Here is a 57671-nt window from a genome sequence, read left to right on the forward strand (position 1 = left end):
CGACGGCATGCAGCCGGGGTTCGCGCGGCGGGCACTCTCGCGCGCAGCGCCATCCTGTCCGGGTGGCGTCGACGCCGGCGCTGCGGTCGCCGACATGCCTGAGCACGATCCGACGCTCGAGGCGTCACTGATCGATGCCCTGACGGCGTGTGACTGCAGCCAGATCGATCTGGACGCCTTCGCCGGGCTGGTCCTCGGCGCGATCGGCTACCGCAACCCGTACGGCTACGTCAGGCTGGCGACCACCCCGAAGGCGACGTACCGGATCAAGGTGTCGTCGACAGGCACGATGGTCGACCTCGCCGCTGCGTGGCCTGCCGACGCCGGCGCCGAGGCCGTCTGGGTCGACTTTGAGTAGGCACCGGAGTCCGGGTCGCCGCCGACCGGATCACCTCGGCCTGGCGATGCTCGACGAGATGTCGCGCGTTGACGGCGCCTCGGCCGTGACGAGCAGCCCGAGCGCGCGCCCGCGCAGCGCGAGACCGGGCACGAGTTCTTCTTCCAGCAGACCGCCGCCCGCTTTGCCGACCTCCGGGTGGTGATGCGCATCATTCCCCGCAACCCTGGCGTGCAGGACGTTGGCGTCGTGGTCGTGCGCGACGAGGCCGGCAACGTGTTCTCGTCGGACACGTCGGGGGCGGTTCCACAGGATCGGACCTGGCTCGCTCGGCGAGCCGGCCACACGCAGGCCTCATCGGCCGGGCAGCAGGAAGGCGCCATCGCGCTCGTGAACGACCTGCTCACGACCGTCGTCCCGACGGACGTCAAACGCTTGACGACGGATCAGTCCTGATGCGCGCGCTCCTGAATCTGGCCGCGACCGTCGGCGCGCTGAGTATCAGCGCCTGTGGCCGAGATGGCGGCGCGCCGCTGCTCTCGACGGTGTTCGTGCCCTCTGGGAACTTTCGCGCCCAGACGCTGTGTGGCGAGTGGTTCGAGCGGGCGTGCAAGCTCAGCTACGAGCCGCCGATCGGCAAGAGCCGGCACCGCGTGCTCATGTGGCTCGACGCGACCGCGGCGGGCGTGCCCTACCGATCCAACGAGCGGCGCCCGAGTCCAGAAGGCCTCCGCAGCCTCAACCTGACCGAACAATGGGTGGCGACGGAGAACCACCCCGTGCTCATGGGCGGCGCGGGGAGCACCCACTACCGAGATGTCAAGTCGGTCAGCTTCACCGCCCCGTTTCGCTGTGTGCGTTCAGCCTTCCCGAGCACCGATCCAGGCCGCGCGATCGTCGCCGGTGACCAGTCCGACCCATGGTTGCGCGGCGGGCCGGACTGACCGTGCGGCGGTCGTCGGCGTCGATCCATCGCGAGCCTCCCACAATGTGGCCAGGTGGCGGATGCTGGCTGATGCCGCGGGCGCCCGAGCGGGCGCGCTACGGCGGCGGCACGACCAGGCCGTTGCGGACGTAGACCGAGCCCGGCACGGCCTTGGCGATGCTCTTGCCGACCGCGGCGGCGGCGGCGACGTCGCCGAACGACGACATCCGGGCCAGCTCGACGCCGGGCGATCGACACGGTCATCAGCGGGAAGTGCCGCATCACGCCGTAGCGATCCTGGGCCTCGATCGAGCCGCGCCGGCGCTCGGCGCGATCGTAGTACAGCGGGATCAGCCGATCGAACCGCGTCAGGAACTCGTGGCACAGGTGATCGACCCGGGCGCCGTCGACGACCATGACGAAGTCGTCGCCGGCGATGTGGCCGATGAAGTCGCCGGGCCCGCCGTGGACGCGCACGGCCTCGCGGATCAGGTCGCCGGTCTGCCGGATGACCGCGTCGGCGCGCGCGACCCCGAAGTAGTCGTTGAACGCCTTGAAGTTGTCGAGGTCGATGTAGCAGCAGACGCACCCGTGGTCGCCCTGGGCCAGGCGGCGCTCGACCTCCTCGGCGACGGCGTCGCCGCCGGGCAGGAGCGTCGACGGCGACGCGTTGCGCTCGCGGGCCGATCGGGCGAGGGCCTTGCCGACCCGGGCCACCAGCTCGACCGCGTCGAACGGCTTGACCACGTAGTCCTCGGCGCCCGACCGGAACGCCCGGACCTTGTCGGCGGTCTCGCCCTTGGCCGACAGGAAGATGATCGGCGTCAGCGCGGTCACCGGGTCGCCGCGGAGCCGCTCGGCGGTGCGGAAGCCGTCGATGACCGGCATCATCACGTCGAGCAGGATCAGATCGGGCCGGAACCGCCGGGCCTCGACCGGGGCCAGCTCGGCGCTGCCGAGCTCGCGCACGGTGTAGCCGGCCTGGCCGAGGATCTCGTGGCAGATCGCGCGCACCGAGGTGTCGTCGTCGACCACCAGCACCCGCGGCGCCTCCTGGCGCCCGGCGTCGGCCAGGAGCCGCGCGCACACCTCGTGGAAGTTGGCCGGCTGGATCGGCCGCGCGAGGTACTCGTCGGCCCCGGCCCCGAGCAGATCGGCCGCGCCGCCGCCGTCGCCGACCCCGAGCACCGCGGTCCGCCGGGTCTCGGGCGCGTGGCCGAGGATCGCGATCAGCGCGGTGGCGTCGTCGACGGTCGCCGCCACGACCACCAGCGCGATCGGCTCGGCCCGGACGGCGGCCATCGCGGCGTCGGCGTCGGCCGCGACCACGACCTGGTGGCCGGCGGCCATCAGCAGGCCCTTCTGCAGGTAGGCCGAGTGGGGATCGTCGTCGACCACCAGCACGCGCGCGGCGTCGGCGGCGACCGCGCGCGGCGGCGGCTCGAGCGGGGGCAGGGCGTCGAGCGTGGCCGAGCTCGCGGCCGGCAGCGTGAACACGAACTTGGTGCCGGCCGCGCTCGACTCGACCCAGATGCGGCCGCCGTGGGCCTCGATGATCGCCCGCGAGGTGCCGAGCCCGAGGCCGGTGCCGACCACCCGGCGACCGTGCGCGTCGGGCGCGGTGAAGACCCGCTCGCGCTCGGCCTCGGGGATGGGCTCGCCGTCGTTCCAGACCGACACGCCGACCGCGTCGGCGACGGTCGGCGGCCCGAACACCTCGACGTCGATCCGGCCGCCGGGCGCGGCGAACTTGATCGCGTTCGACAGCAGGTTGCCGAGCACCCGGGCCAGCTGCTCGGGATCGCCGAGGATCGTCACCTCGGTCGCGGTCGCGATGATCTCGATGGCCACGCCCCGGGCCAGGGCCCGGTCGACGTAGCGCCCGACCACGTCGCGGGTGAGCCGGCCGATCGCCAGCGGCGCCCGGATCTCGTCGAGCGGGCCGGCGGTGCGCGCGGTGTCGGCGATCTGGTCGATCGCCAGGCTCATCCGGGTCGCGGCCTGCCGGGCCATGTCGACGTAGCGGCGCTGCTTGTCGGTGACCGGATCGGCGTAGCCCGACAGCACGATGTCGAGCGCGCCGGCGATCGCGGTCAGCGGCGTGCGCAGCTCGTGGGTCATGACCCGCACCAGCTCGCCGTGGCGCCGGGCCAGATCGCGGCCGCCGGCGAGATCGCGCAGCACCACGACCGCGCCGACGACCGCGCCGGCGTCGGTCAGCGGCGTGACGACCGAGTGCAGGACCGCGTCGCCGATGCGGACCTCCTCGCGCACCGGCCCGTCGCCGCCGGCGATCAGCTCGAACGGATAGAACCCGAGCCGCACCTCGAGCGCGTGGGTGGTGACGAGCTCGTCGGCCCCCAGCCCCAGGAGCGCGCGCGCGGCCGGGTTGCAGGCGACCTCGCCGGTGTGATGATCCGCCACCATGACCGCGTCGGTCATCGTCGCGAACACCAGCTCGAGCCAGCGACTCTCCATCCCGCGCGAGTGTAGCAGGCGCCGCCCCGGGGCCGGCGGCGCGGGGTCAGGCCCCGGCCCGCCGGAAGGTGGCCTCGAGCCGGGCGTAGGCGCCGCCCTGGGCCACGAGCTCGTCGTGGGTGCCGCGCTCGATCACCCGGCCGCGGTCGAGCACGATGATGTGATCGGCCGAGCGGATCGTCGAGAGCCGGTGGGCGATGACGAGGGTCGTGCGGCCGTGCATGAGCACGCCGACGCCGCGCTCGATCAGGGCCTCGGTCTCGGGGTCGACGTGGGCGGTGGCCTCGTCGAGGATCAGGATCTCGGGGTCGCGCACCAGCGCCCGGGCGAACGCCAGCAGCTGCTTCTCGCCGGCCGAGAACGCGCCGCCGCGCTCGCCGACCGGGGCGTCGAGGCCCTCGGGCCGCCGGGCCAGCACCCGGTCGAGCCCGACCTGGGCCGCGACCTCGGCCAGCTCGGCGTCGGTGACCTCGCGGCCGCTGGCGACCGCGCCCAGCGCCAGGTTCGAGCGCACGGTGCCGGTGAACAGCGCCACGTCCTGGGAGATGACCGTGACCCGCCGGCGCAGCTCGGCCACCGGCAGGGCGCGCACGTCGACGCCGCCGACCGCGATCGCGCCGCCGGTCGGCTCGTACAGCCGGGTCAGGAGCTTGATCAGGGTCGACTTGCCCGAGCCGGTGGCGCCGACGATCGCGACGGTCTGGCCGCGCCCGACCGAGATCGACACGTCGCGCAGGATCGGCTCGGCGCCGTAGCTGAACTCGACGTGGTCGAACGTCACCAGCGGCGCGTCGGCGGCCGGGGTCGAGGCGATCGGGGTGGCCGGGGCCGGGGCGTCGGGCTCGGCGGTGTCGAGCAGCTCGGTGATCCGCTCGATCGACGCCATCGCGCCCTGCATGACCGCGTACTTGGCCGACAGGTCGCGGATCGGGATGAAGAACTTGTTGATGTACTCGAGGAACGCGACCACGAGGCCCAAGGTCACGGCCGTGTCGGCGGCGACGCCGAGATCGCGCACGGCCCACCAGGCCACCAGCGCCACCGCGATGACGCCGATGGCCTCGACCAGCGCGTACATCGCGGCGTCGGCCCGGATCGACACCAGGTAGGCGTCGCGGTGGCCGGCGTTGATGACGTCGTACTCGCGGGCCGCGGCGCCCTCGCGGCGGAAGATCTGCACGACCTTGATGCCGCTCAGGTGCTCCTGCGCGAACGCGTTCATCGCCGCCAGCCGGACCCGGATCTCGCGGAACGAGCGCCGCATGGCCGCGCGCGCGTACTTGACCAGCAGCATCAGCAGCGGCAGCGTCAGGAACGTCAGGAGCGCCAGCTCGACGTCGAGCGTCAGCATGATGATCGCGATCGCGAGCATGCGCACGGCGTCGGTCGCGAGCGTGATCACCCCCGACGCGAACATCTCGTTGACGCTCTCGATGTCGTTGGTCATGCGGGTCAAGAGCCGCCCGACCGGCATGCGATCGAAGAACCCGGCCCGGCGCGACACGACGTGGTCGTAGATCGCCAGCCGCAGGTCGTGCATCGAGCGCTGGCCCAGGAGCTGGATCGCCCACTGCTCGCCGAACGACACCAGCGTCTGGGCCACGACCAGGCTCAGGTAGAGCGCGGCGATCGCGGCCAGGCCCTCGAACTTGCCGACCGCGATGTGCTCGGCGATCGCGACCTTGACCAGGTACGGCTGGGCCAGCTCGAACGCGATCGCGCTGAGCGTGAACGGCAGCCACACCAGCAGCAGGCGCGCGTGCGGCCGGACGAACCGCCACAGCTTGCGCATCAGCTTGACGTCGTAGGCCTTGCCGAGGACCTGCTCCTCGCGCGCGCTCACGCCGCCCCCGGTTCGACCGCGAGCTGGGTCCGGTAGAGCTCGGCGTAGACGCCGCTGGCGGCCAGGAGCTCGGCGTGGGTGCCGACCTCGGCCACCCGGCCGTCGTCGAGCACGACGATCTGGTCGGCGGCCCGCACCGCCGCGACCCGGTGCGAGATCAGGATCGCGGTCCGATCGGCCAGGACCGCGCGCAGGCGCGCCAGGATGACCTTCTCGGTCTCGGCGTCGACCGACGACAGCGAGTCGTCGAGGATCAGCAGCCGGGGATCGGCGGCGATGGCGCGGGCCAGGGCGACCCGCTGGCGCTGGCCGCCCGACAGCGTGATGCCGCGCTCGCCGACCACGGTGGCGTAGCCCTCGGGCATGCCGTCGAGGTCCCGGGCCAGGCCGGCGGTGATCGCGGCCTCGCGCACCCGCGCGGGCACCTCGCCGCCCTCGATCACCGAGGTCGTCGGTCGGCCGGCGCCGACGGTGGCCAGCTCGTCCGCCCGCGCCCGCGCCAGCGTCGAGCCGGCGCCGTACCCGAACGCGATGTTGTCGGCGATCGTGGTCGAGAACAGGAACGCGTCCTGGGGGGCGTAGCCGATCGCCGCGCGCAGCTGCGCGAGCGGGATGGTCGTGACGTCGTGGCCGTCGAGGAGCACCGTCCCCGCCGGCACCTCGAGCAGCCGGCACACCGCCTCGACCAGCGTGCTCTTGCCGCTGCCGGTGCGCCCGACGATGGCCGTGGTGGTGCCGGCCGGGATCACGAACGACACCCGGTCGAGCACGACCCGGTCGCCGCGGGTGACCGTCAGCCCGCGCAGCTCGAGCCCGCCCCGCTTGGCCGCGGGCTCGGTGTCGGCCGCGAGGCCCGGGCCGGTGCCGTCGACGATCGTCGAGCGGGTCGCCATCAGCCCGGCCAGCCGGCTCCACGACGCCTGGCCGCGCTGCAGGAGCGACAGCATCCAGCCCAGCGCCAGGGTCGGCCACACCAGCCGGGCCAGGTACTGGGTCATCTCGACCAGCTCGTCGAGCCCGAGCGCGCCGTCGATGTGGCGGCGGCCGCCGATGTAGAGCACGAGCACCATCGCGACCGAGCCGAGGCCGGCGAAGACCGGGCCCATGCCGCCGCGGATCCGGGTCATGACCATGTTGCGATCGAGCAGCTGGTGCGAGGACGCCGTGAACCGGGCCCGGCGCTCGTGCTCGAGCCCGTAGGTCTTGATCGCGGCGATCGCGGTCAGGTCCTCCTGGATCTCGTTGGACAGCGCGCCGAGCTGGGCCTGGACGCCGATCGAGGCCTTGTAGATGCGCTTGCCGAACAGCCGCCCGGCGACGACGATCATCGGGTAGGGCAGGCACGCGAGCAGGGTCAACGTCGGATCGATCCGGATCATCATCGTCAGCACGGTCGCGAACGCGAACGCGGTGTTGACGATGTTGAGGATGCCGGCGCCCCACATCGCGCGGACGGTCTGGACGTCGTTGGTGAGCCGGGACATCGTGTCGCCGGTCGGGTGCGACGCGTGGTAGAGGCCGTCGAGCCCGAGCAGGTGGTGGAACAGGTCGCCGCGCAGGTCGTACTCGGCGGCGCGGGCGGCGTTGAAGATCCAGACCCGCGACAGGATCCGGGTGATCGCCGTGGCCAGCGCGAACCCGACCATGGCCAGGCACAGCCACGGCACCCGGTGGTGCGGGTCGCCCTCGCCGAGCGCGACCACGACCTTGCCGGTCGTGACCGGGATGCCGAGGAACATGGTGTTGGTGAGCAGCAGCATCACCACCCCGCCCGCGACCGCGCCGCGGTAGCGCACCAGGTAGGACCACGGGCCCGGCGGGGCGGGTGGCGGCTCGGGCGCGGTCACTGCGGAGCCATACCCGACCGCCGCGGCCACGACAAGCCGGTCGGGGGCCGACTCGCCGGCGTTGTCGAGCGCCGGCGCACGAAAAGCGACGGCGGCCATCCGGACCGCGGTCGGCGGCGAGTTGAGCCAGCGCGCGCGTTGTCTGGCCGTCGGTCATGGCGGTAGCATCGGCGACGCGTTCGAGTCGCCGCGCGTGGGCGCGTGGCCAGCCCGTGCGCGCCCCAACGCCATGGCCGACCTCCAGTCCGTCCTCACGCGCCTCGACAGCGATCCCGACGATCCCCACGTGCTCGCGGGGTTGTCGATCGTCACCGCCGCCGCCGCCGCCGGCCTCGACGCCGCCGCGGTGGCCGGGCTGGCCCACACCCGCAAGCGCTTCCGCGATCGCGGCCGGCCCGACGTGGCGCTCCGCCTCGTCGACGCCGAGCTGGGCGGCGTCGCCGACGGCCGGCGCGCGGACCTGCTGATCGCCAAGGCCGAGATCCTCGACGAGGATCTGCTCGACGAGGCCGGCGCGTCGGCCTGCTACCAGGCCGCCCTCGCGGCCCGCCCGGACGACGCGATCGCGGCCGAGGCGCTCGAGTCGCTGCGCCTGGCCCGGGACAACTGGAAGAAGTTCGCCGCCAAGTACATCGACGAGGCCAAGGCCTCGACCGATCGCCAGCTGACGACGGCGCTGTACCTGTCGGCGGCCGAGACCTACGCCCGCTACGCCGTCGACGCGCCCGAGGTCGAGGCGTACCTGCGGCGCTCGCTCGAGGCCGACCCCCGCAACCGCAAGGCCGGGGCCCACCTCGAGCGGCTGCTGGCCCGGGGCGAGCGCTGGGCCGAGCTCGGCGCCGCGCTGGCGGTCCGGGTCGATCACGCCGCCAGCTCTGACGAGCGGGTCGCCGCGCTGCTGGCGCTGGCCGAGGTGACGCGCGGGCCGCTCGATCAGCCCGAGCGCGCGCTCGAGCACTACAAGAAGGTCGTCGCGATCGACGCCGCGCAGCCGACCGCGCTGCGGGTCCTGGGCGACGCGTTCGCCGAGGCCGAGAACTGGCAGTCGCTGGTCATGCTCTACGCCAGCGCGCTCAAGGTCCGCGGCGGCGACGGCGACCTCGGCATGCTGCTGCAGGTCGGGATGATCCTGTGGAAGCGCCTCGGCGATCAGGAGGGCGCCGAGGACTACTTCCGGCGCATCCGCAAGCTCGACGCCGCCCACCCGGTCGCGCTCGACTTCTACCGCACCTATCACGGCGCCCGGGGCGAGGGCGCCAAGCTCGTCGCGATCCTGCGCCAGGCCGAGAAGGCGCTGCCCCCGGTCGGCGCCGACGGCGTCGGCGACGCGCGGGCCCGGGCGCTGGCGGTCGAGATCGCCGAGCTGTCCGAGACCCAGCTCGGCACGCCCGACAAGGCGATCGACGCCTGGAAGCAGCTGCTGCGGGCCGATCCGACCTCGACCGAGGCGCGCGAGGCGCTGCGCCGGCTGTACCGCAAGGCCGAGAAGTGGAACCCGCTGCTCGACCTGATCAAGGACGAGGTCGAGCGGCTGCCCGAGGCCGACGTGCGCGCCAAGGTCGAGCGCCTCTACGAGGTGGTCGCGATCTACGCCGACAAGCTCCGGCTCGATCCGATGGTGCTCAACACCTACAACGCGATCCTCCGGCTCGACCCCGAGGACCCGCGCGCGATCGACGAGCTCGCGGCCAAGTACCGCGCCATGGGCCGCTGGCAGGATCTGATCGGCGTGCTCGGCAAGAAGGCCGAGCTGGCCAGCCTGCCGGTCGACGAGCGCGCGGCGATCCTGCGCGAGACCGCCGACCTGTGGATCGATCGGTTCGGCAACTACGCCCAGGCGATCCGGCCGCTCGAGCGCCTGCTCGAGCTCGACGCCAGCGACGCCGACGCGGTCGCGCGGCTCAAGGACATCTACACGCGCCGCCGGCAGTGGCGCCAGCTGATCACGCTGCTCGGCGTCGAGGCCGAGGTCCTGACCGGCGTCGAGCGCCGGGCCAAGCGCAGCGAGATGGCGCGGCTCGCGGCCGAGCGGGTGGGGGACACCCGGCTCGCGATCGAGATCCACAACCAGGTGCTGACCGAGGCCGGCGTGAGCGCCGGCGGCGCCGGGACCCACGGCGACGGCCTCGACGACACCTACGCGGCGCTGGCCGCGCTGTACGAGCGCGAGAAGCGCTACCCGGCGCTGGCCGAGGTGCTGGGGCGGCTGCGGCTGCGGACCGCGACCCCGACCGAGGCGGTGGCGCTGCTCGAGAAGCAGGGCGCGCTCCTGGCCGATCGCATGAGCGCGCCGGCGCTGGCCGCCGAGGCGTTCGCGGCGATCCTCGCGATCGATCCCACCCACGCCAAGGCGCTGCGGACCCTGCGCGAGCTCTACGCCGCGGCCGGCGACTGGGACGGGCTCGAGCGCCTGTACGGCGGGCTCGGCCAGTGGGACGAGCTGGTCGACGCGCTGATCGGCCTGGGCGATCGCGCCGACGACCGCGACGCCCGCCTGGCGCTGGTGCGGCGCGCGGCCGCGATCGCCACGGCCCGGCAGGAGCCCGAGCGCGCGGCCCGGGTGTGGGAGCGCGTGCTGTCGATCGAGCCGACCGACGCGGTCGCCGCGCGGGCGCTGGTGCCGGCGTACCTGAAGTCCGACAAGCCGGCCAAGCTGTTGCCGGTCTACGAGGTGCTGCTCGCGCACGCGCCCGACCGCGCCGCGCGCCTGGCGCAGATCGTCGAGATCCGCTCGCTGTGCGAGCAGCGGCTGGGCTCGCGGGCGCTGGCGCTGTCGTGGACCGCGCGCGCGTTCGACCTGGCGCCCGAGGACCCCGAGCTCGTCCGCGAGCTGCTGCGCCTGGCGCAGGTGCCCGAGCACTGGCGCGAGGTCGCCGGCGCGCTCGATCGCAAGAGCCACGATCTGGACCTGGCGACCGACGTGCGCCTGCGGCTCCTGCGCACGCTGGCCGAGGTCCACGCCGACCAGCTCGACGACGCCGCCGCCGCGCGCGACGCGCACCAGCACATCCGCGCGCTGGCGCCCGACGACGCCGCCGCCGAGACCGCGATCGAGCGGCTCAGCGAGCAGATGTCCGACTGGCCCGAGCTCCTGGCGTCGTTCCGGCGCCAGGCCGAGCGCGCCCGCGGCGACGATCGCCGACGGCTGCTCGGCCAGATCGCGCAGGTCGAGGAGGAGCGCCTGGCCGACCTCGACGCGGCCGCGCTCACCCACCAGCAGATCCTGCGCGAGGGGCCGGGCGACGTCGCGGCGCTCGCGGCGCTGGCGCGCCTGCACGAGGCCCGCGGCGACTGGGAGGCCCTGGCCGGCGTGCTCGCCGCCCAGATCGACGGCGCCGCCGGCCCGGCCCGGGCGGCCCTGCAGCACCAGCTCGGCACGCTCGTCGACGGCAGCCTCGAGCGCCCCGCGGACGCGCTCGCGCACTATCGCGCGGCGCTGGCCGCGGTCGACGGCGGCGCGCCGCCGGCGAACCTGGTGGCCGCGTGCGTCCGCTACCTGCCGGGCGGCGCCCGCGCCGGATCGATCGACGACGCCCAGCGCCGCGCGCTCGCGGCGGAGCTGCGGCCGCACCTCGTGCGGGCCGGCGAGCCGGCGCCGCTGGTGGCGTGCCTCGAGTGCCTGGCGAGCGATCCGGCGGCGCCCGCCGACGTCGCCCGCGAGCTCGATCGCCAGCTGGTGCCGCTCTACCACGCGCTCGGCGCGCCCGCGCGCGCCTGGGCGCCGGCGGCCCGGGTCGTCGCGAGCGCGCCCGGCGACGTCGAGGCCCGGGCGGCGCTGATCGCCCTGGCCGATCAGCTCGGGCGCCCGCGCGAGCTCGCGACCCACCTCGGCGACGCGCTCGCGGCCCAGCGCCAGGCCGGCGCGCCCGCGGTCGAGCTGTGGATGATGGCGACCGAGCTCGCCCACCGCATCGCCGACGATCCGCAGACCCGCGGCGGCGCCGAGAAGGCGTGGATGACGGTGCTCGAGCTCGAGCCCGACGACGCCGAGGCGTTCGGCGCGCTGGCGGCGCTGTACCGCACCGGTTCGCGCTGGGACGACCTGCGGGCGCTGCTCGAGCGCCGGGTCTCGGTCGCCGCGGATCCCGCGGCCCGGCTGGCCGCGCTGATCGAGCTGACGACGCTCGACGAGGACGTCCTGGGCGACCCCGGTCGCGCGGTCCTCGACCACCGCCGGATCCTCGAGATCGAGGCCGGCCACCTGCCGTCGTACAAGGCGCTCGAGCGGCTCTACGCCGAGGGCGAGAGCTGGGCCGAGCTCGACGGCGTGCTGGCCGCGGAGCTGGCGTGGGCGCCGGCGTCCGAGCACCAGGGCCTGCGCTACCGGCGGGCCGAGCTGCACGCGCGCCACCTCGGCGATCGCGCGGGCGCGATCGATCTGCTCGAGGAGGTGGTCGCGGCCCAGCCCGGGCACGCCGACGGCCGCGAGCTGCTCGAGGAGCAGCTCACCGAGGCGAGCCTGCGCCAGCGCGTGGCGCGCGTGCTCGAGCCGCTGTACCTGCGCGATCAGCTGTGGAAGGACCTGGCCAACGTGCTGCGGATCCAGCGCGAGGGCGCCGCGGGCGCCGACGCCGCGCAGCTGCTCGGGCGGGTCGCGGTCATCGAGGAGCGCGAGCTCGATCTCGGCAAGGCCGCGTTCGACACCTGGACCCAGGCCCTGACCGCCGATCCGTCGGCGCCCGAGGCCCAGGCCGCGATCCTTCGCCTGGCCGCGACCTTCGACCGCTGGCACGACGCCGCCGTCGCGTTCGACGCGGCGGCGACGGCGGCCGGCGGCGATCTCGCGGTGGCGGTGCCGCTGCGGCAGCACGTGGCCGAGATCTGCGATCAGTCGCTCGGCGACAACCCGCGCGCGATCGCCGCGTACCGCGCGCTGATCTCGCTCGACCCGGGCGACCTCGAGCGGCTCGGGCCGGCGCTGACCGCGCTGGCGCGCCTGCACGAGGAGGAGGAGCAGTGGCCCGAGCTGCGCGCCGTGGTCGCGCGTCAGGCCGAGCTGGCCGGGCCGCGCCGGCTCGAGTTCCTGGCCCGGGCGGCCGAGCTCGACGAGCAGCGCCTCGCCGAGCCCGATCGCGCGATCGCGACCTGGCGCGAGGTCCTGCTCGAGGCGCCCGATCACGAGGCGGCGCTGGCCAACCTCGAGCGCCTGTACCAGGCCCGCGACCGCTGGCGCGACTTCGCGGGGCTGGTGCGCCACAAGGTCGAGCGCGCCGACGATCAGGCGACCAAGATCGCCGAGCTCCGCCGCCTGGCCGAGGTCCACGAGGTCATGCTGGCCGAGCCCAGCGAGGCGATCGTCGCGCACCTCGAGGTGCTCGACCACGTCTACGACGACACCGCCGCGCTCGACGAGCTGGCCCGGCTGTACCGCGAGGCCCAGCGCCCGACCGATCAGCTCGACATGCTCGAGCGCCGGCTGATCGTCGCCGACGCCCGCGGCGACGGCGATCGCGTGACCCGCCGGGCCGAGCTGGCGACGCTGCTCGGCACGACCCTGGCCCGGCCCAACTACGCGCTCGATCGCTGGGCCGAGGTCCTGACGATGGAGCCCGAGCACCCGGCCGCGCTGGCCGCGGTCGGGCGCGCGTTCGACGATCCCGATCTCGCGCCGCGCGCGGCCGCGATCCTCGAGCCGCTCTACGAGGCCACCGGCAAGGATCGCGAGCTGACCGCGCTGCTCGCCGCCGCCGCGCGGCGCGAGGTGGTGCCGCGCGAGCGGGCGCGGCTGTGGACCCGGGTCGCGGCGATCCAGGAGCACCGCCTGACCGACCGCGCGGCCGCGTTCGACGCCGCCGTGGCGGCGCTGCGGGCCTCGGTCGCCGAGCCGGAGCTGCCCGAGGCGATCGGCCTGGTCGATCGCCTGGCCGGCGACCTCGAGCGCGAGGGCGACCTGGTCGCGATCTACCGCAGCATCGCCGACGACGTCCTCGACGGCGCCGTCCAGCGGCGGCTGTTCCTCGACATCGCCGATCTGGCCCAGGCCGCCCAGGGCGACCTCGACCTGGCCCGCGCGTACTACCAGCGGGTCCTCGACGCCCAGGCCGACGACGCCCGGGCGCTCGGCGCGCTCGAGCGGATCTACAAGCAGCGCCTGGCCGAGGGCGCGACCGGCGACGCCGCGCCGCTCTACGACATCCTCAGCCGCAAGGCCGACCTCGCGGTCGCCGACGTGGTCGAGCGCACCGCCGCGCTGGCGGAGATGGCGACCCTGGCCGCCGGGCCGCTGGCCCGCCCCGACGACGCGATCGCCGCCTGGGAGCAGGTGCTCGAGGCCCAGCCCCGGCACCCGACCGCGGCGCCCGAGCTCGACCGGATGTACCGCGGCGAGCGCCGCTGGCGCGACCTGGTCGATCTGCACGAGCGCCGGCTCGGCTTCGTCGACACGATCGAGGAGGCCATCACGCTCCGGGTCAAGCTCGGCGCGCTGCACGAGCACGAGCTCGGCGACGTGACCACCGCGATCGAGAGCTACGCCGCGGCGCTCGGCGGCGACCCCGGTCACGCCGGCGCGATCGCCGCGCTCGAGCGGCTGCTCACCAACCCCGAGGGGCGCGCCGACGCCGCCGAGGTGCTCGAGCCGGTCTACATCTCGCGCCACGACTGGACCCGGCTGGCCCGGCTCTACGAGATCCAGCTCGACGGCCAGACCGAGCCCGACGCCCGGGTCGACCTGGTCCGACGGATCGCGCGCCTGTACGAGGAGCAGCTCGAGGATCTCGACGGCGCCGCCCGCTGGTACGCGCGGCTCTTGCAGGAGGATCCGACCGATCCCCACGTCCGCGATCAGCTGCACCGCCTGGCGACCGTCGGCGGCGACTGGGCCGGCCTGGCCGCCACCTACCAGCGCGTGCTCGACGACGACTCCAGCGACGCGCCGCACCTGCGCGAGCTGGCGGTCGCGGCCGCGACCATCTACGATCGGCGCCTCGACGAGGCCGGCCTGGGCGGGGCCGCCTACCGGCGCGCGCTCGCGGCGACGCCGCCCGCGGGCGCTGACGATCGGCTGGCGCTCCTGGCCCGGGTCGAGTCGCTGCTCGGCCGCCACCTGCAGTGGGCGACGTTGGTCGCGATCTACGACGACGTGATCGGCGCGGTCGCCAGCGACGACGCGCTCCGGCGCGATCTGTACGCGCGCAAGGCCGCCGTGGTCGAGGAGCGCCTCGGCGATCCGGCCGCGGCGATCGACGCCTGGCGCGCGGTCATCGAGCTGGCCGACGGCCTGGCGGCGCGGCTCGACTACGCGCGCGCGGCCGACGCGCTCGAGCGCCTGTACCGCGCCGACGCGCGCTGGCACGACCTGGTCGATCTGCTGAGCGACCGGATCGAGCGCGCCTCGAACGAGGGCGACGAGATCGATCGGCGGCTGGCGCTGGCCGAGGTGCTCGAGCTGCACACCGACGATCTCGACGGCGCGCTCGATCAGTACGAGGAGATCCTCACCACCGACACGCCCGATCGGGCGCTGCCGGCGCTCGAGCGGCTGGCCGCGGGCGCGGCCGGGCGCGAGCGCACGCTCGGGCTGATCGAGCCGATCTACCGCCACCGCAACTGGTGGCAGAAGCTGGTGGTCGTCCTCGACGCCAAGCTCGAGTTCGTCAGCGATCCCAGCGATCAGGTCGCGACGCTGATGGAGATCGCGGCGATCCACGAGAGCCGCGGCGGCGATCTCGATCTGGCGCTGGCCGCGCTGGCGCGGGCCTGGCTGATCGAGCCGACCCGCACCGACGTGTTCGATCAGCTGACGACGCTGGGCGCGCGCATGGGCGCGTGGGACGCGCTGTGCCAGACGCTGGCGGCCGGCGCCGCGGCGACGATGGATCCGCCGACGCAGCTGCAGGCGCTGGCGCGCCTGGCCGAGATCCACGAGACCCAGCGCGGCGATCACGGCGCCGCGATCGCCGCGTGGCGGCGGGTGCTCGAGGTCAGCGCCGACGATCCCGACGCGCTGTCGGCGCTCGATCGCCTGCTCGCGGTCGAGGCCCGCGCCGACGAGCTGGTCGTCGTGGTCGCGCGTCGCGCCGAGCTGGCCGACGACGAGGCGGTGCGGCTGGTGCTCTTGCACCGGGTGGCGTCGCTCTACGATCACGTGCTCGAGCGCGCGCCCCAGGCGATCCTCGCCTACCGCGAGGTCCTGGCGGGCGCCCCCGAGGACGTGCCGGCCCTGGCTGCGCTCGAGCGGCTCTACCGCGCCAGCGGCGACGCCCGCGAGCTGGCGGTGGTGCTCGAGCAGCGGCTGGCGCTGACCGACGACGCGGCCGCCGCGCGCCAGCTGCGGCTCGATCTGGCCACGGTCCACGAGCGCGACCTGAGCGACCCGTACCAGGCGATCGCCAACCTCGAGGCCGTGCTCGCGGCCGACGCCGGCGACGCCACCGGGCTGGCCGAGCTCGATCGCCTCTACGGCGCCAACCGCATGTGGCCGGAGCTGCTCGACGTGCTCGATCGGCGCGCGCTCCTGGCGACCGACACCGCGGCCCGGGCCGAGCTGGCCTACCGCGCGGCGCGCCTGGGCGAGACCGAGCTGGGCGAGCCGGAGGTGGCGCTGGGCCGGTACGGCGCGGTGCTGCAGATCCTGCCGACCCACGCCGCCGCCCGGACCGCGCTCGAGGCGCTCCTGGCCAAGGACGACCACGCCGAGGCCGCGGCGGCGCTGCTCGAGCGCCACCTGCGCGCCGTCGGCGACGCCGAGGGTCTGGTGCGCGTGGCCGAGCGGCGGCTCGAGCTGCCGGGCGAGCGCGCGCAGCGGCGCAACCAGTGGGCGGCGCTGGCCGATCTGCACGAGACCCTGCGCAACGATCTGCGCGCGGCCTCGCAGACCTGGGCGCGCGCGCTGGTCGAGGATCCCACCGACGTCGGCCTGCTCGGGCCGCTCGAGCGCCTGGCGCAGGTCCGGGGCGCCTGGGCCGAGCTGGCGGCGCTGCTCGAGGGCCAGCTGGCCGGCACCGCGCTCGACGCGGAGCTCGAGCACGACTACGCGATGCGGCTCGGGCGGATCTACGAGGAGGCGCTGGCCGACCTGGCCCGCGCCGCGACCACCTACCAGCGCGCGGCCGCGACCAACGTCGACGAGCCGCCGGCGCTGGCCGCGCTCGATCGGGTGCTGTGGCGGCTGGGGCGCTGGAGCGAGCTGGCCGAGGTGCTGGCGCGCGAGGCCGAGGTGGCCGAGGGCGACGCCGCCGGCGCCGACCTGCTGTTCCGGCTGGGCGACGTGCGCGAGAGCCAGCTCCAGGACGTCGCCGGCGCGGTCGACGCGTACCGCAGCGTGATCGAGCGCGCGCCCCGGCACGGCGCGGCCCGGGCCTCGCTCGAGCGGTTGCTGGCGTCGGCCGACGATCAGCGCGGCGAGATCATCGACACGCTCGAGCCGCTCTACGAGGGCGAGCGCGACTGGGGCCGGCTGACCGATCTGCTCGCCGCCAAGCTGGCGGTCACGGACGACCACCACGAGCGCGCGGCGATCTACCAGCGCATCGCCGGCCTGGCCGAGACCCGGCTGGGCGACGGCGTGCGCGCGCTCGACGCCGCCGGCGGCTGGCTGGCCGAGGACCCGGCCTCGGCCGAGGCGCTGGCCGAGATCGATCGGCTGGCGGCGCTGCAGGGCCGCTGGGTCGAGGCCGCGGCGCGGGTCGCGGGCGTGGCCGGCACGCTCGACGACGGCGCCGTGCCGCTGTGGATGTACGTCGGCGCGGTCCAGCTCGACCGGGTCGGCGACACCGACGCCGCCCGCGGCTCGTTCGAGCGCGCGCTGGCGCTCGACGACGAGCACGGCCCGGCGCTCGAGGGGCTCGAGCGGATCCACCGCTCGCGCGGCGACACCGCCGGCCTGGCCGAGGTGCTGGCCCGCCGCGCGACGCTCGCGTTCGACCCGCCGGCCAAGCAGGCGCTGTGGACCGAGGTCGCGGGCCTGCGCGAGCGCGCCGGCGACGACGGCGGGGCGATCGCCGCGTGGGAGGCGGTCATCGACGTCGCCGACGACGATCGCGAGCCGCTGGCCCGGCTGGCCGCGATCTACGAGCGCCAGGGCGATCGCCGGGCGCTGGTGACGACGCTCGGCCGGGCCGCGCGGATCGCCGCCGACGCGGTCGAGGAGAAGCGCCTGCGGGTGCGGATCGCCGAGCTCGAGCGCGCGCTCGGCGACCTGGCCGCGGCCGGGGTCGCCTGGCAGGCCGTGCTCGACCTCGATCCCGTCGACGCGGCGGCGCTGACCGCGCTCGAGGAGCTGCACACCGCCGGGCGCGACTGGATCGCCGTCCAGGACGTCCTGACCCGCCGGCTCGAGCTGGCGCGCACCTCGAGCGACAAGATCGCGGTGCTGGCGCGGATGGCGCGGATCGCCGAGCGCGAGCGCGGCGCCCTCGACGACGCGATCGCCCACTGGTACGCGGCGCTCGACGTCGACAACGCGCAGCTGGCCGCGTACGGCGAGCTCGAGCGGCTGCTGGCCAAGGGCGAGCGCTGGCACGATCTGGTCGAGCTGCTCGATCGGCGCGCCGATCTGCACGGCACGCTCGGCGACGCCGCGGCCGAGATCGGGGCGCTGGCCCGGGCCGCCGACATCTGGGAGGGCCCGCTCGACAACCCCGACGCCGGCGCCGAGATCCTCGAGAAGATCCTGCGGCGCGAGCCGACGTCGGTCGCCGCGCTGACCCGCCTCGGGCGCATCTACGAGCGCGCCGCCGACTGGGACAGGTGCGGCGACGTGCTGTCGCGGGCGCTGGCGCTCGGGCCCAAGGGCACCGACGCCGCCGATCTGTTCTTCCGGCTCGGCGAGGTCGCCGACAAGGCCCAGGACGATCGCGCGACCGCGCAGGCCCACTACCGCCAGGCGCTGACCCACGACCCGCGGCACGCGCCGTCGATCGCGGCGCTCGAGCGGCTGGCCCGCGCCGACGGCAACTGGGCGGTCGTGTCCGACATGCTGGCCCGGCAGATCGCGATCGTCGAGGCCGACGGCGGCGACGTCCTGCCGCTGGCGCTCGAGTACGCGGCGGCGGAGCAGAAGCTCGGCACGCCGGCCGCGGCCCTGGCGGTGCTCGAGCGCGCGGCGGCCGCGGCGCCCGGCGACGCGCGGGTGCTGACGCTCCTGGCCGATCTGTACTTCGCGTCAGGCCAGCACGACCAGGCCGCGCCGATCTACGACCGCCTGGCCGACGACGCCAAGGCGGCCCGGCGCATGAAGGACGTCGCCCGGTTCCGCCAGCGCCAGGGCGGGATCCTCGAGGCCCGCGGCGACGTCGCCGGGGCCGTGGCCGCCTACGAGGAGGCGTTCCGGGTCAACCCGACCGACGTGCCGACGATGGCCGGGCTCGGCCGCCTCGCGATGTCCCAGCGCGACTGGGAGAAGGCGCGGCGGGTCTACCGCTCGCTGGTGCTGCAGAACCTCGACGCCGACGCCGGGCTGACCAAGGCCGACGTGTACTACGCGCTCGGCGTGATCCACGACGAGCTGGGCGAGGCGCCCAAGGCCAAGGGCATGTTCCAGCGCGGGCTCGAGGTCGACCCGACCGATCAGCGCCTCAAGGACGCGCTGGCGCGGCACGGCACGTCGTGATCGCCGCGCGCGCCGCCAGCGCGAGCATCTGATCGTCGGCGCCGAGCAGCCCGCGCAGGAGCGCCGGCGCGGCCGGCGGGCACGCGGGGCCCAGCGCGCCCAGCGCCCGGATCGCCGCCGCCGCCAGCTCGGGGAAGGCCTGGTCGCGCGCGGCCGCGAGCAGCTCCGGGCCGGCCTCGGCGGCGCCGCGCTGCCCGAGCGAGGTCGCGGCGCGGATCGCCAGCTGCAGCGCGGTGTCGTCGGAGAACGCCTGGCCGCGCCAGCGGACGAACCGGGCCAGGAGCGCGCCGGTCACGCCGGGCCGCTCGCCGTAGGCCGCGATCGCGCGATCGCGCACCGGCAGCGGCACGTCGCCGTCGTCGATCCACCCGAGGAAGCGCGCGTCGAGCGCCGCGGTCGGGCACTGCGCCAGCGCCGCCACCGCCTCGACCCGCACCGGCACGTGGACGTCGCCGTCGACCGCGGCGATCAGCGCGGCGCTCGGGCCGGGCCGCCCGCAGCGCTGGCCCAGGCCGGCCGCGGCCTGCTGCCGGATCGCCGGCCAGTGGTCGGCGCCGAGGACGTTGATCAAGGCCCGGTCGGCGGCGTCGGCGACGTCGCCGGTGACGCCCGGGGCCGCGATCGGAGCGGGCGCGCCGGCGCCGCCGTTCGCGAGGCCGCGGACCGCCTCGAGGCGGGTGCCCGGATCGGTCGCGTCGGTGAGCTCGGCCAGCACCAGCTGCGCCGCCGGCGCGCGGTTGTTGGCGAGGCCGCGCGCCGCCACCCGCGCCAGGGCGTGCCCGGCGGCCGAGTCGGGCAGGCGCTGCACCGTCGCCGCCAGCGTGCGCACGGCGGCGCCGTCGACGAGGGGCGCCAGGGCCGCCAGCGTCCGGTAGCGGAGCTCGTAGCTGGGCCCCGCGGCGGCCAGCGCGGCGGCCAGCGCGGTCGTCGCTACGGCCCGCGCGTCAGGATCGGCGGTCGCGGCGGCGCTGCCCAGCGCCCGCCAGAGATCGGCCGCCGCCGCCGGCTCGGCGGCGGTCTGAGCCGCCGCCACCAGGGTCGCGACCGGCACCATCGCCAGCGCCCGGGCCAGCTCGGCCCGCACCGCCCGGGGGCCGCGGCCCGCGCGCGCGATCAGGGCCGCGCGATCGGTCGTCGCCAGCGCCGCGATCGCGGCGCGCTGCGCGTCCTCGTCGCCGGCGCCGCCGATCAGCTCGAGCAGCGCGCCCTGGCCCTCGGGGCCCAGCGCCGCCAGGGTCGCCGCCGCGGTGGTCGCGCGCGCGCCCGGCAGATCGCCCGCGGCCAGCGCCGCCGCCAGCGGGCCGATCACCCCCGGGTCGCGGATCTGCGCCAGCGCCGCCAGCAGGCGCCGGCGGGCGTCGCCGGTCGCGCCCTCGAGCGCCGCCCGGATCGCCACCACCGCCGGCGCGCCGTGCGCGATCAGCAGCCGCGCCGCCGACTCCGCCGCCAGCCCGCCGGCCACGACCTGCGCCGCCAGCACCGGCCCCGCGCCCTCGGGCGCCAGCTCGACGTCGGCCAGGACCGCGAGCTCCGCGATCGCCGCGCCGCCACGCCCGCGGTGCACGTCGAGCAGCGCGATCGACACGCACCCGTCGAGCGCCGTCGGCAGGACCGCGGTGTAGGCCTGGCCCGGCGGCGCGCGGCGCGCGATCGGATCGGGCACCTCGATCACCGCGGCCCCGGCGGCGGCGATGACCAGCAGCCGGGCCGGGCGCGCCCGGGTCGCGGCGCCGTCGCCCGACGGCACGATCCGGATCGCCGCGGCCTTGCCGCCGCTGACCGTGGTCCGGAAGTTCCAGACGGCGCCGACGCCGTCGTCGCGCTCGCCCGCGGTCCACGCCGTCGCCAGGTCGCCGTCGCCGAGCGCGCGCGGCGCGGTCAGCATGCTGGCGTCGGCGGCGCCGGCCGCCCGCGACGCGGTGGTCGCGCGGTACCACGCGGTCGCCAGGCCCGGGCCGGTGGGCTGGGCCGTCACCGTCGGCGCGCCCGCCGGCGGATCGATCCGCGCCGGCGGTGCCGCGACGAACCGGCGCCCGCGCTCGTCCCAGCGCTCGGGGAACAGCTCGAGCGGCACCCCGTCGCAGCGGCGCTGATCCCCTCGGGTCTGGAAGCGCACCAGCCCGCGCGCGTCGGCCACGACCCACTGCTCGTACTCGTCGTCGCCGCCGGGCCCGACCGGGCCGCGCCACAGCTCGGTCAGGGCCGCGCCCGGGCGGGTCGCGACCAGCGCGACCGCCTCCCAGCGCCCGGCGATGCGTGCGGTCGCCACCAGCACGCGCCGCGCTCCGAGCGCGCCCAGGGTCAGGCGCGCCTCGGTCAGCGCCCCCGAGCCGCCGAACGGCACCAGCTGCCCGCCGCCGCCGCCGCGCTCGATCACCAGCTGGCCGGGTGCGTCGATGCGCACGGCGTCGACCGCGCCGTCGCCGTCGACGTCGGCGGCCAGCTCGGCGGTCGGCGCCGCCAGCGCCAGGGTCGGCGCCGCCAGCGCGCCGAGGACGACGAGCGTTCGCATGGCGGCAGCCTACCGCGCCGCTTGCGGTGGGGCTCGATGAGCGATACGGAAACCGGCCCCATGCACCGCAAGGCCGACTTCGCCTTCGACCTGCCGGCCGCGCAGATCGCGCAGGCCCCGGCGGCCACGCGCGACGGCTCGCGCCTGCTGGTCGTGCGCGGCGCCGACCACGTCGACACGCGCTTCCCGGCGCTGCTCGACCACCTGCCGCCGGACCCGGTCGTCATCGTCAACGACGCCCGGGTCGTGCCGGCCCGGGTCCACTGCCACCGCCCCAGCGGCGGCGCGGTCGAGCTCTTGTTCGTCGAGCCCGATCCGACGCCGGTGCCGGCCGGGCAGGTGGCGTGGCGGTGCCTGGCCCGCGCCGGCGGCCGCCTGCACCCCGGCGATCCGCTGACGCCCGACGGCGATCCGTCGATCACCCTGACCGTCGCGTCGGCGCGCGGCGACGGCGGCGCCCTGGCGATCGCGGTCCCGGCCGCCGGCCCCGGCGACGTCTTCGGCCTGCTCGACCGGGTCGGCGAGCTGCCGCTGCCGCCGTACATCGCCCGGGCCGACGGCCCCGCGGCCGACGATCGCGAGCGCTACCAGACCGTCTACGCGCGCACGCCCGGCGCGGTCGCGGCGCCGACCGCCGGCCTGCACCTGACGCCGGGCCTGCTCGACGCGATCGCCGCGCGCGGCGGCACGCTCGCGCACGTCACGCTCCACGTCGGGCTCGGCACGTTCGCGCCGGTGCGGGTCGACGACCTCGCCGCCCACGCCATGCACGTCGAGCGCTTCGACGTCCCGGCCGCGACCGCGGCGCTGGTGGCCTCGGGCCGGCCGATCGTCGCGGTCGGCACGACGGTCGTGCGCGCGCTCGAGAGCGCCGCCACCGGCCCGCGCCAGGTCGCGGTCGGCCCCGGCGCCACCGGGCTGTTCATCCGGCCCGGCACCGGCTACCGCTTCCAGATCGTCGATGCCCTGGTCACCAACTTCCATCTCCCGGAGTCGACCTTGCTCATGCTCGTCAGCGCCTTCGCCGGGTACGACCGCGTGATGTCGGCGTACCGCCACGCCGTCGCCGCCGGCTACCGCTTCTTCAGCTACGGCGACGCCATGCTGCTCGAGCGCGAGGCCCCGTGAAGGTCGATCTCCCCACGACCGGCTTCCAGCTCGAGCTCACCCACGCGCTCGGCAACGCCCGGGCCGGGTGGCTGCACACCCCGCGCGGCTCGATCCCGCTGCCGGTGTTCATGCCGGTCGGCACCCAGGGCTCGGTCAAGGCCATGACCCCGGGCGAGCTCGAGGCCGAGCCCCTCGACGCCCGGATCATCCTCGGCAACACCTACCACCTGTTCCTGCGGCCCGGCCTCGAGGTCATCGGCGCCGCCGGCGGGCTGCACCGGTTCGCCGGCTGGACCCGGCCGATCCTCACCGACTCGGGCGGCTTCCAGGTGTTCAGCCTGGCCGGCATCAACAAGATCGACGACGACGGCGTCACGTTCCAGAGCCACATCGACGGCAGCCGCCACCGGCTCACGCCCGAGGTCTCGCTGCACATCCAGGGCGTGCTCGGCAGCGACATCGCGATGGCGTTCGACCAATGCCCGCCCGGCGACGCGCCGCCGCCGGTGCAGGAGCAGGCGCTGGCGCGGACGACCGCGTGGGCCGCGCGCTCGGCCGCGGTCGCGCGTCCGCCCGGGCAGGCGCTGTTCGGGATCGTCCAGGGCGGCGTCGACCTCGAGCGCCGGGCCCGCCACGCCGAGTCGATCGTGCCGATCGGCTTCGACGGCCACGCCATCGGCGGGCTGTCGGTCGGCGAGCCGATCCCGGAGATGTACCGGGTGCTCGACGCCTTCGCCCACACGTTGCCGTTCGAGCGGCCGCGGTACCTGATGGGGGTCGGCACCCCCGCCGATCTCACCCGCGGGGTCATGGCCGGGGTCGACATGTTCGACTGCGTCATGCCGACCCGCAACGCCCGCAACGGCAACCTGTTCACCTCCGAGGGCCGGGTCGTCATCACGAACGCCAAGCATCGCAAGGACTTCGGGCCGATCGACCCCGCGTGCCCGTGCATGACCTGCGCCCGCCACTCCCGCGCGTACCTGCGGCACCTGCACGTCGCCAAGGAGATCCTCGCCTCAAGGCTGGCAACGCTTCACAACCTCACGTATTACGCACGCCACATGCGGGCGCTGCGGGAGCAGATCTTGACCGAGGGGCAGCCCATCTAACCAGGCCCGACTGGCTGGTCCGGTAGGCCTGACCTGGTCCGCGCCCCACAGGCGGGCAGGGCCAGGCCCTCCACCTGACCGAAGATCCAGCGTGGCGGGATGTCGCAGGGACCTTGTGGTCATGGCCGGCCGTCCGTACGGCTTGACCCCCGCGGGACCGGGTGCTACTCACCCACAACTTTTTCGGGAACTTGGTTCGGCCCGGCCGGATCGCACGTCGCACCTAGGAGAGCCACCATGGCCGCCATGCAGATGCCCATCATGATGCTGCTGATCTTCGGAGTCTTCTGGCTCCTGATCATCCGGCCGCAGGCGAAGAAGCAGCGCGAGCATCAGGAGATGCTCAGCAAGCTCGGCAAGGGTGCGGTGGTGATCACGCGCGGCGGCATCATCGGCACGATCACCGGCGTGCAGCCCGGTGAGGTCGTCGTCCTCGAGATCCAGGAGAAGGTCCGCGTCCGCGTGCCGCGCGCGTACATCGAGAACACCTGGTCGGCCAAGTCCGACGACAAGGGCTCCGACAAGAGCTCCGGCAAGGACGAGGCCAAGGGCAAGGACGAGTCCAAGGCCGCCTGAGCTCGCCGACGCTTCGCTTCGCCCGGGCCCTCGGTCCGGTTGACTGGTCTTCGAGGTTGCTAATGGATCGCTCACTTCGCAATCGCACGCTCGGCTTCGCGGCCCTGCTCCTGTTCAGCGTGCTGTACCTGCTGCCGACGTTCGTCGGCGGCGCGCTGCCGTCGTGGTACCCCTTCGACAAGAAGATCAACCTCGGCCTCGATCTCAAGGGCGGCGCCCACTTCGTCTACTCGATCGACCTCGACACCGCGGTCGACGACAAGGCGTCCGAGCTCAAGCGCGACATCGAGGCCAAGCTGGCCGAGAAGGGCATCGAGGCCAAGGTCTCGACCCCGGCGGTGGCGCCCGGCGCGCTGACGATCCGGCCGGCCGACCCGACCAAGCGGGCCGAGGCCGAGAAGCTGGTCAACTCCGACTACGCCGGCATCATCTCGGGCCGGCCGTGCGACGAGCCGGCCGCGATCTGCGTCCGGATCGCGTCGCGGTTCGCCGACGACGTGCGCAAGCGCGCCCTCGAGCAGGCCGTCAAGACCGTGCGCGAGCGCGTCGACGAGGACGGCGTGGCCGAGCCCACCGTCATCCAGAAGGACGACCAGATCATCGTCGAGCTGCCGGGTCTGGCCAAGGAGTCGACCGCGCGCATCAAGGAGCTGATCGCCCGCACCGCCAAGCTCGAGTTCAAGATCGTCGCCAACGACCACGCCGTGATGAAGGCGATCTTCCGCCACGTGGGGGCCGCCGACAACCCGCGCGATCCCGAGGCCATCGACCAGGGCATCAAGGCCTACACCGACGGCTGGACCGCCGACAAGAGCGGCGACGAGTTCATCGACTACTTCCTGATCGCCAGCGATCGCGAGGAGGTGCTCACCAAGGACGAGGCCAAGGCCCTCAACTGCTACGACAAGACCAAGGACGTCGGCGGCAAGGTCACCTGCACGGTGTCGGGCCGCAAGGTGCTCGAGCGGTACCTGGCCAAGCTCGCCGCCCAGGATCCGGCCATGGCGGTCGGCGAGGACTTCCGCGTTCGGCTTCGAGTTCAACGAGCCCCAGCAGGACAGCGAGATCGCCGACAAGCGCCCGTACTGGCGCACGTACTACCTCGAGCGCGCGGTGCGCCTGACCGGCAGCGGCGTGTCCAACGCGATGGCGAACTACGATCAGAACACCGGGCGGCCCGAGGTACTCGTCGACTTCAACCGCTTCGGCGGCCGCCAGTTCGGCGACCTGACCGCGGCCAACGTCGGCAAGAAGATGGCGATCATCCTCGACGACAAGATCAGCTCGGCGCCGGTGATCCAGGGCGCCATCCGCCAGGGCCGCTCGACGATCACCGTCGGCGGCGCCAACGCGGTCCAGCAGGAGGCCGAGGCCCAGAACCTCGTCAACGTGCTCAAGACCGGCTCGCTGCCGGCGCCGCTCCGCGAGGAGTCGGTCGCCGAGCTCGGCCCGACCCTGGGCCGCGACGCGGTCGCCAAGGCCCAGCTCGCCTTCGGCCTCGGCGGCGTGCTCGTCATCCTGATCATGCTCAGCATCTACAAGTGGTCGGGGACGATCGCGATGGCCGGCACGATCCTGAACGTCGTGTTCCAGATGGTCGTCATGGCCATGTTCGGCGCCACGCTCAGCCTGCCCGGCATCGCCGCGCTGGTGCTGACGATCGGCTTCGGCGTCGACGGCAACATCCTCATCTACGAGCGCATCCGCGACGAGCTCTTGCTCGGCAAGTCGGTCAAGGGCGCCGTCGACATCGGCTTCTCGCGCGCCTTCTCGAGCATCCTCGACGGCCAGCTCACGACCGCCGCCGCCGGCTGGGTGCTCTTGCAGTACGGCAGCGGCCCGGTCCACGGCTTCGCGGTGCTCCTGCTCATCGGCATCGCCACCACCCTGTTCGTCAACGTCTGGGTCACCCGCCTCCTCTTCGATTGGTACATCTCGAAGAAGAAGGGCGAGCTGGCGACGATCTCGATCTGATCGACCCCGGCTCGGCTCCTCACGACTGACTACTGGCCACGCGCAGAAGGACCTCCCATGGCGGCCTCCGACCACAACTTCCGCTACCTCGTCAAGCCCGGCACCGATTTCGGGTTCGTCTCCAAGTTCCGGATCTGGATGCTGCTGTCGACCTTGCTGGTCGCGGTCAGCATCGGCTCGCTGTTCGTGAACAAGGCCGTCCGCGGCAGCTACATGAACTGGACGATCGACTTCAAGGGCGGCACCGAGATCGTCTACGCGTTCCGCGACAAGAACAAGCCCGACACCTACGTCCACGCTGACGCCGCCAAGGTGCGCGCCGCGCTGGCCGACGCCGGCGCCGATGGCTTCGACGTGTCCGAGATGACCTGGACCCAGGAGGTCGGCGACCGCGAGGTCACCGTGCGCGGCACGATGATCCGCACGCCGAGGTTCGGCGCGACGACGCCCGAGCAGAAGAAGTCGGCGGGCGACGCGTTCGCCGCCAAGTTCGCGGACCGCGGCATCGACTCGATGCAGTGGTCGGGCGATCGCCTGTTCGTGCGCTCGACCGGGCACATCACCGACGTCGAGGCCGCGCCGGTGTTCACCGCCGCCGGGCTCGAGGTCAAGGCCTGGGGCGACAGCGCCAAGCTCTACGACACCCCCGACGAGGGCACCGGCGAGTACCGCCAGACGTTCGCGCTCAACGGCCTCGACCGTCAGTACGAGCTGGTCCTCGAGCAGGCGCTGCCGGACGTCGACGTCGTGACCGAGGCGTCCTCGCAGGTCAGCGCCAAGGCCGGCGCCGATCTCCGCAACGACGCGATCAAGGCGCTGTTCTACGCCATGCTGCTCATCACCCTGTACCTCGCGGTGCGGTTCGACATCCGCTACGCGCCCGGCGCGATCTTCGCGACGTTCCACGACGCGATCATGGTCGTCGGCGTGTTCTCGGTGACCTGGACCGACGTGTCGCTGACCTCGGTCGCGGCGCTCCTGACCGTCATCGGCTTCTCGGTCAACGACACCGTCGTCATCTTCGACCGCATCCGCGAGAACCAGATCAAGCTCAAGGACAAGAAGCTCGAGCGCATCGTCGACATCTCGCTCAACGAGGTCGTCGTGCGCTCGATGCTGACCTCGTGCACGGTGTTCGCGGTGACCCTGCTGATGAACCTGTTCGGCACCGGCCTGGTCCGCAACTTCGCGTTCGCGATGAACGCCGGCATCATCACCGGCGCGTACTCCTCGGTCTTCCTGGCGCCGCCGGTGTTCCTGTGGATCGCCAAGCGCTACTACAGCGGCCCGACGACCGGCCGCGGTCGCCCCTCGGCGGCCTGATCGATCGGGCCCGCGGCAGCGCGGGCTGAGGGCAGGGCGGGCGCGCGCGACCAACGGTTGAGGGCGAGTCGGCGCGCGACGAACGGCCGCGCCGCCGTGCGCAGCGGCGCGGCGGTCGTGTACCGTGAGCGGATGCAGCCCACGTCGCCCGCCCTCGTCACCGGTCCCAGCCGCGGCGCCGCCATCGGGCTGCTCGTGTGCGCGCTGTTCATCGCGATCGGCACGGTGACGCGCAGCTGGTTCACGATCGACGCCGGACGGGTCGAGGCCGGCATGGGACTGGTCGGCAGCTACATGTGCCACGCCGAGGACGGCGGCTCGGAGTGTCGCGGCACGTGGCTCGATCTCGAGGTCCACGGCGCGCCCAAGGATCTGTACGCGGCCCGGCTCCTGACCTTCGCCGCGGGCCTCGCCGCCGCGGTCATGGCCGCGCTGATCGGCGCGCTGGCGCTCGGGGGCCGGCGCATGGCCCGGGTCGCGCTGTTCATCGTCGCCGGCGTGGCGATCGTCGGCGGGCTCTACGTGATCGTGCGGGTGTTCTCCGAGTCGCACGGGCGCATGGGCCCGTCGCTCGGCTACTCGGCGATGCTGGCGATGGCGGGGTCGATCGCCGCGGTCGTGGTGGCTGCGGTCGGGCTCGCGCCAGCGCGGGCCGTGCCGACTGGCGGGTTCGGCTACGGTCAGCCGCCGGGCTATGGCCAGCCCGGGCCGGGTTACGGCCAGCCCGCGCCGGGCTACGGCCAGCCCGGGCCGGGCTACGGCCAGCCCGGGCCCGGCTACGGCCAGCCGCCGGCCGCCGCGATGTGTCCCCGCTGCCAGATCCCGACCCAGTTCGTCGCCCAGTACCAGCGCAGCTACTGCGGCCGCTGCCAGCAGTACGTCTGAGCCGCCACGCCGCCCGCGTCAGCGCTTGCGACGCTCCCGCTGGAACGCGGTCCTCAATCCTCGGCGTGATGATCGGCCCAGGCCGAGATCAGCTCGAAGTCGTCGACGATCCGCGAGTGGTAGTGGCCCCACACGTTCGAGATCATCACCATCGACCCCCGTGACAGCTGTGGCGTGAGGTACAGCGCGAAGTACTTCGCCTCGGTGCCGTCCTCGACGTCGCCGACGGCCTCGAGCGGCAGCCCCGACACCGGGCACAGCAGCTCGCACACCGTGCCGGCCGGCAGCTCGAGCCCGGCCTTGCGCGAGTCACCGTGGATCGGCGACAGGTGCACGTCGCCCTCGAGGCCAGCGCCCCGGACCCGGATCGTGACCGCGGGCTGGTCGTCGAACGTGACGTCGGACACGCCGACCAGGTTGTCGCCGCGGGGCCCGTAGGCCTGGGTCACCACCACGACCACGTCCACGTCTTCCCCATCGGAGACGCTGACGCTGGGGTCGGAGACCGCGCGGTGGTTGCCAGTGACTCGCAGGCGTTGCCGGTCGGTGGGTTCGGTCATGTCGGGGCAAGGTCGCCACGGGCCGCAGGTCGGCGCAAGGGCCGACCGACCGATTCCGGGGTCGCGACCCCCGCCATGGCCGGGCTCGCCGATCTGCGATTCCCCACACTTCGCGATTGCAGGGCCCGGCAAGCACCTTGCATCATTAGCCCGAGTGATGCGCCGCCTGACCTCGTTCGCCGCCCTCGCGCTGGTCGCCGCCAGCGCCGCCGCGGCCCACGCCGGCGTGGTGGTGGTCATGACCGTCGGCGGCGACGACGACGGCGAGCTCGAGCGGATGCTCGACGACGCCGTGGCCGAGAAGCACGAGCTGCGCAACGGCGACGACTACACCCGCGTGGCGCGCAAGAAGGGCCTGGGCTCGTCGGACCCACGCGACATCGCCGACGTGGCCCGGGCCCTCGGCGCGGACGTGGTGGTCGACGCGACCATGCGGCGCGACGACGGCGAGTACGTCCTGCGGATCAAGCTGCGCCGCGCCGACGGCCGGGTCGACAAGACCATGATCGTGCGCATGAAGGCCAAGCGCCTGGGCCCGGCCGGCAAGCGCGAGGTCACGCGCGAGCTGCTCGCGGTGCTCGACCGCGTCGTGCGCGGCGGCGACGATCGGGACCGGGACGATCGGGACCGGGACGACCGGGACCGGGACGACCGGGACGACCGGGACGATCGCGATCGGGACGTGCGCGACCGCGATCGCGACGACGTTCGCGACGACGATCGCGACGACGATCGCGACGACGATCGCGACACCCGCCGGCGCCGCGATGATGACGACGACGACGACGACCGCGACACCCGGCGGCGCGACGACGACGATCGGGATCGTGACGACGACGACCGCGGGAGCCGTCGCCGGCGTCGGCCCGCGACCGCCGGGCGCGAGATCCGCCGGCCCGGCATCGTCTTCGAGACCGGCGCGATGGCGGTCAGCCGCACGCTGACGTTCTCGTCGCGCGCCAACTTCGATCGCCCGCCCAAGGGGTACAAGGGCGCGTTCGTGCCCGCCGGTCGGGTCGCGATCGAGCTGTACCCGCTGGCGTTCGGGTCGCCGCGCTCGGTGGCCGGCGGCCTCGGCGTCTACGCCGCCTACGAGCGCACATTTCTGCTCACCACCCGCAGTGACCAGACCCCCGACGTCAAGCTCACCACCGAGCAGTCGCACCTCGAGGTCGGCGCGCGGTTCCGCTACGCGTTCGGTCAGTCGCCGAGCCTGCCGTCGGTCACCGTCGGCGTCGGCTACAGCCGCCGGGCGTTCCTGGTCGACCGGGTCCCGCTGGCCGACCGGCCGCCGCTCGATCTGCCCGACGTCGACTACCGCACGATCGAGCCGGGCCTGACCCTGCGGATCCCGCTGGGCACTGACCGGCTGGCGCTGTCGCTGGCCGGGCAGGGCATGCTGGTGCGCTCGACCGGCGCGATCCAGCAGCCGGCCGAGTACGGCGCGGCCGAGGTGACCGGCGTCGCCGGCGCCGTCATCATCGACGCCGCGATCACCCCGCGGGTGCTGCTGCGGCTGCGCGCCGACTTCACCCAGCTCGGGTTCGACTTCGTCGGCAACGGCGACATGACCAACCTCCGCGACGGCGATCCCAACCAGGACGTCGGCGGCGCGCTCGATCGCTGGCTCGGCGCGGCCGCCAACCTCGCGGTCTCGTATTGACCAGGCCGGGCAGTTCCCGGACGATGATCCCGTGAAGGCGATGTCGATCACGGTGAGCGGCGACGCGACGCGGCGGCGGCTGGCCCTGCGCGGCCGCCTCGACGAGTTGACCACGCTGGTCGAGCACGTGCCGACCTGGGCCGCGCGCGAGGTCGTCGTCGACAGCGGCGAGCTGGGCTTCATCAACTCGATCGGCATCCGCGAGTGGATGCACTTCCTCGACGCCCTGGCCCGGGCCGGCGCCGCGATCGTCCACGAGCGCTGCTCGGAGCCGCTGGTCGAGCAGATGTGCTTCATCCCGGCGGTGCGCGGCGGAGGCGCCGTGCGCTCGTTCTTCGCGCCGTACCTGTGCCCGCACTGCGCCCACGAGGCCTCGATCCTGATCGAGGTCGAGGCCCACCGCGCCACCCTGAGCGCGCTGCAGGCCCCGCCGGCGACCTGCCCGAGCTGCGACGAGCCGATGACCCTCGCGGATCTGCCCGAGCGCTGGTTCGCGTTCCTGAAGAGCTAGCCGACGCTGGAGCCGGCGCCGGCGCCGGAGCGGGAGCCGGAGCCGGAAGCGGAGCCGGAGCCGGAGCCGGAACCGGAGCCGGGATCCGGAACCGGAAGCGGCGCCGGAAGCGGAACCGGAGCCGGAGCCGGAGCCGGAGCCGGAGCCGGGACCGGAGCCGGAGCCGGATCCGGAGCCGGAACCGGAGCCGGAGCCGGAGCCGGAACCGGAGCCGGAGCCGGAACCGGAGCCGGAACCGGAGCCGGAGCCGGAGCCGGAGCCGGAGCCGGAACCGGAGCCGGATCCGGAGCCGGAACCGGAACCGGGGATCCGGAGCGAGGCGCCGCCTGGAGCCGGCACCCGCGTCGTCGTGTCGCGCCCCCCGGCGGGAACGATCTTCGCCCGCGCGCGGCCCTGGAGGGCTGCCGGGGGGCCTGCTACGTTCCGCTCGCCGTGCCCCCGACCTCGCCTGTTCCATCCACGCTCGCTCCCTCCGACACCTTCGCGCCGCGGCACCTGGGCCCGCGCGACGCCGACCTGGCCGCGATGCTCGCGACCCTCGGGCTCGGCTCGCTCGACGAGCTGGCCGACGCGACCGTGCCGGCGGCGATCCGCCTCGGCCGCGCGCTCGACCTCGGCCCCGCGCTCACCGAGCACCGCCTGCTCGAGGAGCTGCGCACGCTGGCGGGCGACAACCACGTGTTCCGCTCGTTCATCGGCCAGGGCTACTACGACACGATCACGCCGCCGGTGATCCTGCGCAACATCCTCGAGAACCCCGGCTGGTACACCGCCTACACGCCGTACCAGGCCGAGATCTCGCAGGGCCGGCTCGAGGCGCTGATCAACTTCCAGACGATGGTCAGCGATCTGACCGGGCTGCCGCTGGCCAACGCGTCGCTGCTCGACGAGGCCACGGCGGCGGCCGAGGCCATGAACATGTGCGTCGAGGCGCACGAGCGCAAGCGCACGGTGTTCGTCGTCGACGCCGCCACCCACCCGCAGACCCTGGCCGTGGTCGCGACCCGGGCCCGCCCGCTCAAGGTCGAGGTGCGCGTGGTCGAGCGCGCCGGGCTGGCCGCCGCGATCACCGCCGACGTCGCCGGGATGCTCCTGTCGTACCCGACCACCGACGGCGCGGTCCACGACGATCGCGCGCTGGTGGCCGCGGCCAAGGCCGCCGGGGTCAAGGTCGTGGTCGCGACCGATCTGCTGGCGCTGACGATCCTGACCTCGCCCGGCGAGCTCGGCGCCGACATCGCGATCGGCTCGAGCCAGCGGTTCGGCGTGCCGATGGGCTTCGGCGGCCCGCACGCGGCGTTCCTCGCCACCACCGACGGGTTCCGCCGGCTCCTGCCGGGGCGCATCATCGGCGTCAGCAAGGACGCCAAGGGCCGGCCGGCCTACCGCCTGTCGCTGCAGACCCGCGAGCAGCACATCCGCCGCGAGCGCGCGACCTCGAACATCTGCACCGCGCAGGTGCTGCTGGCGGTGGTGGCGTCGATGTACGCCGTCTACCACGGGCCCGACGGGCTCACGGCGATCGCGCGCCGGGTCCGCGGCTGGACCGCGGTGGTCGCGGCCGGGCTGGCGCGGCTCGGCTACGCGCCGCGGGCCGGCGTGTTCTTCGACACCCTCCGCGTCGATCTCGACGCCCACCGGCAGGCCGAGGTGCTCGCCGCCGGCGTCGATCACGGCCTCAACCTGCGCCGCTTCGCCGACGGCGTCGGGCTGTCGTGCGACGAGACCACCAGCGCCGACGACGTGCTCGCGCTGCTCGAGTGCTTCGCCGGCGGCGACCTGCCGTTCGCGCTGGCCGAGCTGACCGCGGCCGAGGCCCCGGCCTTGCCCGACGGCCTGGCCCGGACCTCGGCGTTCCTCACCCACGACGTGTTCCGCCGCCACCGGTCCGAGCACGATCTGCTGCGGTACCTGCACAAGCTCGAGAGCAAGGACCTGTCGCTGACGACGTCGATGATCCCGCTCGGGTCGTGCACGATGAAGCTCAACGCCACCACCGAGATGATCCCGGTGACCTGGCCCGAGTTCGGGCGGCTGCACCCGTTCGCGCCGGTCGAGCAGACCGCCGGCTACCGGGCGCTGTTCACCCAGCTCGAGGCGTGGCTCGGCGAGATCACCGGGTTCCCGGCGGTGTCGCTGCAGCCCAACTCCGGCGCCCAGGGCGAGTACGCCGGGCTGCTCGCGATCCGCGGCTACCACGACGCCCGCGGCGATCATCACCGCACGATCTGTCTGATCCCGATGAGCGCCCACGGCACCAACCCGGCGAGCGCGGTCCTGGCCGGCTTCGAGGTGGTCCCGGTCGCGACCGCCGCCGACGGCACGATCGATCTCGCCGACCTGCGCGCCAAGGCCGACCTCCATCGCGCGCGCCTGGGCGCGATCATGGTGACCTACCCGTCGACCCACGGCGTGTTCGAGGAGGGCATCCGCGAGCTGTGCGCGACCGTCCACGACGCCGGCGGCCAGGTCTACATGGACGGCGCCAACATCAACGCCCAGGTCGGGCTGTGCCGGCCCGGCGACATCGGCGCCGACGTCTGTCACCTGAACCTGCACAAGACCTTCTGCATCCCGCACGGCGGCGGCGGCCCGGGCATGGGCCCGATCGGCGTCGCCGCGCACCTGGCGCCGCACCTGCCCGGGCACCCGCTGGCGCCGGTCGCGCCCGGCGGCACCGGGCCGGTGTCGGCGGCGCCGTACGGCTCGCCGAGCATCCTGCCGATCTCGTTCGCCTACATCGCGATGATGGGCGGCGACGGCCTGACCCGCGCGACCCAGGTGGCGATCCTCAACGCCAACTACATGGCCAAGCGGCTCGAGGACCACTACCCGGTGCTCTACCGCGGCGCCCGCGGCCGGGTCGCGCACGAGTTCATCCTCGACTGCCGGCCATTCAAGAAGTCGGCCGGGATCGAGGCCGAGGACATCGCCAAGCGCCTGATGGACTACGGCTTCCACGCGCCGACGATGTCGTTCCCGGTGCCGGGCACGCTCATGGTCGAGCCGACCGAGAGCGAGCCCCGGGCCGAGCTCGATCGCTTCTGTGACGCGCTGATCGCGATCCGCCACGAGATCGCCGCGGTCGAGACCGGGGCGATGGATCGCGCCGACAACCCGCTCAAGCACGCGCCCCACACCGCGGCGGCCGTGACCGCGACCGAGTGGCCGCACGCCTACGCGCGCGAGCAGGCGGCGTACCCGGCGGCGTGGCTGCGCGACTACAAGTACTGGCCGCCGGTGGCGCGCATCGACAACGCCTACGGCGATCGCCACCTGGTGTGCAGCTGTCCGCCGATGGAAGACTTCGCGCGCTGAGCCGCAACGGTCAACGTCGGCGCCGCCGGCGCCAGGCCAGCCCGCCGACCAAGGCCGCGACCGCGGCCGCCCCGACGCCGAACCCGAGCAGCCACGATCGCCGCGCGGCGGCGCCGCGATCGGCGTGGCAGCGGCCGTCGCGCGGGCGGGTCGCCGTGGCGCTGGCGGCGTAGCGCAGCTCGAGGCCGGTGGCGATCGGTCCGCCGACGCCGGTCCAGCTCGCGACGTCGTCCTCGAGACGCTCGCCGCCGAGCGTGCGCGCGGCGATCGTGATCCCCGGCCCACGTTCGACCGTCAGCTCGGTCGCGCCCATCGCGTCGAGCCGCAGCTCGTCACGCATCGTCAGGCCGTGGGCGTCACCGCCGCCCGTGCACAGCCACGCGATCAGATCGACCGACAGCGCGCCGGCCGCGACGGTGTCGGCGCCGAGCCCGACGTCGACCCGGGCCCAGGTCCAGCGCACCGGCTGGCCGTCGATCGCGATCGTCAGCGCGGCCATGACGTCGCGGTCGAGCTCGCGCCCGAGCACGTCGGCCTCGGCCGGCGACACCCGGCCGTCGCGGTCGCGGTCGAGGCGCTGGCGGACCCGCGCGCCCGGGCCTTGCCCGAACACCACCGTGTACGCCAGGCGCACGCGGTCGCCCATCGGCGTCAGCTTGAGGTAGCGGTCGACGGTCGCGTCCGACGGCGGGCTGTGGCCGCGGCTCACCCCGGCGCCGGCCGCGAGCGCCGCCACGATCAGGAGCGCACGGGTCGCGCGAGCCACGCCCGCATTGTGAGCGGTCCCGGCGCGGGCGGGAAGGGCGGCGCCCCACGACGCGTCGCCCAGCGCCGGCCGGTGGGAACGGGCGCTCATCCAGCCGCCGCGCCGCCGCCATCATCCCGCGCCGCCCGGCGGACCTGGCCGAGCGGACGGCCGCCGGTCCGGCCGGTTCTCCGGACGGTGCCCGCGGACCGACCAGCGCCCGCGGTCGCGATCACGCGCCGATCGGTCGTGGTTGACCCTGACGTGTCCGGATGCCTATCCTCCGGCCCGAGGAGGATTCATGCGTATTCGTACCCTGGCTTCGTTTGTGCTCGCGGCGGTGCCGCTCTACGGCTGCGGTGGCGACGACGCCGCCACCCCTGACGCCGGCCTGCCCCCGCTGTTCGAGCCCAAGCCCGAGTGCCAGGGCCAGAGCATCGCCCAGTTCACGGGCATGCACACGCAGGTCATCTCGAAGCTGGCGATCGGCTCGCAGTCCGACGGCTTCGACCTCGACGGCGACGGCCGCCCCGACAACAAGCTCCAGGGCGTCGGCGCGCTCGCCAACCCGGCGATCGGTGACTCGCTCAACGACTACTCCCTCCTCATCCCGATGGAGATGTTCGACTTCCCGACCGCGGCGGTCGACAGCTGCGTCAAGTTCGCGCTCTACCTGGGCGACTATCGCGCCGACGCCGACACCGACGGCGACGACACCGCCGTCGCCAACGGCGACTGCAACGATCACGCGATGGCGATCCACCCGGGCGCGGTCGAGGTGCCCGGCAACTTCATCGACGACGACTGCGACGGCCTCGCCGACGAGCAGGACGACGGCCCCAGCCAGACCCCGTCGGCCGACACGATGGATCGCGACGGCGACGGCGCCTCGCCCGCGACCGGCGACTGCGACGACACCAACCCGCTGGTCGGCGGCCTCGTCGCCAGCGTGCGCCAGGTCGAGATCTGCGGCGACGGCTACGACAACGACTGCAGCGGCGTCGCCGACCGCGGCGCCGGTGATCCGCCGGACACCTGCTACCCGTTCGACAACACCCCCGACACGATCTCGATCGATCCGCTGTCGTTCGAGAACGGCGCGCCGATCATCAAGTTCGACTCGGGCGAGGTCAAGATGACCGGCGGCAAGCTCGAGCTGACGGCCGGGCCGTCGCTGTTCGCGGTCAGCGTGCCGATCACCAGCGACATCGTCCTGACGCTGAAGATCACCGGCACCCAGATCAAGGCCGACGTGGTCGAGCAGGGCGGCTTCATCATGCTCAAGAACGGCCACCTCGGCGGCGTCATCGACGCGCGCACCGCCGACACGATCCGCGGGCTCACGGTCGATCAGATCGGCCTCAAGCCCGAGGACTCGCTGCTCGACGCGATCTTCGCCAACGTGCTCGGCACGCTCCTGGCCCTGCCGACCCAGCCCAACGGCTCGGCCCACCCGGGCTGCAAGACCCCGGACATCGACGTCGACCGCGACGGCCTCGAGATCTTCTGCGACACCGACAGCGACAACGACCCCGACACCAAGGTCGTCGACCTGTGCATCGACGGCGACGGCACCGAGATCCGCGACGAGGTCGTCGGCGGCGTCGTGGTCAAGCACTGCACCGAGGCGCTCCTGCCCAACGGCAAGTCGCGGTTCCCCGACGGCATCTCGGTCGAGCTGAACTTCGAGACCGCCCCGGCGACGTTGGCGGCGCCCTGACCGGCGATCTGGGGTAGGCTCGGGGCCATGACCCGTCGGCTCGGTCCCTGGCTGACCCCTGCGATCCTGGCGCTCGCCGCCGCCTGCGGCGGCAGCTCGCTCAAGCAAGCGGGCGACGAGTGTGTCGCGTCGAGCGAGTGTGACGTAGGGCTGGTGTGCGACCTGGGGGTGGTCCCGCACGTGTGCGCGGCCACCACCTCGATCGACGCGGCCCAGATCGACGGGCCCGACGTCGAGGTCGACGCCGGCGATCCCGACGCGGCCGCGATCGACGCCGCCGGCCCGGACGGCGCCCAGGCCGACGCCGCCGTGATCGACGGCGCCGTGATCGACGCGGCCATGATCGACGCCCCGGCGGTCGACGCCCCCGACGTCGACGCGCCGCCGCCGATCGACGCGCCCGAGCCGATCGACGCGCCGACCGACGCCCCGCCGGATGCCTGATGCGCGAGCGCGGTCTCGAGTTCAAGGTCGGCGTCATGCTGCTGGTGGCGGCGGCGGTGTTCGTCGGGTTCGTGTTCGTCCTCGGCAACTGGTCGCTGTCGTCGGGCTACACGATCTACGTCGACTACGACTACAGCGGCAACCTGCAGCCGGGCGCGCCGGTCAAGGTCGCCGGCATGAAGGTGGGCAAGGTCGAGGACGTCACCTTCATGGGCGGCAAGCTCGACCCGGCGACCGGCCGGCGGGTCTACGTGCGGGTCGAGGCGTGGATCGAGGACCGGGCCAAGGACAGCATCCGCCAGGACGCCGAGTTCTTCATCAACACCGCCGGCGTGCTCGGGGAGCAGTACCTGGAGATCGTGCCGGGCCGCGACTGGGAGCGGCCGCCGGTGCCGGCCGGCGACAAGCGGGTCGGGCGCAACCCGCCCCGGACCGACCTGGTGCTGTCGCGCCTGTACGACGTGCTCGACTCGCTGTCGCAGGTGCTGACCGAGGACAAGGACGTCATCAAGAACCTGCTCCGCAACAGCGCCAGCGCCGTGGCCTCGGCCGATGAGCTCTTGCGCGACAACAAGGCGCAGCTCGGCAAGCTGATCAGCTCGTCGACCGGCCTGGCCGACCAGGCGTCGCAGACCCTGGCCAAGCTCAACGCCTCGGTCGACGGCCGGGCGCTGGCGCGCACGGTCAACGACGCCGACCTGCTGCTGGTCAGCGGCCGCCAGGCCATCGACAAGGTCACGCCCGAGGCGGTGGCGCTCATGACCGACGCGCGCCGGGTCACCGGCATCGTCACCGAGGATCGGGTCGATCGCGCGATCGGCGTCGCCGACAAGGCCGCGGGCGCGGTGGGCAAGGCCGGCGGGCTGATCGACAACGTCGACGGCCTGGTCACCGATCTGCGGGCCGGCAAGGGCACCGCCGGCGCGCTGCTGGTCAAGGACGACGTCTACCTCGACGTGCGCGAGCTGATCCGCGACCTCAAGCGCAATCCCTGGAAGTTCTTCTGGAAGGAGTGAGCGCGTGACTCCCGGCGGCGAGCCGCGCGCCCAGCTCGCGGTCGGGACCGCGGCCCTGGCGCTGATCGCGCTCGCGGTCGTGTTCGTCCTGGCGATCTGGCCGCGGCTGTCGTTCGGCGGCGGCGACCGGGTCGAGGTCGCGTTCGCCCACGTCGGGTCGCTGCGCGAGGGCGCGCCGCTGATCGTCGCCGGCGCCGCGATCGGGCGCATCGATCACATCACGCTGGTCGCGCCGGGCGGGGTCGCGCCCGATCACCCGCTGGCCGCGACCGGCGGCGCCGTGGTCGTGGTCCGCCTCACGCCCGCGAGCCGGCGGCGCTGGGCCGCCAACGCCGAGGTGTTCATCTCGTCGAAGGGCTTCCTGTCGAGCCGCTACCTCGAGCTGGGGCCGCCGCCCGCCGGCGCCGCGCCGGCCGCGCCGATCGCCGCCGGCGCGATGGTGCGCGGCGTCGATCCGCCGCTGATCGATCGCGCGCTCCAGCGCACCTGGGACAACCTGATGACGTCGCGGCGATTCCTCGACGACGTGCGCCCGGAGTTCGACCGCCTGCGCACCGAGCTGACCGCGCTGGCGGCGACGCTCGAGGCGGCCGAGCCCGAGCCCGGCGCGCTGGCCGCGCTCGGCGGGCGCATCCGGGCGGTGGTCACCGAGGCCCGGACCCTGGGCGCGACCCTCGAGGACGCCGGCGCCGACCCGGCGGCGCTCGGCGCGCTGGCCGACCGGGCCGAGGCGGCGCTGGGGCGGATGCGGACCCAGATCGCGGCCCTGCGCGCGGCGGCCGATCAGCTCCTGGCCGAGGTCGCGCGCGTGCGCGGCCAGCTCGCGACGGCGGCGCCCGCGGCGCTGGCGCGGATCCGCGGCCTGCTCGACGACGTCGACCACCAGCTCGCCCGGGCCCAGGCGCTCATGGCCAGCACCCGCGCGCTGCTCGCGGTCCTGGCCCGGGGCGAGGGCAGCCTGGCGCGGCTCGGCAGCGACCCCGAGTTCCCCGAGGACGCCAAGGAGCTGGGCCGGATCCTCAAGCGCACGCCCTGGCGGATCATCGGCCACACCGGCCGCCCCGACACGCACCCCAACCCGTGAGCGCGGGCGCAGCTCGAGCTCGCCGCGGGCGAGCCGCCGACCTCGGCGCGCGTCGTCGAGGGCAGGTCGCGCGCGCCGCCGCGCGCCCGCCGACCTCGGCCCGCGTCGTCAGAACCCCGGCGTCTCCATCGGGCCGCTCGCGGTGCCGCCGATGAACTGCTGGACGATCGGATCGGCCGAGGCGGCCAGCGCGGCCGGGGTGCCCAGGCAGTGGACCCGGCCCTGGTACAGGAACGCGACCCGGTCGGCCACGGTCATGATCGACGGCAGATCGTGCGAGACCACGACCGAGGTCACGCCCAGCGAGCGCGAGCGCTCGAGGATCAGGCGGTCGATGCGGCGGGCGTTGATCGGGTCGAGGCCGGTGGTCGGCTCGTCGAACAGCACGACCTCGGGCTCGAGCGTGAGCGTGCGCGCGATCGCGGCCCGCTTGCGCATGCCGTCGGACAGCTCGGTCGGGTAGCGGTCGGCGAACTCGGCCAGGTAGACCTCGGCCAGCCGGCGGCGGGCGTCGTCGAGCGCGGCCCGCCAGCGCAGGCGCTTGTGCTTGCGCAGCGGCAGCGCCACGTTCTCGGCCAGGGTCATCGCGTCGAACAGGGTCGCGCTCTGGAAGACCATGCCGATCCGGCGCCGGATCGGGTAGAAGCCGGGCTCGTCGAGCTGATCGAGGCGCTGGCCGTCGAACCAGATCTCGCCGGCGTCGATCGGCAGGAACCCGACCAGGTGCTTGATCGTCACCGACTTGCCGACGCCCGAGGTGCCGATGATGTAGAGGATCTCCCCGCGGGCGATCGTCAGGTCCATGCCGCGCAGCACCGGCTTGCCGGCGAACGCCTTGGCGACGCCGACGAACTCGACGTAGCCGCGGCTCACAGCTTGCCCCCGAAGAACCACAGCGCGCCGACCGACAGCGCGAAGTCGAGCGTGATCACCGCGAACGAGCTGCCGACCACCGCCGCGGTCGTGGCCCAGCCGACGCCCTCGCTCGAGCCGCGCGCGCGCAGCCCGCAGAACCCGCTGACGATCGGGATCGCGGCGCCGTAGGTCACGGCCTTGAGCAGGCCCAGGACCAGGTGGCGCGGCATCACCATCGCCGGATCGAAGAACGTGCGCGGGTTGACGCCGAACGACAGGTACGCGGTCAGGCCGCCGGCGCCGTACATGATCGCCGAGCCGATCAAGGTCAGCGCCACGGTCATCACGATCGACGCCAGGAACCGCGGCACCAGCAGGTAGTCGATCGGCAGCACGCCCGACATGCGCAGCGCGTCGAGCTGCTCGGTGACCTTCATCGACCCGATCTCGGCGGCGATGCCGGCGCCGACCCGGGTCGCGAGCATCATCGCGGTCAGGGTCGGGCCGAAGTCCGACACCACCAGCCGCAGGAACTGGACCCCGACCTGGGACAGGTCGCCGATCGCCCGCGAGAACTGCAGGCACGCCTGGTACATCATGACCATGCCGATGAACCCGAGGGTCACGGCCACGAACACCAGCGACCGGTTGCCGATCGCGTACATCTGCTCGAGCACCGCGCCGCGCGGGCGCCGGCCGCCGCGCCGGTAGCTGCGGACGACGCCGGCCAGGGTGCTGACCAGCACCAGCCACAGGTCGACGGTCGCGCGCACCGCGGTCACCGGCGGCCGGCCGATCGCCGCGACCGCGCGCACGGGCCAGGGCGGACGGGCGGCGCTCATGCGGTCGCGTAGGTGATGAAGAAGTCGAGCAGCATGATCGAGACCGCGGCCGCGACCACCGCGGCGTTGACCGCGCGGCCGACCCCGACCGCGCCGCCCTTGACGGTGACGCCGAAGTAGCACGAGCTCAGGGCGATCGACGCGCCGAACGCGACCGACTTGCCGACGCCGTGGAAGAAGTCGTGGGGCGTCAGGTTGGTGGCGAAGCTCGCGTACATCGTGCGCCAGTCGATGTCGAGCACCAGCCGGGCCACGACCGCGGCGCCGACCAGCGCCACCAGGTCGCCGATGATCGTCAGCGCGGTCAGCATGATCAGCATCGCCAGCACCCGCGGCACGATCAGGTAGCGGATCGGATCGATCGCCAGCGCGCGCAGCCCGTCGAGCTGCTCGGTCACCGTCATCGTGCCGAGCTCGGCGGTGTTGTTCGCGCCGACCCGGCCCGAGAACATCAGCCCGATCAGGATCGGGCCGATCTCGCGCAGCACCGCGTAGCCAGCGGCCCAGCCGGCCAGCGAGGTCGCGCCCAGCCGGTTCACGAACGGCGCCGACTGCACGACCATCAGGCCGCCGGCGAAGAACGCGGTCAGCGCGACGATCGGCACCGAGCGGTTGCCCATGCGGTGGAGGTTGCGGACCAGCTCGCGGCCGTCGAGCCGCGGCGGCAGGAGCGCGCGCAGCACCTGGCCGGTCAGGATCGTGATGCCGCCGACCTCGCGCGCGATCGCGATGGCGCGCGCGCCCAGGGTCGAGATGGTGCGCTCGCCGAGCACCGCGGCAATGTAGCCCGGAACCGGGCCCGGCCGCGCCCGCCCCGAGGTCAGAGCGGCCCGTCGAGCGCGCCGCGGACGAACTGGCGCACCACCGGATCGGGCGCGTCGGCGAGGTCCGCGGCCGGGCCCTGGTAGGTGATCCGCCCGGCGAGCACGAACACCACCGACTCGACGAACGTGCACAGACCGACGACGTCCGACGACACCGCGATCGCGGTCGCGCCGCTGGCGTCGTGGTCGGCCCGGAGCAGGTCGTAGACCTTCGACGTCGTCACCGGATCGAGCCCGGCGGTGGGCTCGTCGTACAGCACCAGCTCGGGCGCGGCGATCGTCGCGCGCGCGATGCCGACCCGCTTCTTCATGCCGCCCGAGAGCTGGGCCGGCTCCTTGTCCTCGCTGCCGGCCAGCCCGACCGCCCGCAGGCGGTCGCGCACCCGCGGCGCGATCGCGGCCTCGGGCTCGCCCCGCTGCGCCAGCGGGAAGCCGACGTTGCCGGCGACGGTCAGGAAGTCGTAGAGGGCGTAGTTCTGGAACAGCATGCCGATGCGCGCGCGCACCGGCGCCAGCCGCTCCTCGGACCAGCCGGTCACGTCGGTGCCGTCGATGCGCAGCCGGCCGCGGCTCGGCGGGATCAGGCCGGCGATGACCTTGACCAGCAGGCTCTTGCCGGCGGCGGCCGGGCCGATCACCCCGAGCCGGGCGCCGGCCGGCACCGCCAGCGTCACGCCGTCGAGCAAGGTCGCGCCGCCGAGGACCACGCCGACGTCCTCGAGCTCGATCACCGGCGGGCCTCGGGACAGCCGAGCCGGGCCTGGCGGGCGCGGGCGTCGGGCGCGAACCGCGACTCGGCGTCGGCGGCGAGCAGGCGGGCCGCCGCGGCGCAGGCGGCGTCGGTGCGGCCGCGCGCCTCCTCCAGCGCGGCCAGGTCGGCCAGCGCGTCGTCGACCAGGATCGACCTTGGGTAGTCGCGCGGCAGCCGCGCGAACGCCGCCGCCGCGCCGGCGACGTCGTGCAGGTCGTCGCGCAGCACCCGGGCCAGCAGCAGCTGGGCGTCGTCGAGCCAGACCGAGAAGTACGAGCCAGCGCCGAACGCGACCTCGCGGGTCGCGACCAGCGCGCGCAGGCGGGCCACGGCCCCGGCCGGATCGCCGGCGGCGCGGGCCAGGCTGGCGGCGCGCCAGCGCGCGTCGTCGCGCAGCCCGCTGGTGGGGTGATCGATCGGGAGCCGATCGTAGAGCGCGATCGCCGTCGCCGGATCGCCGAGCTGGTCCGCGGCGAGGCCGGCCATCGCCCACAGCAGGTTGTCGGCCACGTCGGTGTCGACCAGCGCCTCGTAGGTCACGCGCAGCCGGTCCCACAGCGCCCGCGGTGCGTCGTCCTGGGCCCGGCGCACCAGGTACCCGACCGCGTCGCCGGCGAAGGCCTCGTCGGGGTAGCGCTCGACCACGGCCCACAGGTAGCCCGCGGCCTCGGCCGGGCGCGCGGCGTCGTAGGCCAGGCGACCCGCCCGGAACAGGCCCTCCGCCGCGGGCCGGGGATCGCCGTGGGCCCGGTCGGCCACGGCGATGTACTCCGCGATCGCGCGGTCGCGCTGACCGTGCTCGGCCAGCAGGCTCGCGTGGGCCAGGAGCGCCCGGCCGCAGTCGGCGTCGGTGGGCTGGCGGCTGGGCGCGCGCTCGCAGCGCGCGGCCGCGGCCGCGTAGGCGGCGAGGGCTCCGTCGACGTCGCCGGCCCGCTCGCGCTCGTAGCCGCGCGCGAGGTCGGCCGGGATCGGGGGCGCCGAGCACGCGCCGGTCGCCACCGCGAGCGCGAGCGCCGCGACCGCTCGGATCATCGCGCCCGCGCGGCCGCCGCCAGCACCGTCGCGGCCCGCTCGCAGCCGGCCCGATCGACGTCGAGGTGCGTGACCAGGCGCAGCCGGCCCGGCGCGATCGTCGAGATGCGCACGCCCTCGTCGGCGCACGCGGCCACCAGCGCCGCGGTGTCGAGCGGCGGCCGCACCTCGATCACGACGATGTTGGTCTCGACCCGCGCCAGGTCGATGCCGAAGCCCGGCACGTCGGCGAGGCGCTCGGCCAGCAGGCGCGCGTGGGCGTGGTCGTCGGCGAGCCGCTCGCGGTGGTGGGCCAGCGCGTGCAGCCCGGCCGCGGCCAGGATGCCGACCTGGCGCATGCCGCCGCCGTACATCTTGCGCAGGCGATGCGCGCGGCCGATCAGCTCGCGGCTGGCGCCGACCACCGAGCCGACCGGCGCGCCGAGCCCTTTCGACAGGCACACGCTGACGCTGTCGAACCCGGCGGTCAGCGCGCGCACCGGCCGCCGGTCGCGATCGCCGCGTTCCAGATGCGGGCGCCGTCGAGGTGCGCCGCCAGGCCCAGCGCCCGGGCCGCGGCCAGCACGTCGTCGATCTGCGCCCGGGGCCAGACGATGCCGCCGCCCATGTTGTGGGTGTTCTCGACGGCGACGACGCGCGACGGCGCCAGGTAGTAGATGCCGGGCTTGTACGCGGCCCGGACCTCGGCGCCGGTGAAGCGCCCGTCGCCGGCGATCATCGCGGTCTGCGCGCCCGCGAGGGCCGCGAGCGCGCCCGACTCGAACCGCCAGCAGTGCGCGTCCTGACCGACGATGACCTCGTCGCCGGGCCGCACCTGCGCGGCCAGCGCGATCTGGTTGGCCATCGTGCCGCTCGGGACGAACAGCGCCGCCTCGGTGCCGAGCAGCTCGGCGACGGTCTCCTCGAGCCGCAGGACCGTCGGGTCCTCGCCGTAGACGTCATCGCCGACCTCGGCCGTGGCCATCGCCTGGCGCATCGCCGCGGTCGGCCGGGTGACAGTATCGGAGCGCAGATCGACCGAGGTCGGCATCGCCGCGACGATACTACGCGGCGCTGGTCACGCGGGCGGCCGCCGGGCCGCGAAGTCGACGCCGGCGTGGCGCACCGCGATGACCAGCTCGGTGGCGCTGATGGTCACGAAGTCGTGGGCCGAGCCGGCCGGCAAGACCAGCGTGTCGCCGGGGACGTAGACGTGGCCGGCGTGGTCGCGCCCGGACCCGCTCAGGAACAGCGAGTGCTCCTCGCTCAGGTGCGCGTGCCACGGGAACGTCGCGCCCGGGGCGATCCGCAGCAGGCCGCAGTCGGCGGTGGCGTGGCGGGGCCCGCCCTTGAAGATCGCGAACTGCATGCCCGGCATCGGCGCGTGCCACTGGCTCGGCTCGTCGACCCAGCCGAGGATCTCGCCGGCCCGCTCGAGCGTCAGGTCGTACAGCGCCGCGACCCGGGCGACGAAGCCCGCCAGGGGCCCGGCGGCGACGCTGCCCAGCAGCCGCGCGCGGACGTGCGCTGGCGGGGGCTGGTCGGGCAGGGCGAGCGCCAGCGCGCAGGCGGCCGCGCGCAGCCCCGCGACCTCCTCGCGGTCGGTCGCGTCGTCCGGCTCCGCGAGGTCGAGCGCGCACAGCGCGAGCCGACCGGGGTCGACCGTCATCGCCGGGGCTCGGGCGCGGGGACAGACTTCATGTGGGACCGCCCAGCGTACGAGCGAGCGGCCGCGGCGGATCGGTCAGCCCGCGCCGGTCGGCGGCGCCGGCTTCGGGGCCGGCGCGGGGGCGGGGGCGGGCGCCGGACGCGGCTCGTCACCCAGGTCGGCGCGGAGCTTGGCGCGCAGGCGGTCGATCAGGATCGCCTCGAGGTAGGCGGGCCGGTCGCTGATGTCGAGGACGATGGCGACCGTGGGCTTGCCGTCGCGCTCGGTGGTGACGACCTCGAACGACGCCCGGAACGGCTTGCCGTCGTCGACGTACTCGAACACCACGTAGCCGGCGGCCGCGTCCTTGTCGAGGATCTTGGCGTCGAGGTCGATCCGGAGGAAGCGCACGGTCGCGGCGAACACGCGGTCCGCGGCGTAGCCGACGGTGGTCTGGGTGCGGGCGGCGGCCGGGGCCGGCGCGGCCGCCAGCGCCACCGCAGCCACGAGCGAGGCGAGGCGAATCACGATGCGGGATCGTCGCTCCCGATCGCCTCGGGGGCCAGTTTTCGCGCGCGCCACACATCGCCGAGCGAGACGTACGGGCTCGCGATCGCGGCCAGGCCGGCGCCGACGTACCAGACCACCTGCAGGCCGTGGATGAAGATGGCGTAGGTCAGCAACCGGCCATACAAGGGCGAGGTCCCCTCGAGCACGCCGCTGCCGAGATCGAGCGACACGCCCAGCATCGTCAACCACTGGAACTGCCCGACCAGCCCGGGCGAGTTCGGCAGGCTGATGCCGACCGCGACCAGGCCCATCGTCGCGAACGCGCCGGTCAGCGACAGCGGCAGGCCCAGGCCGCGGGCCAGGATCCAGGTCGCGAAGCCGTTGGCGACCCAGTAGACCACGCTCCACGCCGCGAACCGCGCCAGGTTGTGCCGGTCCTTGAGCACGGCGAAGCCGCGGATCAGCTCGAGGAGCTTCTGCTCGATGACCTCGGCCGCGCGCGGCGCGAACCGCGGCAACAGCGTCAGCTTCAGCGCGAACTGCACGGTCGCCGCCGGGCGCCACATGGCGAACACCAGGAACAGCATCACCGTCGTGAAGCCCGCCAGCGCCAGGTACGCCGTCGGCATCATCCACCCGGGCGAGCTGGGGCCGTGCAGCGCGAAGAAGCAGCCGACGACCATCAGCGACACGACGACGCCGTCGCCGACGCGCTCGACGAAGACGGTGCCGAGCGCCGCCGAGGCGGACACCTCACCCTTCTTGCGGATCAGCGCCGGCCGCACGAACTCGCCGAGCCGCGCCGGCAAGAGCAGGATCGCCGCGAACCCCGCCGACGACACCGCCAGCATGCGCCCGAACGGGATCCGCACGCCGAGCGGCGCGAGCAGGTAGTTCCACCGCCACGACCGGCACACGTGGACCACGGCGATGAGGCCGTAGAACCCGAGCAGGGTGGGGAGGAACTCGGCCCAGTCGAGCTGGGTCCAGGTCTCCGACAGCGCCGCGCGGCCGTGCTCGTTGGGCCAGACCAGCCACAGGCACAGGGCGAGCATTAGCACCGACAGCAGGAGGTTGATCGCCAGCTTCATGACTTACTCGGGCAGCTCGCCCAGGAGGATCGCGCGCGGGCCGTGGTCGAGGAGCCGATCGACCGCGGCGGCGCCCAGGCGCTTCTGGATCCAGCCGATGCCCTCGGCGGCGGTCCGGACGTCCTCGACCGAGTGGGCGTCGGTGGCGACCGCGGCCGCCCAGCCACGCTCGACGTAGCGGCGCGCGGCCTTCTGCTGGGGCTTGCCGTGGTAGCCGGCCAGCGCGGCGAGATCGATCACGAACGCACACTGCTTGCGCAGGCGATCGACCAGGGCGTCGTCCGCCCACAGCGCCTCATAGCGCTCGGGATGGGCCAGGACCGGGATCCGCCCGGCCATGCGCCAGCGAAACAGGTGATCGGCGGCGCCCACCGGCATGAGGTGCGGCCGCAGCTCGACCAGGAAGGCGTCGCCGTCGTCGTAGGACGGGATCGCTCCCTGCTGGGAGCGCTCGAAGAACACATCGTCCCACATGTTCTCGGCCCCGAGGTGGAGCTGGGGCCCCACGGCGGTCTCGCGCACCGCGGCGAACGCCTGGTCGATCGCCGCCCGCGAGGGCATGAACTGACCGGCCTTCTGGTGCGGGGTCGCGTAAACCTCCGTGAACCCGAGGGCCGCCAGGGCCGACAGCATCGCCCGCGAGGTGACGAGGTCCCGGGCCCCGTCATCGAGGCCGAACAGGCAGTGGTTGTGGAGGTCGACGAAGCCCACGGCGAGCGCGGAGGTATCGCACCGACCGCCACGCCCCGCAAGCGCGACGCCGACGGTCACCGTTGCCCGACTCGATCGCGCGTGATAAGGATCATGAAGCCTCCGCCCGGGGGCACAGACGTCATTGCCTGGATCCGTCGTGCGGATCCGAGCCCTTGTGAGGACACGATGGCCCAGCCCGAAAAGCGTGAGAACTCGGTTTTGTTTTCGTTGCGCGAGCTGCGCACGATCGAGGAGAGCCGGGTCAAGGAAGAAGAGTCCGCCGCCGTCGAGGTCGAGCAGGCGCGCATCCGCGCCCGGCTCGAGGCCGAGCGTCGGGTCAAGGAAGAGGAAGACGCCAAGGTGCGCGCCGCCGAGGAGGCCGCGCGCCATGAGCGCGAGATGACCGAGATGCGGCTCCGTGAGGAGCAGATGCGCATCCAGGAGACCGAGGCCCGGGCCCGCGCCGAGCACCAGGCTCAGCTCGAGGCCTCGCGCCTCCAGCACGAGATGGAGATCCGGCGGGTCGAGGCGTCGAAGAAGCGCCCGACCTGGCTCGTCATCACGGTCGGCGTGGCCGTCGTCGCCGCCGCGATCGCCATCTTCGTGACCGTCCAGAAGATCAACGCCAAGGACAAGGCGGATCAGGATCGCCGGGCGGCGCAGGCCGAGAAGGAGAAGGCCGAGGAGGCCAAGAAGGCGGCCGAGAAGGCTCAGCGCGATCTTGAGGTCGAGGTCGAGGGCTTCCGCGTGACCCTGGCCGGTCTCACCAAGCAGATGGACGACGCGAACCGCGATCTGCTCGCCGCCAACTCCCAGGCCGACCGCGACAAGGCCGCGGCGCGCCAGGCCGAGATTCGTCGTCAGCAGGCTGCGGTCCAGGCCGAGATCGATCGCCGCCGCGCGAAGGTCAAGCCGAAGTGCCCGCCTGACCAGCCGCTGTGTTGATGGGAGGGTTTTTCAGAAAAACCCTCCCCCATTTCGCTCCGCGAAATGGGCCCCCCTCCCGAAACGTGTGACCACGCGGCCCCGGGACGTTCAGCGGACGGTGGCGGCGGCGCGAGGGAAAGACCCTTCCCCCATTTCGCTCCGCGAAATGGGCCCCCCTCCCGAAACGTGTGACCACGCGGCCCCGGGACGTTCAGCGGACGGTGGCGGCGGCGCGTGGGAAGGCTTCGGCTTCGGCTTCGGCTTCGGCTTCGGCTTCGCGGCTTCGGCTTCGGCTTCGGCTTCGGCTTCGGTTTCGGCTTCGGCTTCGGCTTCGGCTTCGGCTTCGGCTTCGGCTTCGGCGCCGGCGCCGGCGCCGGCTTCGGCTTCGGCGCCCGGCGCCGGATCCGGTTCCTGGGGTGCGGATCGTGCGCTGCAACCGATCGGAGGTGGTCGTGTCTCGCGATCATGCAAGGCAGCGCGCGCGAAAACTCGGTCCTGTTCTCGCTGAAGGAGCTTCGCTCGATCGAGGCCCGCCGGGTCGAGGATGAGGTCGAGGCAGCGCGCGCGCGGGCGGCCGAGCGCGAGCGCGAGCGCGCGCACGAGGCGGCGCGCCTGCGGGCGGAGGCGGCGGAGCGGGCGCGGATCGAGGAAGAGATCGAGCGGCACGCCCGCGAGACCCTGGCGCTGCGGCTGCGCGAGGAGGAGCTGCGGGTGCGCGAGGCCGAGGCGCGCGCGCGCGCGGACCAGGAGGCGCGGCTGGCGTCGGAGCAGCTGACGATCGAGCTGGAGGCGCGTCGGACGATCGCCGCGTCGCGCCGGCCGGTGTGGCTGTCGGTGGCCGCGGGCCTGGCCGTGGCGGTGCTCGGCGCCGCGGTCTACCTCGCGGTCGACAGCCAGCGGGCCCGGGACAGCGCCGAGCAGCACCTCGTGGCGCTCAACCAGGCGCGCGACCAGGCCGACGCAGATCGCGCGCGGGCCGTGCGCGAGTCCGCCGTGGCCAAGGCCGAGCTCGCGCAGATCTCGGGCGACCTGGCGACCCTGGGCACGCAGATCGACGACCTCGAGCAGCAGATCAACTCGGCCAACACCGCCGCCCAGCGGAGCGCGCTCGACGCGCGCGCTGCGGCGGAGCTGCGGGCCGAGCGGCTCCGCCTCGAGCGCGAGGCCGCGGCTCGACGCGCCGGCTTCCACGGCAAGTGCCCGCCCGACAAGCCGCTGTGCTGAGGTCCGCGGGCGGCCACGCGGCGAGCGCGATGTAGGCGCTCCGAGCGGCCCCGGCGGTGCTCCAGGAGCGCTGGCAAGACCAGGTCGGTCGCGTTACGATGGCGGTGTCGCCGTCGACGTCACCCTCTGCTCCCCGAGGCCGCTGATGACGCCCGAGTTGCCAACGCTGCGCTGCGAGATCCGCCACCCGTCCCCCGCGCACGGCTGGCTCAAGTGGAGCCTGGCGCTGGTGGTCATCGCCGGCGGCATGGTCGACGCGCTGTGGTTGGTCCCGGCCCAGCGCGAGTCCGCGCGCCGGTGCCACCGCGCTGAGCGCGTCGAGACGACGCCCGCACCCACGCCGACGCCGCGGCCCCGCGTCACCCGGGTCGACAACGTGCTCCTCGGCGCGCCGCGCTGATCGCCAGGCCGTCGGCGATCTGATCGCCAGGTCCGTCGGCTCGTCGGCTCGTCGGCTCGTCGGCTCGTCGGCTCGTCGGCTCGTCGGCTCGTCGGCTCGTCGGCTCGTCGGCCCGTCGGCTCGTCCGCTCGTCCGTCGTCAGCTCGTCGTGGCCGCGCGCACCGCGTCGTCGTAGTGCCGCCAGCACACCGGGTGGTACTCGGTGTCGCCGAGCTGCACCGTCGGTCCGTCGATCGCCGCCTTGCCGTCGGCCAGGCGCAGGTTGCAGATCGCCTTGCCGTTGCAGTACTGGCAGGTGACCTTGACCTCCTCGATGCGGTCGGCCAGCTCCATCAAGCGCTGCGCGCCGGGGAACAGCCTGGTGCGGAAGTCGGTGCGCAGGCCGTAGCAGATCACCGGCACGCCCGGGTCGACCGTCGCGCGCCGCAGCGCCTCGACCGCCGCCGGCGTCAGGAACTGGGCCTCGTCGACCAGCACGCAGTGGTATCCAGCGAACTGCGCGGGATCGAGCGGCGTCGTGTCGTCGATCACCAGATCGGCCTCGGCCGACAGGCCCGAGCGCGACGCGATCGTCGTGCCCCCGAAGCGCGTGTCGATGCGCGGCTTCACGAGCAAGACGCGCTTGCCCTGCTTGCGGTAGTTGTGGGCCACGGCCAGCAGGTTCAGCGTCTTGGCGCTGTCCATCGTGCCGTAGCGAAAGTAGAGCTTGGCCACCGCGCGAGGCTACTCACGCCGCGCCCGCCCGTCGAGCACCCCACGCACCGAGCCGCCCGCTCGCTCGCCGACCGATCCGCGAGGGACCCTCCGGATGCGCCCACCACCCGCCCCGCGATGAACGCTCCGGATGCGCCCACCACCCGCCCCGCGATCGCAGGCTCCGGGCCGTTTCGGGTGGGGGCCCCGGCGAATGCCGGGGGAGGGGTTTTTCGAAAACCCCTCTCTAGTAACTCGAGGAGCCGCCCGGATTTGAACCGGGGGATGGAGGTTTTGCAGACCTCTGCCTTACCACTTGGCTACGGCTCCGACGGTCCGGATGTAGCAAGGCCCCGCCCCCGGCCGCAAGGGCGAGGTCGCGAATCCTTCATCGCCCGCGGCCGACGCGCAGCTCGAGCCCGAGGTTGACCTCGAGGATGTCGGTGACGCCGCCGGCGCGGTCGGCGGTGATGAACTGGCGACCGTCGAGCCGCAGCCGCATCGCGTCGCCGATGTCGACGGCCCCGGTCAGGCCCCAGCCGACGTCGGGGTCGACGTCGTCGGTCGCGTCGCGCGAGTCGCTGGTGAGCGCGTAGGCGCCGGCGCTGGCAAGCGCGCGCAGCTCGAACCGGCCGCGATCGATCATGCGGACCCCGGCGCTGGCGTGGCCGCCGAGCACCAGCGCCGACTGGTTCGCGCCGACGAAGCGGGTCGGGATGGCCGCGACCTCGGCCTCGACGAACACGTTGCGATCGACCCAGTAGGCGGCGCGCGCGCCGACCGCCGGGCCCGTGCCGACGACGTCGGACGCGAGCGCGGCGTTGCCCAGCTCGGTGCCCTCGACCGCGCCGGTCGGCAGGTACGTGACGCCGGCGAACCCGCCGACGGTCCAGCGCGGGCCGGCCGCGGGCGCGGGCCCGGCGGGCGGCGGCGTCGCGGCGGTCGCCGCGATCGGCGCCACTGTGATCTCGACCTCGCCGAGGCTGCGCTGGGTGGTGGCGTCGACGACGCGGACCACGCCGGTGACCGGCGCGTCGGCCGCGGCCCGCAGCGTGGCCCGGAGGCCGGTCGCGGTCCGCGTGGTGCCCTCGACGGTCAGGCCGACCGACGGCTCGAGCTGCCACGCGTCGCCGAGCGGCGCGTCGGCGGTCAGCGCGATGATCAGCTCGGTCGTGCCGCCCGCGACCACCGCCGCTCGATCGGCCGCTGCCGCGAACACCACCTCGGTCACCGCCAGGGTGATCGGCGCCAGGGCCAGGCCCTCGGCGGTGGTGCAGCGGACCTCGGTCGGGCCCGGCGTGAGCAGCACCGCGACCGCCGCCGGCGCGCCGCCCGCGCTGCACGTGACGCCGTCGGTGACGATCCGGGTGCCGCGCGCCACCACGATCGGCGCGCCGGCGCGGGCCGGGTCGATCGGCTCGTCGTCCCCGACGGCCGCGGCCACGGGCGGCGCGTCGGCGCCCGGCGCCGCCAGCGCGATGCCACGGACGGTCACCGCCAGCGCGGACCCGGGCTTGCCCTCGAGGCGGTCCTTGTCGAGCGACGCCACCTGCGCGGTGTACGCGCCCGGTGGCGCGCCGAACAGCTCGAACCGGGTCACCGTCGCCGGCAGCTCCGCGGCGGCGACCACGGCGGTGCCGCGCAAGAGCTCGAAGCGATAGCTGGCCGCCTTGGGCTCGGCGGTCCACGCCGCGGTCACGGTGGCCGCGCCGCCGACGGCGACGAAGCCGACCGGTCCGGCGTCGAGCCAGGTCGGCGCCGGCGGCAGCGGCCGCGGCGGCTCGGGCCGCTTGCCGCGCGCCACCCGCGTGCCCATCCCCGACTTGACCGCGACCTGCCCGCCGGCCTTGCCGCGCAGCGCGATCGCGGCGCCGTCGTGGTTGGCGACCATCGACAGGCCGGCGTCGTCGACCCCGACCACCGCGCTGCCGCGGCCCAGCTCGGCCACCGCCGACGGGGTCGTGACCTTGAGCGGCTTGCCGGTCAGCTCGCCGAGCCGGCTGCGCAGGGTGCCGCGCTCGAGGACGGCCTCGGGCGCGTCGAGGCGCGCGCGCCGCCGCTCGGGGCCGTAGATGATCACGACCGTGTGCTCGCGCAGGTACAGCTGCTGGGCGTCGGCGAACGTCACCTCGGCCGCGGCCCGCGCCTGGGCCCCGACCCGCCACGCCCGGAACAGGTCCATGCCGCGCTTGGCGGCGTCCCAGTCGGCCTCGCTGGGCTTGCGCACCCGCACGTCGCCGGTCTTGCTGGTGAGCTGCGCGTCGGCGACCGGCTCGATGTGCGGCACCTTCAGCACCTGTCCGGCCTTGAGCGCGTGCGGCAGGCGCCCGAGCTGCGGGTTGAGGCGGTGCAGCTCCGGCAGCAGGCGCCGGTCGCCCAGCACCTTCACCGCGATCTCCATGCAGGTCTCGTCGTCGCCGACGACGTAGTCGTCGGGCGGCTGGTCGGCGTGGGCCGGAGGCGTCAGCGCGGCGGCGACCGCGGCGGCGACGAGGATCGAGCTGGTGAGGCGCATCAAGTTCTCCCGGGCTTCGCGCGGCGCAGGCGTCGTTCGACCTTGCGCGCGGCCGCGTCGGCGGCGATGGGGCGGGTGAGGACGTCGACGGCGCCGCGCCGGGCCAGCGCCAGCGCGCCGGCGATGTCCCCGGCGTCGACCGTGGCGATCACCGGGCGGCCGCTGGCCAGCGCGCGCTCGACCAGCGCGGGCGGACCGTCGACGACCACCAGCTCAGCGGGGCCGGCCGCGGGGTCGTCCGTCCGCGCGCTCGCGATCCCGATGGCCGCGAGCGCCACCATGACCTCGTCGCTGATCGCGCCCAGCACCGCGACGGCGCCGATCGGCGCGCCGGTCGGCCCGGCCTGGGTCGTCTCGGTCCGGGTCACCATCCGGTGGGCGCGGTCCTCGTGGACCTTGCCGCGGCCGAAGCCGGGCTCGGGGTGCCAGCCCGCGGCGGTCAGGCGCAGGGCGGCGCGGTCGCACTCCTCGGCGACCTCGCGCATCGTCGGTCGGTCGGCCGGCGCCTTCTGCAGCATGCGCGACACCAGCAGCGCCACCGCCGGCGGCACGCCCGGCGCGAGCGCCGTCAGCAGCGGCGCCGCGGTGTAGACGTGGCGGCTCATGATCAGCGCCGGCGCGCCGTCGAACGGCGGCCGGTCGGCGATCAGCTCGAACAGCACGCACCCCAGCGCGTAGACGTCCGACGCGGACGTGAGCGTCGCGGCGCGGGCCTGCTCCGGCGACATGTACGCCGGCGTGCCGCCGGTGACGTCCGCGCTGGTCAGGCGCCCGACCTGGGCGTCGCCGTCGAGCGCGAACGCCAGGCCGAAGTCGATCACGACGGCCCGCTCGGCGTCGCCGCGGCGGTCGAGGAACACGTTGTCGGGCTTGAGATCGCGGTGGACCAGCCCGGCGTCGTGGGCGTGGGTCATCGCGCGGGCGACCTCCGCGGTGATCGTCAGCGCCCGCCCGAGGTCGAGCCCGACGGCGGCCTCGCGGAACAGCGTCGTGCCCGCGAGCATCTCCATGACCAGGAAGCCCTGGGCCCCCTCCTGGCCGACGTCGAAGACCTTGCACAGGCCGCGGTGGTCGAGCCGCGCGGCCAGCTTGCCCTCGCGCAGGAACCGCGCCCGGGCCAGGGCGTCGGTGATCGTGACGATCTTGAGCGCGACGTCGCGGCCCAGGACCTGATCGTGGGCGCGCCACACCGTGCCCATGCCGCCGGCGCCGAGCATGTCGACCAGGCGGTAGCGCCCGAGCACGACCTGGTCGAGATCGGGGATCGGCTGGAGCCCGACCGGCGTCGTCGGTTCGCCGCCGGTCACGTCGTGACCTCGAACAGCTCGATCGGCTCGGCCCGGCCCGGGACCTGGTGGGTCCCGAGCCCGACGTAGTCGCCGTCCGGCGCGGCGTCGCGGGTCGTGCGCGACGCCAGGATCTGCTGCGGCCGGGCCAGCGCCTCGAGCCGCGCGGCGACGTTCACGGTGTCGCCGATGCAGGTGTACTCCATGCGGGCCTCCGACCCGAAGTTGCCGACCACGGCGTCGCCGGTGTTGATGCCGATCGCCAGGTTGATCGTGACGCCGTACTGCGCCGCCCAGGCCTCGTTGCCGACCTCGAGCCAGCGCAGCATGTCCTCGGCCGCGGCCACCGCGCGGGCGGCGTGATCGGGCTGCTCGGCCGGCGCGCCCCAGAACGCCATGACGCAGTCGCCGATGAACTTGTCGACGGTGCCGCCGTGGCGGAACACGATCTCGGTCAGGATCGTGAACAGCTGGTTCAGCATCGCGACCACGTGCTCGGGCGGCAGCCGCTCGACCAGGCTGGTGAACGACGCGACGTCGGCGAACAGCACGGTGATCGGCCGGCGCTGGCCGCCCAGCCGCAGGTCCTGCTTGCCGGCCACGATCTCGTCGACGAGCTGCGCCGGCAGGTAGCGGCCGAGGTCGCCGCGGATCTTGCGCTCGCGCGCGATCGTGGCCTCGCTGGCCGCCAGGTCGGCGGCCGCGCCCGACATGGCCGTGGCCAGGTCCTCGAGCTCGTCGCCGGTCGCGATCGTGACCCGGCGATCGAAGCGGCGGTGGGCCAGATCGTCGGCGAACCGCACCAGCGCGCGCACCGGCGCCGCGAGCCGCCCGCTCCACACCAGCGCGCCGCCGACCGCCGCCAGCATCGCCAGCGCGATCGCGATGATGACCGCGCGCCGCATCCGCGGGATCGACGCGAACACCTCGGCCTCCCGGCGCTCGGCGATGACCACCCACGGCACCTCGTGCAGGCTCCGCGCGGCGCCGACGACGCGGCCGCCGGCGCGCGGGTACACGCCGAACGCGTCGAACGTGATCGGGCGGGCCGGGTCGTTCGAGCCGATCTTGGCCAGCACGCCGACGACGCCGTCGGTGCGGGCCGGGGGCAGGGCGAACGCGCGCTCGGGGTCGGGGTGGGCCAGGATCCGCAGGTTGGCGTCGACGATGAAGACGCTGTCGAGGTCGTCCTTGAAGATCTCGTGGGCGATCTGCTCGACCTGATCCTGGACCGCGGTCAGCGACACCGGCGCCAGCACGTACCAGGTCGCGGCGGCGCCCTTGACCGGCACCATCATCAGCGCGCGCGGGCCGCTCGGGCTGGTGAAGGCCGCGCTCACCGCCGGCAGCCCGTCGACGGCGCGGGCCCGCAGCTCCGCCGGCGCGATCGCCGGCAAGAGCGGCGCGGCCCCGGGCTCGGCCACGACCTCGATCGTCGCGCCGGCGCCGTCGTAGATGCCGACCTGATCGATCGTCGGGCTCGCCGACACCAGCCGGCGCGCGACCGCGACCCGCACGTCCTCGGGCGCGTCGCCGTCGGCCAGCGTCGCCGCGATCGCGGTCAACGTCGCCTCGGTGTCGTCGAGGGCGCGATCGCCGGCCCGGGCCAGGTCGGCGACGACCGTGCGCAGCTGCCCGCGGATCGTCTCCTCGAGCGCGCGTCGGTTGACGTCGATCAGCACCCAGCCGATCACCGCGAGCGGGATCACGACCAGGGCCGTCGTCATGACGGCGAGGCGGAGGCGGAACGAGCGTCTACGCATGAGGCGACCGATCTGCACCATGCCCGACCACGGCGGGCAGGTGCCATGTAGCGTCCGGGTAGGTGAGGGTCACTTGGCGGGCGGCCCGCTCGACGGCCGCCGGTGGCCGGCGAGGCGGCGCAGCTTGCGCGCGAGCTGCTCGGCGCGGACCGGCCGCGGCAGCGCGTCCCGGCAGCCGACCCGGACCCGCGCGGCGACGCCGTCGAAGTCGCCGGCCGGCACGTCGGTGACGACCGGCACCCCCGCGGCCACCAGCTCGGCCAGGCGCGCCAGGGTCGCCCCCGGCGCGAACACCGCCACCGGCGTCCCGGGCGCGCCCGGGGCCAGCGTCCGGACGCCGGCGACCGCCAGCTCCAGGCGCAGCTCCTCGTCGAGCGGGCCGTCGACCGCGATCGCGATCGTGGCCGGATCGTCGGCGCCGTCGTCGAGCGCCGCCGGCCGCGGCAGCACCCGGTCCGAGCGCTCGCGCAGGCGCAGCGCGCCGCTCGGGCCGTCGGCGGGCGTCAGCGCCGCGACCAGGGCCGCGGCGACCGCGGCGGCGGTCGGGCGCAGCGGCGGGCTCTTGCCCAGCATCGCCAGGACCAGCTCGTCGATGGCCGGCTCGATCGGCGGCTCGAGCTCGAGCTCGCGCAGCGCCAGCGGCGGCGCGTAGGCGTGCCGGGTCAGGAGCTCGGCCACCTGGCCCAGGAACGGCGGTCGCCCCGCCAGCATCTCGTAGAGCGTGCAGCCCAGCGAGTACACGTCCGAGGCCGGGCCCACCGCCTTGCCGCGGGCCTGCTCGGGCGACATGTAGGCCGGCGTGCCGCCGAGGATGCCCTCGTCGGTCATGCGCCCGATCGAGCTGGTCGGATCGGCGATGAACGCCAGGCCGAAATCGACGACGCGCACGTCGGGCCCGTCGGCGGTGCGGTCGACGAACGTGTTCTCGGGCTTGATGTCGCGGTGGACCAGGTTGATGCGGTGGGCGGCCTCGAGCACGCGCGCGATCGCCAGCGCGATCTGCAGCGCCTCGGCGCGCGGCAGCGGCGCGGCGTCCAGGCACGCGCGCAGGGTCTGACCCGCGACCAGCTCCATCACCAGGAACAGGCCGCCCGGCGCCTCGCC

At 74.3% G+C, this 57671-nt stretch carries 39 protein-coding genes, 1 tRNA gene and 1 pseudogene (1 of these 41 running past the window's edge); 19 read left to right on the top strand and 22 right to left on the bottom strand.

The window, feature by feature from the left end; all coding sequences use genetic code 11:
* Positions 1-358: hypothetical protein (locus IPL61_09840; protein ID MBK9031619.1), on the top strand; the 358-nt coding region annotated here is incomplete at its 5' end.
* A 177-nt stretch (positions 359-535) separates the two neighbouring features.
* On the top strand, positions 536-793 hold the full coding sequence (locus tag IPL61_09845; GenBank protein ID MBK9031620.1) for a hypothetical protein: 258 nt from the start codon (positions 536-538) through the stop codon (positions 791-793).
* Between the two features lie 352 nt (positions 794-1145).
* Here IPL61_09845 and IPL61_09850 read toward each other — a convergent pair whose 3' ends face one another.
* Genes IPL61_09850 through IPL61_09860 form a run of 3 tightly spaced genes read right to left on the bottom strand, consistent with a single transcriptional unit; the run spans position 1146 to position 7529 of the window.
* Positions 1146-3740: a response regulator gene (locus tag IPL61_09850; GenBank protein ID MBK9031621.1), complete on the bottom strand. Its 2595-nt coding sequence runs from the start codon at positions 3738-3740 to the stop codon at positions 1146-1148.
* 46 nt (positions 3741-3786) lie between these two features.
* Positions 3787-5583, bottom strand: coding sequence for an ABC transporter ATP-binding protein (locus IPL61_09855; GenBank protein ID MBK9031622.1), 1797 nt, complete (start codon positions 5581-5583; stop codon positions 3787-3789).
* On the bottom strand, positions 5580-7529 hold the full coding sequence (locus IPL61_09860) for an ABC transporter ATP-binding protein (GenBank protein MBK9031623.1): 1950 nt from the start codon (positions 7527-7529) through the stop codon (positions 5580-5582). Before IPL61_09860 ends, IPL61_09855 begins: the two co-directional genes overlap by 4 nt.
* Before the next feature lie 130 nt (positions 7530-7659).
* On the opposite strand from IPL61_09860, the gene IPL61_09865 reads away from it, so the two are divergent.
* On the top strand, positions 7660-18981 hold the full coding sequence (locus tag IPL61_09865; protein MBK9031624.1) for a tetratricopeptide repeat protein: 11322 nt from the start codon (positions 7660-7662) through the stop codon (positions 18979-18981).
* Here IPL61_09865 and IPL61_09870 read toward each other — a convergent pair.
* Positions 18947-21493, bottom strand: a complete 2547-nt coding sequence (locus IPL61_09870) for a hypothetical protein (GenBank protein ID MBK9031625.1) — start codon at positions 21491-21493, stop codon at positions 18947-18949. The genes IPL61_09865 and IPL61_09870 overlap by 35 nt on opposite strands.
* Before the next feature lie 60 nt (positions 21494-21553).
* Here IPL61_09870 and queA point away from each other — a divergent pair, with 60 nt between their 5' ends.
* The 6 genes from queA (at position 21554) to IPL61_09900 (ending at position 28473) form a co-directional block, all read left to right on the top strand.
* On the top strand, positions 21554-22621 hold the full coding sequence (gene queA / locus IPL61_09875) for a tRNA preQ1(34) S-adenosylmethionine ribosyltransferase-isomerase QueA (GenBank protein MBK9031626.1): 1068 nt from the start codon (positions 21554-21556) through the stop codon (positions 22619-22621).
* Positions 22618-23715, top strand: a complete 1098-nt coding sequence (tgt, locus tag IPL61_09880; protein ID MBK9031627.1) for a tRNA guanosine(34) transglycosylase Tgt — start codon at positions 22618-22620, stop codon at positions 23713-23715. The genes queA and tgt overlap by 4 nt, the downstream gene beginning before the upstream one ends.
* Positions 23716-23952: 237 nt before the next feature.
* On the top strand, positions 23953-24291 hold the full coding sequence (gene yajC / locus IPL61_09885; protein ID MBK9031628.1) for a preprotein translocase subunit YajC: 339 nt from the start codon (positions 23953-23955) through the stop codon (positions 24289-24291).
* Positions 24292-25143: 852 nt separating this feature from the next.
* On the top strand, positions 25144-26265 hold the full coding sequence (gene secD, locus IPL61_09890) for a protein translocase subunit SecD (GenBank protein MBK9031629.1): 1122 nt from the start codon (positions 25144-25146) through the stop codon (positions 26263-26265).
* A gap of 57 nt (positions 26266-26322) precedes the next feature.
* Positions 26323-27588 (top strand): protein translocase subunit SecF, encoded by a 1266-nt coding sequence (gene secF / locus IPL61_09895; GenBank protein MBK9031630.1) that lies wholly within the window; start codon positions 26323-26325, stop codon positions 27586-27588.
* Between the two features lie 132 nt (positions 27589-27720).
* Positions 27721-28473 (top strand): hypothetical protein, encoded by a 753-nt coding sequence (locus tag IPL61_09900; GenBank protein MBK9031631.1) that lies wholly within the window; start codon positions 27721-27723, stop codon positions 28471-28473.
* A 53-nt stretch (positions 28474-28526) separates the two neighbouring features.
* Here the strand turns inward: IPL61_09900 and IPL61_09905 are convergent, their stop codons facing one another.
* On the bottom strand, positions 28527-28940 hold the full coding sequence (locus tag IPL61_09905) for a hypothetical protein (protein MBK9031632.1): 414 nt from the start codon (positions 28938-28940) through the stop codon (positions 28527-28529).
* Between the two features lie 250 nt (positions 28941-29190).
* Here IPL61_09905 and IPL61_09910 point away from each other — a divergent pair, with 250 nt between their 5' ends.
* The 3 genes from IPL61_09910 to gcvP all read left to right on the top strand — a co-directional run bounded on the left by IPL61_09910 (position 29191) and on the right by gcvP (position 34525).
* Positions 29191-30696 carry a hypothetical protein gene (locus tag IPL61_09910; protein MBK9031633.1) on the top strand — a complete coding sequence of 502 codons (1506 nt, stop codon included), beginning with the start codon at positions 29191-29193 and terminating at the stop codon, positions 30694-30696.
* A gap of 31 nt (positions 30697-30727) precedes the next feature.
* On the top strand, positions 30728-31207 hold the full coding sequence (locus tag IPL61_09915; protein MBK9031634.1) for a hypothetical protein: 480 nt from the start codon (positions 30728-30730) through the stop codon (positions 31205-31207).
* 432 nt (positions 31208-31639) lie between these two features.
* Complete coding sequence (gcvP, locus tag IPL61_09920) at positions 31640-34525, top strand: aminomethyl-transferring glycine dehydrogenase (GenBank protein MBK9031635.1); 2886 nt, start codon at positions 31640-31642, stop codon at positions 34523-34525.
* A gap of 10 nt (positions 34526-34535) precedes the next feature.
* Here gcvP and IPL61_09925 read toward each other — a convergent pair whose 3' ends face one another.
* A complete protein-coding gene (locus IPL61_09925; GenBank protein MBK9031636.1) occupies positions 34536-35291 on the bottom strand; it encodes a hypothetical protein in 756 nt (251 codons plus the stop codon).
* A 280-nt stretch (positions 35292-35571) separates the two neighbouring features.
* Here IPL61_09925 and IPL61_09930 point away from each other — a divergent pair, with 280 nt between their 5' ends.
* The 4 genes from IPL61_09930 to IPL61_09945 are packed head-to-tail and all read left to right on the top strand — an operon-like array spanning position 35572 to position 39534.
* Complete coding sequence (locus IPL61_09930) at positions 35572-36990, top strand: putative metal-binding motif-containing protein (GenBank protein ID MBK9031637.1); 1419 nt, start codon at positions 35572-35574, stop codon at positions 36988-36990.
* 27 nt (positions 36991-37017) lie between these two features.
* On the top strand, positions 37018-37434 hold the full coding sequence (locus IPL61_09935) for a hypothetical protein (protein ID MBK9031638.1): 417 nt from the start codon (positions 37018-37020) through the stop codon (positions 37432-37434).
* Entirely contained in the window at positions 37434-38450 is a 1017-nt protein-coding gene (locus IPL61_09940) for an MCE family protein (GenBank protein ID MBK9031639.1), read from the top strand. Before IPL61_09935 ends, IPL61_09940 begins: the two co-directional genes overlap by 1 nt.
* Positions 38451-38454: 4 nt before the next feature.
* Positions 38455-39534 (top strand): MCE family protein, encoded by a 1080-nt coding sequence (locus tag IPL61_09945; GenBank protein ID MBK9031640.1) that lies wholly within the window; start codon positions 38455-38457, stop codon positions 39532-39534.
* A gap of 108 nt (positions 39535-39642) precedes the next feature.
* On the opposite strand, the gene IPL61_09950 is transcribed toward IPL61_09945, so the two are convergent.
* From IPL61_09950 to IPL61_09995, 10 genes and pseudogenes are all read right to left on the bottom strand, one after another.
* Positions 39643-40338 carry an ATP-binding cassette domain-containing protein gene (locus IPL61_09950; GenBank protein ID MBK9031641.1) on the bottom strand — a complete coding sequence of 232 codons (696 nt, stop codon included), beginning with the start codon at positions 40336-40338 and terminating at the stop codon, positions 39643-39645.
* Between the two features lie 65 nt (positions 40339-40403).
* A complete protein-coding gene (locus IPL61_09955; protein MBK9031642.1) occupies positions 40404-41231 on the bottom strand; it encodes an ABC transporter permease in 828 nt (275 codons plus the stop codon).
* Entirely contained in the window at positions 41228-41986 is a 759-nt protein-coding gene (locus IPL61_09960; protein ID MBK9031643.1) for an ABC transporter permease, read from the bottom strand. The genes IPL61_09955 and IPL61_09960 overlap by 4 nt, the downstream gene beginning before the upstream one ends.
* Positions 41987-42051: 65 nt before the next feature.
* Positions 42052-42786, bottom strand: a complete 735-nt coding sequence (locus IPL61_09965; protein ID MBK9031644.1) for an ATP-binding cassette domain-containing protein — start codon at positions 42784-42786, stop codon at positions 42052-42054.
* Positions 42783-43838, bottom strand: a complete 1056-nt coding sequence (locus IPL61_09970) for a tetratricopeptide repeat protein (GenBank protein ID MBK9031645.1) — start codon at positions 43836-43838, stop codon at positions 42783-42785. The genes IPL61_09965 and IPL61_09970 overlap by 4 nt, the downstream gene beginning before the upstream one ends.
* Positions 43835-44868: pseudogene (locus IPL61_09975) on the bottom strand (DegT/DnrJ/EryC1/StrS family aminotransferase). The gene IPL61_09970 and the pseudogene IPL61_09975 overlap by 4 nt, the downstream one beginning before the upstream one ends.
* Positions 44869-44895: 27 nt before the next feature.
* On the bottom strand, positions 44896-45486 hold the full coding sequence (locus IPL61_09980; protein MBK9031646.1) for a cupin domain-containing protein: 591 nt from the start codon (positions 45484-45486) through the stop codon (positions 44896-44898).
* A gap of 75 nt (positions 45487-45561) precedes the next feature.
* Positions 45562-45993, bottom strand: coding sequence for a hypothetical protein (locus IPL61_09985; protein MBK9031647.1), 432 nt, complete (start codon positions 45991-45993; stop codon positions 45562-45564).
* Entirely contained in the window at positions 45990-47066 is a 1077-nt protein-coding gene (locus IPL61_09990; protein MBK9031648.1) for a flippase-like domain-containing protein, read from the bottom strand. Before IPL61_09990 ends, IPL61_09985 begins: the two co-directional genes overlap by 4 nt.
* Positions 47067-47069: 3 nt before the next feature.
* The gene (locus IPL61_09995) at positions 47070-47777 is read right to left on the bottom strand and encodes a hypothetical protein (protein MBK9031649.1); all 708 of its coding nucleotides are present in this window, start codon (positions 47775-47777) and stop codon (positions 47070-47072) included.
* A 93-nt stretch (positions 47778-47870) separates the two neighbouring features.
* Here IPL61_09995 and IPL61_10000 point away from each other — a divergent pair, with 93 nt between their 5' ends.
* The 3 genes from IPL61_10000 (at position 47871) to IPL61_10010 (ending at position 50310) form a co-directional block, all read left to right on the top strand.
* Positions 47871-48704, top strand: coding sequence for a hypothetical protein (locus IPL61_10000; GenBank protein MBK9031650.1), 834 nt, complete (start codon positions 47871-47873; stop codon positions 48702-48704).
* A gap of 216 nt (positions 48705-48920) precedes the next feature.
* Positions 48921-49910, top strand: a complete 990-nt coding sequence (locus IPL61_10005; protein ID MBK9031651.1) for a hypothetical protein — start codon at positions 48921-48923, stop codon at positions 49908-49910.
* 157 nt (positions 49911-50067) lie between these two features.
* A complete protein-coding gene (locus IPL61_10010; protein ID MBK9031652.1) occupies positions 50068-50310 on the top strand; it encodes a hypothetical protein in 243 nt (80 codons plus the stop codon).
* A gap of 138 nt (positions 50311-50448) precedes the next feature.
* Here the strand turns inward: IPL61_10010 and IPL61_10015 are convergent, their stop codons facing one another.
* From IPL61_10015 to IPL61_10040, 6 genes are all read right to left on the bottom strand, one after another.
* Positions 50449-51024: a thymidine kinase gene (locus tag IPL61_10015; GenBank protein MBK9031653.1), complete on the bottom strand. Its 576-nt coding sequence runs from the start codon at positions 51022-51024 to the stop codon at positions 50449-50451.
* Positions 51025-51261: 237 nt separating this feature from the next.
* A tRNA-Cys gene (locus tag IPL61_10020) sits at positions 51262-51333 on the bottom strand.
* Positions 51334-51391: 58 nt separating this feature from the next.
* Positions 51392-53518 (bottom strand): hypothetical protein, encoded by a 2127-nt coding sequence (locus tag IPL61_10025; GenBank protein MBK9031654.1) that lies wholly within the window; start codon positions 53516-53518, stop codon positions 51392-51394.
* Entirely contained in the window at positions 53518-54825 is a 1308-nt protein-coding gene (locus tag IPL61_10030) for a serine/threonine protein kinase (GenBank protein ID MBK9031655.1), read from the bottom strand. Before IPL61_10030 ends, IPL61_10025 begins: the two co-directional genes overlap by 1 nt.
* Positions 54822-56567, bottom strand: a complete 1746-nt coding sequence (locus IPL61_10035; protein MBK9031656.1) for a hypothetical protein — start codon at positions 56565-56567, stop codon at positions 54822-54824. Before IPL61_10035 ends, IPL61_10030 begins: the two co-directional genes overlap by 4 nt.
* A gap of 69 nt (positions 56568-56636) precedes the next feature.
* A protein-coding gene (locus IPL61_10040) for a serine/threonine protein kinase (GenBank protein MBK9031657.1) crosses the window boundary here: on the bottom strand, positions 56637-57671 show its 3' portion. Its footprint extends 231 nt past the window's final position; only the last 1035 of its 1266 coding nucleotides appear in the window; the start codon falls outside the window, past its right edge; its stop codon occupies positions 56637-56639.

The organism is Myxococcales bacterium (genome assembly GCA_016717005.1).
Taxonomy (GTDB): Bacteria; Myxococcota_A; Polyangia; order Haliangiales; family Haliangiaceae; genus UBA2376.

What these genes read in the sequence shown, in the direction of transcription:
- IPL61_09870 (MBK9031625.1), bottom strand. Translation starts at nt 21,493, where the DNA reads ATGCGAACGCTCGTCGTCCTCGGCGCGCTGGCGGCGCCGACCCTGGCG.
- yajC (MBK9031628.1), top strand. Translation starts at nt 23,953, where the DNA reads ATGGCCGCCATGCAGATGCCCATCATGATGCTGCTGATCTTCGGAGTC.
- IPL61_09865 (MBK9031624.1), top strand. Translation starts at nt 7,660, where the DNA reads ATGGCCGACCTCCAGTCCGTCCTCACGCGCCTCGACAGCGATCCCGAC.
- IPL61_09950 (MBK9031641.1), bottom strand. Translation starts at nt 40,338, where the DNA reads ATGGACCTGACGATCGCCCGCGGGGAGATCCTCTACATCATCGGCACC.
- secF (MBK9031630.1), top strand. Translation starts at nt 26,323, where the DNA reads ATGGCGGCCTCCGACCACAACTTCCGCTACCTCGTCAAGCCCGGCACC.
- IPL61_09955 (MBK9031642.1), bottom strand. Translation starts at nt 41,231, where the DNA reads ATGAGCGCCGCCCGTCCGCCCTGGCCCGTGCGCGCGGTCGCGGCGATC.
- IPL61_09935 (MBK9031638.1), top strand. Translation starts at nt 37,018, where the DNA reads ATGACCCGTCGGCTCGGTCCCTGGCTGACCCCTGCGATCCTGGCGCTC.
- IPL61_09910 (MBK9031633.1), top strand. Translation starts at nt 29,191, where the DNA reads ATGCGCCGCCTGACCTCGTTCGCCGCCCTCGCGCTGGTCGCCGCCAGC.
- IPL61_10035 (MBK9031656.1), bottom strand. Translation starts at nt 56,567, where the DNA reads ATGCGTAGACGCTCGTTCCGCCTCCGCCTCGCCGTCATGACGACGGCC.
- IPL61_10000 (MBK9031650.1), top strand. Translation starts at nt 47,871, where the DNA reads ATGAAGCCTCCGCCCGGGGGCACAGACGTCATTGCCTGGATCCGTCGT.
- IPL61_10025 (MBK9031654.1), bottom strand. Translation starts at nt 53,518, where the DNA reads ATGCGCCTCACCAGCTCGATCCTCGTCGCCGCCGCGGTCGCCGCCGCG.
- IPL61_09980 (MBK9031646.1), bottom strand. Translation starts at nt 45,486, where the DNA reads ATGACGGTCGACCCCGGTCGGCTCGCGCTGTGCGCGCTCGACCTCGCG.
- IPL61_09990 (MBK9031648.1), bottom strand. Translation starts at nt 47,066, where the DNA reads ATGAAGCTGGCGATCAACCTCCTGCTGTCGGTGCTAATGCTCGCCCTG.
- IPL61_09860 (MBK9031623.1), bottom strand. Translation starts at nt 7,529, where the DNA reads ATGGCCGCCGTCGCTTTTCGTGCGCCGGCGCTCGACAACGCCGGCGAG.
- queA (MBK9031626.1), top strand. Translation starts at nt 21,554, where the DNA reads ATGCACCGCAAGGCCGACTTCGCCTTCGACCTGCCGGCCGCGCAGATC.
- IPL61_09940 (MBK9031639.1), top strand. Translation starts at nt 37,434, where the DNA reads ATGCGCGAGCGCGGTCTCGAGTTCAAGGTCGGCGTCATGCTGCTGGTG.
- IPL61_09970 (MBK9031645.1), bottom strand. Translation starts at nt 43,838, where the DNA reads ATGATCCGAGCGGTCGCGGCGCTCGCGCTCGCGGTGGCGACCGGCGCG.
- IPL61_09850 (MBK9031621.1), bottom strand. Translation starts at nt 3,740, where the DNA reads ATGGAGAGTCGCTGGCTCGAGCTGGTGTTCGCGACGATGACCGACGCG.
- IPL61_09930 (MBK9031637.1), top strand. Translation starts at nt 35,572, where the DNA reads ATGCGTATTCGTACCCTGGCTTCGTTTGTGCTCGCGGCGGTGCCGCTC.
- IPL61_09900 (MBK9031631.1), top strand. Translation starts at nt 27,721, where the DNA reads ATGCAGCCCACGTCGCCCGCCCTCGTCACCGGTCCCAGCCGCGGCGCC.